The following is a 57,671-nucleotide window of genomic DNA, read 5'->3' as shown; positions in this document are numbered from 1 at the left end:
GTGTTACGTATCGACTACGGGGAGTTTTCGGCGCGACCTCCGGGACCCGGCCCAGGGGGCGCGTCGACGTATCGCGCAGGCGCACGCCGGCACGCCCTCACGGCAAGGGGGCGCACGCCCGCTCGGTTCCGTGGCGCACGCCCGGACGGGGACTCGGCCCTCAGACGCGGCCGGCCTCCACCGCGGCCACGCGGGGCAGAACGAGCCGGATGAGGGCGGCGACACCCTCGTCGTCGTTGCTGGGCAGCACGATGTCGGCGGCCCGGAGGGTGTCCTCGTGGGCGTTGGCGACGGCGGCGGCCAGCCCGGCGGCGCGCAGCATCGGGATGTCGTTGGGCATGTCGCCCACCGCGGCGGTGTGCTCCAGCGGAAGCCCGCTCCGCTCGGCGAGCGACCGCAGGGCCGCCCCTTTGTCCACGCCGGGGGCCGACAGTTCCAGGAAGTCACCGGTGGACCTGGTGATCACCGTCCCGCCGTCCACGACCGAGCCGATGACGGCGGCCAGTTCGTCCACGAGGAGCATCGGATGTGCGGCGAGGATCTTGACCACCGGGTCACCGTCCCCCGGCGCGGACACGCCCTCCAGTGCCGTATGACGCCAGTCGTTCGGCACCAGTCGCACGAAGGACGTCTCCAGACGGAGCCCGGACACGGAGTCGACCCCCAGCGCGACCCCGGGCACGGCGTCCCGGACCGCGCGCAGGATGCGCGCCGCGTCGCCGGGGCGGAATCCACGGCAGTCAAGGAGTCGCCCCGACGCGGCGTCCACGGTCACCGCGCCGTTGCTGCACACCACGGGTCCGGTGAGGCCGTAGCGCCGGGCCAGGTCCAGGGTGTCGCGGACGGGCCGTCCGGTCACCCCCACCACGGCGACCTCGGCCCGCCCCGCCTCGGCGAGGGTGCTCAGCGTGCGTTTCCGGATGGCGCCGGCCGAATCGAGCAGGGTTCCGTCGAGATCGGTGCAGACGAGCCGTACGACTCTGTGCACTCGGCGTCCGCGCCTGACCGTGGGTTCCACCGGGGCGGAAGGCCGCGCATCGCCGGGCTCCGACTGCCGCGAAGTCGCCACGCCGGAGCGGGCGTTGGTGTTCGACATGGCCGGAGGCTAGTGACTACGCGCGTAGACGACAAGGGAATAATCAATGAATTCAACATTTCCTCAACCTTGGCCGACGAGCCGACTCATCGACGGGTCGACACATCGACCGGCGGCGGACGACCGGCGGCCGGAGAGTGACGGCCGACGAGTGGCGACCGTCGGCCAGCGCGTGGCGAGCGGCGACCGGCGGCCGGCGGCCGGCCGATAAGGCCGATCGGGGCCGATCGGGGCCGAGCGGGGCCGAGCGCCCCTTCGGGCGGGGCGAACCCCCGCTCCGCCTTCAGGCCACCGGCACCAGCGCGCACCGCACGACGATCTCGTCCATCGAGAGCCCGAGGGCGCGCGCCAGCGCCGCGACCGTGAAGAAGGCCGGTGTGGGCGCGCGTCCGGTCTCGATCTTGCGCAGGGTCTCCGCGGAGATCCCGGCCACCCCGGCGATGTCCGCCATGCTGCGGCCGCCGCGCGCCTCGCGCAGCAGCTGCCCGAGCCGCTCGCCGCGTTCGCGCTCTTCGGGGGTCAGGGGGGTTCGCACCATGACACCATTCTAATACCGGTATAGTAATTGGCATGGTGGAACTGAAAACCGACACATCGATCGACGCGATGTACGCGGCCGGCCAGGTCGTGGGCAGCGCGCTCACGGCGGTGCGCGAGGCGGCCGACGTGGGCGTCTCCCTGCTGGAGCTGGACGAGATCGCGCATCAGGTGCTGCGAGACGCGGGCGCGACGTCGCCCTTCCTCGGATATCACCCCTCCTTCGCGCCCACACCCTTCCCCGCGGTCGTCTGCGCCTCCGTGAACGAGGCGATCGTGCACGGCGTCCCGACGGGCTACCGGCTGCGCGACGGCGACCTGGTCTCCATCGACTTCGGCGCCGAGCTCGGCGGCTGGGTCGGGGACTCGGCGATCAGCTTCATCGTCGGCAGACCGCGCCCCGCCGACGTCCGGCTCGTGGAGACCGCGGAGCGGGCCCTGGCCGCGGGGATCGGGGCGGCCGTCGTGGGCAACCGCATCGGGGACATCGCGCACGCCATCGGCACGGTGTGCCGGACGGCCGGGTACGGCATCCCGGACGGGTTCGGCGGCCACGGCATCGGGCGCCGGATGCACGAGGACCCGGGCGTCCCGAACGAGGGCCGCCCGGGACGCGGGCTGCCGCTGCGGCACGGCATGGTCCTCGCCATCGAGCCCATGCTCATCGGTGGCGGCACGGACGGCTATCACGCGGCTCCCGACGGCTGGACGCTGCGTACGAACGACGGCTCCCGGGCGGCGCACGCCGAGCACACGGTCGCCATCACGAACTCGGGCCCGCGCATCCTGACGGCACGCTGATCCCGTAGGTCGGGGGCGGCGGGGCAGCGGGGCGGTGGGGCGATCCCACCCCGCGGCACGACTCCCCCACCGGACGCGCAGCACCCCGCGGCTCGGGACCGCCGACGTACGACGGTCCCGAGCCGCGGGACGTGACCTGAGGGGCACAACCCAGGGCGCGTCCGGCCTAGTTCACGGGCCGTACCACCATGGCCGAGCCTCCACCCCGGCGCACCTTCTCCGCCGCGGCCAGCCAGGTGCCGTTCGGGAGACGCTGGACGCCCGTGGCCGCGCCGATCTCCGGGTTCACCTTGAAGGAGTGGCCGATGACCTCCAGCCGCGCTCGCAACGGGCCGTCGTACAGGCCCGGTTCGAGTTCGGTCTGGGCGGCGTTGCGCTGGCTGGCGCGGGGCGCTGCGATGGCGTCGACCAGGGGCAGGCCGCGGTCGACGAACTCGGTCAGGGTCTGGAGGACGGTGGTGATGATGCTCGCGCCGCCGGGCGAACCGAGCGCCGCGACCGGCCTGTTGTTCCGGTCGAGGACGATGGTCGGTGAGATCGAGGAGCGCGGGCGCTTGCCGGGACCCGGCAGATTGGGGTCGTGCACGGCCGGGTTGGCGGGCGCGAAGGAGAAGTCGGTCAGTTCGTTGTTGAGGAGGAAGCCGCGCCCCGGGACGGTGATCCCGCTGCCGCCGGTCTGCTCGATGGTCAGGGTGTAGGCGACGACGTCGCCCCACTTGTCGGCCACCGTCAGATGGGTCGTGTTCTCGCCCTCGTACGTGGTCGGGGCGGCCGTCCCGGTTGCGCCGCAGGCGGCGGGACGGTTCGGGTCGCCGGGTGCCAGCGGGCTCGTCAGCACCGCGTCGTCCTTGATGAGGCAGGCCCGGCCGTCCGCGTACCGCTGCGAGAGCAGGCCCTTGGTCGGCACGTCCTCGAAGGCTGGGTCGCCGACCCAGCGGCCCCGGTCCGCGAAGGCGATCCGGCTCGCCTCGATGAAGTGGTGCAGATACTGCGTCTCGCTCGCCTTCGAAAGGTCCGTCTTCTCCAGGATGTTGAGCGCCTCGCCGACGGTGGTTCCACCCGAGGAGGAGGGGGCGATCGAGTAGACGTTCAGACCGCGGTACGACGTCCTCGTGGGCGCCTGGCGCTTCGCCCCGTACGCCGCGAGGTCCCTCAGGGACAGTTTGCCGGGCCGGGCGTCATAGCCGGACGCCGGGTCCACGGGGGGCTTGTCGACGGTGGCGACGATGTCCCGGCCCAGATCGCCCGCGTAGACCGCGCGCGTGCCCTTGCGTCCCAACTCCTCGTACGTGCGCGCCAGATCGGGGTTCTTGAAGGTCGACCCCACGACCGGCAGCGAGCCGCCGGGCAGGAACAGCTTCGCGGTGTCGGGGAAGTTCGCGAACCGGGCCTGGTTCAACTCGGTCTGCGCGCGGAAGGTCGGGTCGACCGTGAATCCGGAACGGGCGATGCGCTCGGCCGGCTTCAGGACGCTGCCCAGGCTTCTGCTGCCCCAGGAGTCGAGGGCCGTCTGCCAGGTGGCGGGCGTGCCCGGGGTGCCCACGCTGAGCCCGCTGGTGACGGCGTCGGCGAAGGCGAGCGGTTTGCCGTTCTCCAGGAACAGCCCGGAGTCGGCGGTCAGGGGTGCCGTCTCCCGTCCGTCGATCGTGTGCACCGTACGGGACTTGGCGTCGTAGTAGACGAAGTAGCCGCCTCCGCCGATGCCGGACGAGTAGGGCTCGGTGACGCCGAGGGCCGCCGCCGTGGCGACGGCCGCGTCGACCGCGTTGCCGCCCTTCCTCAGCACCTCGATGCCCGCGGCGGAGGCGTCCGCGTCGACGCTGGAGACGGCGCCTCCGTAGCCGACCGCGACGGGCACCTTCGCCACGGGCGTTCTCGCGGCCGTGGCCGCCGCCGGTGCGCCGGGCGGCGCCGCCGCGCCCACTAATGCCGTCGCGGCCGAAACCGCCAGGACCGTCAGATTCCGCGCAAGAGGACGTCGCATCAATACCTCCAGTCAACAGCCGTCCGCGCAGCGTAACTTCACCGCCGTCACCGCATAAGGCCCCCTCGAACACGGTTCCGTGGGCCCGCTAGCATGCGCGCACATGAATGACGACGTGCGCAACATCGTCCTCGGCGTCCTGGCCGCCGGCCTCAGTGCCGCGCTCGGCTGGCTCGCCCGCACCTACCTGTGGAAGCGCAAGCTCCGCCGCAAGCAGGCGTTCTTCGGGCTCCCCGACAACTCCGAATCACTCCTTGTGGTGAACCGCGAGGCGGGCGGTCCCGAGCTCACGGTGATGCGGCACGACGTCTTCGCGCTCCTCGAACTGTCCGCGCTGATCAAGGACTGCGGCGCACACGCCCAGGTCATCGCGCACGACGCGACCCAGCAGGGCTTCGGCGAACGCACGGAGTTCTGTGTGGGCGGGCCGGCCTCCAACCGGCGCATGGCCGCGCATCTCCAGTCCCTGCTGCCGGGCGTTCAGGTCAACACCGACTCCGGGCGGGGACCCGACCGGGGCGCCTTCCAGATAGGCAGCGAGCGGTACCGCCTGGAGTCGGGCCAGGCGGAGTACGTGATCCTGGCCCGACTCACCGCGGGCCAGAGCCGTGACGTGAGACCGGTCTTCCTCTTCTGCGGACAGCGCGCGATCACCAACCAGGCGGCGACCCGCTACCTCGCCCGCAACCACGCGCGCCTGGCCCGCAAGCACGGCGGCAACAGCTTCGTCCTGCTGCTGAAGGTCGTGAACTCCCAGGCGTACGGCCCCGATGTCGTCGAGGTCGTCGCGGACGTCACCCGCGCCGCCCAGGCCCCGCTGCCGACGCCGCCCGCCCTGGAACCGGCACCGGACCCGGAGTCGGAGCCCGGTCAGGACGGGGAGGGCGCGGCGAAGTCGGCCACGCCGAGGGCCCGTCGCCGTACCTGAGGGCACGCCCGCCCCGGGAGCTGGCAATGAACACTTCAACAATCGTTACTCGCACGTAACTTACCGACGGGTTACTTCGAGTAAGCCGCCGCGGTTACCGTCGGGTCACCTTGCACTGACCAAGTGAGGAGTGACCCGTTGAGAAACGGTCGCAACCCCCTGCGCACATCCGCCGTCGGCGCCCTCTCCGCCACCCTGATCGCCGCCGCGGGCCTGGGCCTGGCGCCCGCCGCCCACGCCGCGGGCGGCTCGGGCGGCATCCGCTTCGTGGACATCTCCGGTGACGGCGGCACGACCCTCAAGGCCAACGTCGTCACCCCCGCGGGAGCGGACGGCACCCGCTCCTATCCGCTCATCGTGCTGCCCACGAGCTGGGGCCTGCCCCAGATCGAGTACCTCGCCCAGGCCCAGAAGCTCGCGAACTCCGGCTATGTCGTCGTCAGTTACAACGTCCGCGGCTTCTGGCAGTCGGGCGGCGAGATCGACGTGGCCGGTCCCCAGGACACCGCGGACGTCTCGAAGGTGATCGACTGGGCGCTGGCCAACACCCCCGCCGACGCGCGGAGGGTGGGCGTGGCGGGCGTCTCGTACGGCGCCGGGATCAGTCTGCTGGCCGCGGCGCACGACCGGCGCATCAAGGCGGTCGCGGCCCTGAGCGGCTGGGCCGACCTGACGACGTCGATCTACTCCGGACGCACCGAACACGTCCAGGCGGCCGCCCTGCTGGACGGCGTCGGGCACATCACGGGGCGCCCCAGCGCCGAGACCCAGCAGGTGTTCAAGGACTTCTTCGCCTCGAACCTGTCGAAGGAACAGGATCTGATCGACTGGGGGAAGAAACGTTCCCCCGAGACCTATCTCGATCAGCTCGACAAGAACCGTCCCGCCGTCTTCATGGCCAACACCTGGGGCGACACGATCTTCTCGGCCAACCAGTACGCGAAGTTCTACGACGAACTGACCGGACCCAAGCGGCTGGAGTTCCGCCCCGGCGACCACGCGACCGCCGAGATCACCGGCCTGTTCGGGCTCCCCAACGACGTGTGGACCGACACCGGCCGCTGGTTCGACCACTATCTGGCGGGCAAGGACAACGGCATCGACCAGGAGCAGCCGGTTCAGCTCAAGTCCCGCTCCACGGGCGGCTACGAGGGCTACCCGGACTGGAAGTCGGTCGGCGCGACCACCCGGAAGATCGCCCTGGAGGGCACCACCCGGATCCACACGAACGTCGACTCGGGCGCGGACGGCGGGGTCATCTTCCTGTCCAGCATCCTCGACCAGCTCACCCGGATCCCGCCGATGGCCTCGATCCCGCTCCTGCCGCGCTACTGGGCCGCGGTGTGGCAGTCGCAGACCTACGCGAGCCCCCAGCGCGTACGAGGGACCGTCAAGCTCCACACCACGGTCACCGGTACGAAGGAGAGCGGCACGTTCATCGCCTATCTCTACGACGTGGGCCCGCTCGGCATCGGCAAGCTGATCAGCAACGCGCCGTACACCTTCCACGGGCGGACACCCGGCGAGCCCTTCGGAGTGGACCTGGACCTGTTCTCCACGGCCTACGACGTCCCGGCCGGACATCACCTGGCCGTGGTCGTCGACACGGTCGACCCGCTCTACATCGAGCACAACCCGTCCGGCGCGCAGCTGACCTTCTCCTCGCCGGAGCACGACCCGTCCTACGTGTCGGTACCCCTGCGCGAGCAGTGATCTCCGGCTGGCGCCGGCCGGGCCTGGCCCTGTGAGCTACTGCCCCCCTACAGCGTCGGGGCTGTGTGGGGTACCCCACCCGGCAGCAGCGTCCCTGGTTCGGCCGGAGCCATGCCCACGGCCTCGGTCTCGGGACTGTGCCGCACCCGCCCGTACGCCCTTGGGGCGGACCGGAGGAGCGGCACACACATCCCGATGCGGATCGGCGAGATCACCGTCATCACGGGGATGAACGGCAAATCGTAGTCGAGGATCGCCGCGCCCGGCCTCCCGGGCCCGAGGAAGTCCGCGTCACCGGAGGGTCGGGGATCGGTCCGACGGTCCGGTGACCGGCCACCCCTCCCGTGTCGGAGGCGAGGTCGTCGTCCTGCGGAACATGCGGCTCCCCGAAGTGCGTGGTGTCGTCGTACAGGTCGATCGGCGGATCGACGGCCATGCCGGTACTGCCCGCTCCGGCCGTGTCGGCCACCGCAAACTATCGGCGCAAATCACCGCTTTTGGGGCGACACGCACATCGGGGAATTAGCCGTATTTGAGGCTGGATGAAGAGCGGATCACGACACTCGGAGGCATCGCCGGGACACCCCCGAGGGGCGCTCCGGTCAGGCCTCCGTGGCCTCGGCGTACATCTGGGACAGCTCGGGGACGCCCTGCACGGCCCAGTCCAGGCCCGCCTCGACGACCGGGATCTCACGGCCCGAGGGGAGCCGGACGGCCGGGCTGCCGCCGGGCCAGACGTGCCAGCAGGCACCCGGCACCGTGCGCACCACGACGGTCCCGAGATAGAGGCCGGCGTCGTTGCCGAGCCAGGGCAGCGCCTCGGGGTCGTCGCGCCACAGCGGCAGAAGCTGGTCGAGAGCCACCAACGAGTCCGGGGTGTCGTCCAGTTCGAGGCCCACGGCCGCGGCCTGGGAGCGGAGCAGCTCACACTCCGAGAGCAGCTCGGCGACACCCACCGGATCATCCTCGAAGGCCCTGGCGAGAGGCCGGTCCCGCCGCACCGGACGCCGCTTGAGCAGCTTGTCCAAGAAGGGGATGTTCATGACCGGCCTCTCCGTGGGATGCGATCGCCGAAGCTCCATGTCCCGTTCATGTGAACAAAAGGCAGCTAGCCGCATTCCATCACGGAATCGGGCAAATGAGGCGAATCATGACGCTCGAAGACTCCCGGGATGCCCGCCTGCCTCCCAGCCGTCCGTGGGGAGAGGATGCCCGCGATCGCGCGGCCGGATACCTGTGGCCTAGACGTCCAGGTCCACCACGACCGGTGCGTGGTCCGAGGCGCCCTTGCCCTTGCGCTCCTCGCGGTCGACGTAGGCGTCCTTGGCCGCCGCAGCGAACGCCTCGTTGCCGTAGACGAGGTCGATGCGCATGCCGCGGTTCTTCGGGAAGCAGAGCTGGCGGTAGTCCCAGTACGTGTACGGGTGGTCGTACTTGAGGGGACGCGGGACCACGTCCGTCAGACCCGTCTCGCGCAGGGCCGCCAGCGCGGCGCGCTCGGCCGGGGTGACATGGGTCAGGCCCTCGAACGCGGCCACGTCGTACACGTCGTCGTCCGTGGGCGCCACGTTGTAGTCGCCCATCACCGCGAAGGGGCGGCTGCCCGCCGCGTCGCCCGCCACCGCCGCTCTCAGGGCCTCGAACCACTCCAGCTTGTACGCGTAGTGGGCGTGGTCCACCTCGCGGCCGTTCGGCACGTACACCGACCAGACACGGACCGGGCCGCAGGTCGCGGACACGGCCCGGGGCTCCTCCGCCCCTTCGTACACCGGACCGCCGGGCAGGCCCTTGACCACGTCCTCCAGGCCGACCCGGGAGATCACCGCCACGCCGTTCCACCGTCCCGTGGCGTGCACGGCCGCCTCGTAACCCAGCTCCCGCAGCTGCTCGGTGGGGAACTGCTCCGCGGCGACCTTGGCCTCCTGGAGGCACAGCACGTCCGTGCCGCTACTCTCCAGCCAGGCCAGCAGTCTCGGGAGACGGGCGGTGATCGAGTTCACGTTCCAGGTCGCGATACGCATGCCTCACAACCTACCGGGCGGGTACGACAACGGGTCCGCCCCGGACACCCCGTGCCGCCCGCCCGCGTCACCGGGACGCCACCGGGGCACCCGGGGACCGTGTGCGGCCGCTCAGACCTCCGCCGACGCCCCCGGCGTCAGCCTCAGGTGCTCCGAGCCGCCGAGGGCGCCGATCTGGCGGTCGTAGATCGGCCGGGCGAGGTCCGTGAGCAGGGCGTCGTGGATGTCGTACGCGCGTTGCGGCGCGACCTCGCGGACGTACTCGATGACCTCGGAGATCTTGTTCCACGGGGCCATCACGGGGAGCATCAGCGTCTCGACCGGGCGGCCGGGGACGGTGAGGGCGTCCCCGGGGTGGAAGACGCGGCCGTCGTCGACGAGGTACCCGACGTTCGTGATCCGCGGGATGTCGGGATGGATCACCGCGTGCAGCTCGCCGTGCACCTGGACGTCGAAACCGGCGGCGGTGAACGTGTCGCCGTGACCGACGGTGTGCACCCGGCCGGGGAAGGCCGCCGAGACCTTCTCCGCCACCGACCTCAGGGTCCAGATCTCGGCCGCCGGGTCGGCCTCCATGGCCGTGCGCAGCCGCTCCTCGTCAAAGTGGTCGGGATGCTCGTGCGTCACGAGGATGACGTCGGCCCCCAGAGCCGCGTCCTCCTCGCTGAAACCCCCGGGATCGATGACGAGCGTCCGCCCGTCCTTCTCCAGACGGACGCAGGCGTGCGACTTCTTCGTGAGCCTCATGGGTCCATCCTGCCCCCGCACCCGCCCCGGAGGTCACTCCTGTGGACGGAGCCACCCGTCCGCTCCGGGAGCGGACGGGTGTACGGGCCTACGGGCGGCTCGGCGCTCACTCCTGGGGCGTGGTCTCCTCGTGAATGACCTTCTGCGCCACCCGGAACGCGCTGTTCGCGGCCGGAACACCGCAGTAGACGGCCGTCTGGAGCAGCACTTCCTTGATCTCCACCGGGGTGAGACCGTTGCGCAGGGCGGCACGGGTGTGGACGGCGAGCTCGTCGAGGTGACCGCCCGCGACCAGCGCGGTCAGCGTCACACAGCTGCGCGAACGCCGGTCGAGTCCGGGCCGGTCCCAGACCTCGCCCCACGCGTAACGGGTGACGAGCTCCTGGAAGTCCCCGGAGAACTCGTCCGCCGACGAGAGCACCCCGTCGACGTGCGCGTCCCCCAGCACCTCGCGGCGCACCTTGATCCCGATGTCGTACGAGTCCTGCCGCCCCGTGAGCTCGGGCGCCACGGGTGCCGGGGCGATCTCGGCGAAGGGTCCGACCGGAGGCGGGGCCGCCTGCACGGGGTACGCCTGCGGGACCTGGACCGCCAGCTGTCCGGTGGTCGAGTCGAAGGCGGGCAGCCAGGCGCTGGAGAAGTGCCGTACGAGCAGATCCGTCACGGCGGCGGGCTGCTCCACGGGAACCAGGTGCGACGCACCGGGGACGACCGCGAGGCGCGCGTCCGGTATCCCGGCGACCAGGGTGCGTGCCTCGGCGGGCCCGGTGACCTGGTCGTCGGAGCCGGCCAGGACGAGGGTCGGCACTCCCACCAGGCCCAGTTCGCCCCGTACGTCGAAGGCGGCGAGCGCCTCGCAGGCCGCGATGTAGCAGCCGGGATCGGTGGTGCGCACCATCTGCACGGCCCACTCGGTGATCGCGGGCTGGGCCGCCGCGAAGCCGCTCGTGAACCAGCGTTCGGGCGAGGTACGGGCGATCGGGTCGAGGCCGTTCGACCTCACGATCACTCCACGCTGCCGGAACTCGTCGGCCGTGCCGAAGCGGGCCGAGGCGGCGATCAGCGCGAGGGAAGCGACCCGCTCGGGGCGGCGCAGCGCCAGTTCGAGCCCGATGGCCCCGCCGAAGGCGCAGCCCGCGTACCCGAAGTGCTGGATGCCCAGCTGGTCGAGCGTGGCCAGCAGCCGCCCGGCGAGTTCGGACACCGATCCGGCCGGATAGGCGGGCGCTCCGCCGTGTCCCGGCAGGTCGAAGCGGAAGATCCGCCACGTCTTCGCGAGCTCGGGGACCTGCCTGTCCCACATGTGCCAGGTGGTGCCGAGCGAGGGTCCGAGTATGAGGACCGGGGCGTCTTCCGGGCCGTCGAGGCGGTATTGCAGGGCAGGGGTCTTCGTCTCACTCACGCCCTGCACGTTCTCACATCTCGCGGATTCTCACGTCCTCGGGTCGAGGGCCCTGTGCAAGGCGTCCCCGCATGTGATAGCCCCGTGAAGGTCTCGCGGCGGGCTTCAGGCGCGCGTGCGCGCGCCCGGGGGCGCGGGGCTCAGGGCGGACCACAGCTCCCGCTCCACGTCCGTCGGCGGGATGTGCGCGGCGCAGGACTCCGGATGCCAGGAGGGCGGCCGGCCGCTCGGCTCCGGTTCCGGCTGCTCCTGGTGGACCGGCGGCCCGGGCACCGGGCATCCGGACAACAGGCATCCGACCGCCATCAGGCCGGGGGTCCATCGGGCGAGGGCATCGGCCCATCGTGCGCGTCTCATCGTCGGCTCACCGTCGCGGAGTGGTCGGGGTCGGGAACGGGCGGGGCGGCCCGCCTGGTGCAGTCGTCCCGAGGACTGCCCAGCACCTCGGCGGTCGAACCGTACGCGGCGATCCGGCCGCGGTGCCGGACGGCGGCACGGTCGGCGTTCCCGCAGGGCCCTGGAAGACGGGGCGGCTGTGGCCCGACCGGCCGCGGGTGCGGCGCCGAGTCGTCAACAGCGTGGCGCGGACGTCGAGTTCATCGCCGGTCGCGGGCGTCGGGCCACGGACGCGAAGGTACGGGGCCGGACAGGAGCGACGTGGTCGTCCGAAGGTCCTCACGCCGTCGCCCGGTGGGCGTCACGGGGACCCGCCCGGGATCAGAGTTCGTCCGGTGCGCCCAGGCCCGTCAGGGCGCCGACCGGGTCGAGGTCCGGGGTGCCGCGGGGCCACCAGTCGTCCTGGCCGGGCTCGGACTCGTAGGCGTACCACAGGCCGTTGCGGCCGAGGCGGAGCTGTGCGTGGCCGCTCGGGTGGGTGAGGTGGTTGCGCCAGGGCCGGAAGGCCGGGAAGTCGGCCGCCATGAGCAGCGGTCTGGCCCGGTCGAACCGTCCCGCCGGGGGGTCCCAGGGTTCTTCGAGCACCGCGAGCGCCTCGAAACCGCCCTGCCGCCAGGCGGCGACCGCCCGTGCCAGATCGATCGGGGTACGGCCGGTCGCGGAGGCGAGCGAGGAGTAGAGGGCACGGGTCGCGGCCGTGAGCCCCGACCCGGGGCGGGCGGCGGCCAGGCGCACCGCGTCCTGCCAGAGCGTCAGTTCCGCGACGGGATCACGGCCCGAGGTCAGCAGCGTGTACGCGCGAGCCGCCGCGTCGGTGGCCAACTGGTCCAGCGCGAACGCGTCCGGGCCGCCCGGTGCGCCCGGGTAGGCCGGTGGCTGCTCGGGGTGCGCGGGCGGCGGCAGCGGAGCGGGCAGCGGCGGCGGCACGCGTCGCGCGAGAGCGTCACGGGCGCGCACACCGGCGGGCTGTGCCGGTTCCCGCTCCTGGGCGGCGCGGGCCGCTCGGGTGGCGTTGCGCCGGGAGAGGGCGTCGAGCAGTTCTCGCTCGCCCCTGCCGCGCAGCAGGAACAGGACGAAGGGATCCTGGTCCAGCAGGCGTGCCGTCTGGTAGCAGAGGGCGGCCGCGTGCTTGCACGGATGCCCGAAGTCGGGGCAGCTACAGTGCGGTTCGAGTTCGCCGGGGCCCGGAAGCAGGTCGACACCGCAGTCCGCGAGGGATCGGGGCATCTCCTTGTCGAGCAGCGCCGCGATGTGTCCGGGCCGCTCGGCGGCCGCGTCGAGGAAACGGCCCCAGTCGCCGTCGGTCAGCGTCCGCACCCTGACCTGGACGCGGTACGGCCGCGGCCTGCTCCCGTGCACATAGGCGAGCACCAGACCCGGTGTGACGGTGACGGCGTCGACATATCCCTGCCCGGCGTATGTCCGCCCGCGCGCCAGCCGTGCCGGGTCCAGCGCCCCTTCCTCCAGTGCGGTGACCCACGCGTTGCCCCACCACGTCTCCGCGAACCCGCCGTCCCCGTGGACCCGCGCCGGAAAGGCGGGGAAGGTCCGGCGCAACTCGCCGTCGCGGCGCGGGGATGCCATGGACCGGTGAGGAAGCCCGGATTCGCGGGCCTCGGTGCCGGGTTCGGCTGTCCCAGGTTCGCCTGTGCCGGGTTCGCCTGTGCCGGGTCCGGCGGTGAGGAAGCCCAGGCCCAGGGAGCCGACCGTGAAGGGTTCGGCGTCCGCCGAGTACTCCCGCTCGGGCACGGGGGGTGTGAGGTTTTCGGAGGACGTGAGGTCCCCGGAGGGCGTGGGGCTTTCGGGGGCCGTGGGCCTTTGCGGGTGCGTCAAGTGTTCCAGGTAGGAGGAACGTTCGGGGCGCGTGACGGGCTCGGGGTGATCGACGGGTTCGGGGTGGCCGGGGTGGGCCGGTCGGTCGTGGGTCTGATCGTGGTTCCGGTCGCGGGTCGCCTCGCCGGTGCCGTCGGACGAGCCCGACGGCTGCCCTGTCTCGTCCATCAGGTCGGGGGGCAGCCGGAAGGCGTCCGCGAGCAGATCGCGAAGCTGCCGCTGTTGCGACACCCGTTCCGGGGGCACGGGGTGCGCGGGATCCCGGCGCGCCCCGGCCCCGGCCGACGACGTCCTGGCGGACCGACCCCTCGGGCCAACTCCCCTGCCCCCGGCGACTGCTGACTGCTCGTCACCGCCCTCCGCCTCCTGCGACCGAAGCCGCCGCGCGGCACGCAGCGCCTCGCGGGCGATGTCAGCGGGGCGCGCGCCTCCCCCGGCCTCGCCACCGGAACGCCCTGTCGCGGCCGGCTCCGCGGTCCCCGCACGCACCACCGAAGCCCCGGCCGCACGCAGTGCGCCACGAGCGACGTCCCCGGGGCGCGTGCCTCTCCCGGCCTCGACCTGCTCGCCCGCCGAGCCGGATCCCTCTCCGGGGGCGGAGCCCGCACCCGCACCCGCCGCCGAGTGGTCGTCGGCGGCCGCCGTCCTGCGTGCCGCGCGCAGGGCCCGGCGGGCCTCGTCGGCGGGCCGGTCCGCGGTCGCGGGTCGCTGGGGGTCGGCGCCTTCGGCCGGTTCGGTGGCTTCGGCCGGTTCGGTGGCCTCGGCCGGGTCGGCGGCCTCGGCCCCGGTCACCTGGGGCTCCTCTTCCTCGATGCCGCTCATGCGGGCCTCCGCAGTGAGACGAGGTCCGACAGCTCGCGGTCGGTCAGCTCCGTCAGGGACGCCTCGCCGGAGCCGAGGATCGCGTCGGCGAGGGCCCTCTTCGCCTCCAGCATCTCGGCGATCCGGTCCTCGACCGTGCCCTCGGTGATGAGCCGGTGCACCTGGACGGGCTGGGTCTGGCCGATGCGGTAGGCGCGGTCGGTGGCCTGCTCCTCGACGGCGGGGTTCCACCAGCGGTCGAAGTGGACGACGTGCCCGGCGCGGGTGAGGTTCAGGCCGGTGCCGGCCGCCTTGAGCGACAGGACCAGGACGGGGGTCGCGCCGCTCTGGAAGCGGTCCACCATGTGTTCGCGTTCGGGGACCGGCGTACCGCCGTGCAGAAGCTCGACCGGGACGGCGCGGGCGGTCAGGTGTTCCGTGATGAGGCGGGCCATGCCCACGTACTGCGTGAAGACGAGCGCCGAGCCGTCCTCGGCCAGCAGGGTGTCCAACAGCTCGTCGAGCAGGGCCAGTTTGCCCGAGCGCGCGGAGGTCCCGAGCGCGGCCGCCTGCGCGTCCTCCTTCAGGAACAGCGCCGGGTGGTCGCAGATCTGCTTGAGCGAGGTCAGCAGCTTCAGCACCAGGCCCCGGCGGGCGATGCCCTGCGTGGTCTCGATGGCCAGCAGGGACTCGCGGACCACGGCCTCGTACAGAGAGCCCTGTTCGCGGGTGAGCGGGACGGGGTGGTCGGTCTCCGTCTTGGGCGGGAGTTCGGGCACGATGCCGGGGTCGGACTTCTTCCGGCGCAGCAGGAACGGGCGGATCAGCCGGGCCAGTCGGGCCACGGCCTCCTCGTCCTCCCCGTTCTCCACGGCGCGCGCGTGGCGGGCGCGGAAGGACTTGAGGGGGCCGAGCAGGCCCGGGGTCGTCCAGTCGAGCAGGGCCCACAGTTCGGAGAGGTTGTTCTCCACCGGTGTGCCGGTGAGCGCCACGCGCGCGGGGGCCGGGATCGTGCGCAGCGCCTTCGCCGTCGCCGAGTACGGGTTCTTGACGTGCTGCGCCTCGTCGGCGACGACCATGCCCCAGGGCTGTTCGGCGAGGTGGGCGGCGGCCGAGCGCATCGTGCCGTACGTGGTGAGGACGAAGCCGCCGTCGAGGCCGTCGAGGGTGCGGTCGGGGCCGTGGAACCGGCGCACGGGGACGCCGGGGGCGAACCGGGTGATCTCCCGCTGCCAGTTGCCGAGGAGCGAGGCGGGGCAGATCACCAGGGTCGGTTCGCTGCGGGCCCGCTTCAGGTGGAGCGCGATGAGCGTGACGGTCTTCCCGAGCCCCATGTCGTCGGCGAGACAGCCGCCGAGGCCGAGGGAGGTCATGAGGTCCAGCCAGGCGAGGCCGCGGAGTTGGTAGTCCCGCAGGCGGGCGTCCAGGCCGGGCGGGGGCTCGACGGGGGTCACCCCGGCCGTGAGGCGGTCGCGGAGCGTGGCGAGGGCCCCGACCGGCACCGCCTCGACGGTCTCCCCTTCGACCTCGGCCATTCCGGTGAGCGCGACGGAGAGGGCGTCCACCGGGTCCAGCAGGCCCAGTTCGCGCTTGCGGGCCTTGCGGACGAGGGCGGGGTCGACCAGGACCCACTGGTCGCGCAGCCGCACGACCGGCCGGTGGGCTTCTGCCAGGGCGTCCATCTCGGCCTCGGTGAGCGGATCTCCGCCGAGGGCCAACTGCCAGCGGAACTGGAGGAGTTCCTCGCTCTCGAAGAATCCGGTCCCGTCGGTCGCCGATCCGGGTGCCGGACGCACCACGGCGGAGGCGCTCAGGTCGTGCGCCAGGTCCCGGGGCCAGTGCACGGCGACACCGGCGGCGCCGAGCCGGGTGGCGACGACTCCGAGCAGATCCGAGAGTTCGTCCTCGGAGAGGGCGAGCACATCGGGCACGTCCTGTCCGGACAGGCGGTCGAGGGGTGGCCAGACCCGGGCGGCGCGGCGGACGGCCAGGGCGGCGTCGACGCGGGCACGGGGTCCGAACACCGTGTCGGCGTCCCCCGCCCACAGGGACGCGGCGTCCACGACGAGGGTGGGGTCGGCGAGGCTGTGCACCTGGACGATGGCCGCGCCCGCCCGCCGCGCTCCCTCGCCGTCGTCGAAGAGCTGCTGGGCGGACAGGTCCAGGCGCAGTGAGATCCGCACGCCCGCGTCCATGCCGGCGGCCACCTCGGCGGCCCAGTCGTGGGCGCCGGTCAGCCGCTGCGGCTCGCGGGCCGCGAAGGGCTTGCCTGAGGTGTGGGGGGCGGCGGGAGTGCGGGGCAGGGTGTCCGCGACCGCGTCCAGGAAGGAGCGCATCAACGCCTCGGGCTCGGGCAGCCGGAGCGGTCCCCTGCCCGGCAGGGGGACGGCGTGTCCTTCGTACGGAAGGGCCTCGGCGACCGCCCTCAGGTGGGCGATGTCGTCCGGGTCCAGGGGGCCCGCGCGCCAGGCGTCGAAGCCTTCCGGGGTGAGCCCCGGCAGCAGGCGTCCGCGGGCGACGAGGCGCAGCGCGTGCAGGGCGGCGGCGCCCCAGCAGGCGGTGGCGGGATGGGCCGCGGGGTCCCGCCGCGCTCCGGCGAGCAGGGGCAGGGCCTCGGCGAGGGGGAGGATCAGGGCGGGGACGGTGCTCCTGCGGACTCCCTGGCCGTGCGGTCGTACGACCGTCAGCTCGGCGTGCTCGCGCGTGGGCGTCCCTGTGCCGGGTGCGGTCGCCGGTCCGGCGGGGTGTTCGCGCGCTGGCGCCCCCGTGCCGGGCGCGGTCGCCGGCCCGGCGGTGTGCTCGCGCGTCGGCGTCCCCGTGCCGGGTGCGGTCGGCGGCCCCTCGGGGTGCTCCCCCTGCCGAGGGCTGTCCCCCTCGGCCGTGGCGGGCGGATGGTCGCCGCTCGGGTCCCAGAAGGCGACGCGACCGTCGCGGGGCAGCGGGGCGGGCAGGAAGACCGCGGCGAGCCGGACGGAGAGCGACCGGCCGGAGGGCAGCCGCGTGAGCTCGCCCGGCCGCGGATCCGCGCCGGACACGGAGGGCGTCCGCAGCGGCGGCGGGCCCGCGGAAGGCAGCCGCGCGCTCACCACGTCCACACCGTCCCGCATACGTCTGGTCACCTCCCGCCCGTCGGTCGCATCAGTTGTCTTCGACTCTACGGGCGGGGTCTGACAATCGGCTCCCACGGCCACGGCGGCGGCCGTGACCCGGGCCGGCCGGGGCTACGGGATCGTGCGCGAGACGAGGTACACCATGGGATGTTCCGTGCCCGCGCCGTTCACCACGATGTCCTGGGTCGGTGCCGGATCCTTCTGTTTGTGCACGAGTCCCGACCAGGGTCCCGGGCCCGTGAACTCCCAGCCGACGACCTTCTGGTTGCGGTCGTTGATGGTGATGTGGTCCTTCTTCAGGTCGGCGGTGCTGGTGCCGACGGTCCTGAGGAACCAGTCGAGACCCGCGCGGGTGGTGCGGAACTGGACGTACAGCCGGCTGGTCTTCCAGTTGTTCGTCTCGTAGTACGCGACCTGGACCGAATCGGCGGGCATGGGCACCTGGTAGAGCCGGCGCTGGACGCGCGAGGGCCAGGCGGCGGTGAGGCCGGTCGCCGAGTACTTGGCCTCCTTGTCCTTGCCGCTGTTGCGGCTCTGGTCGGCGGAGATGACCAGGTAGCCGGCCGGTACGCCGATGAGCAGCACGATGATCAGCAGGGTCAGGGCGCGGCGGCGGAACCTGTGGCGCGGGTCCTCGGGGGGCCGCTGGGGCTCGTCCGGGGACGTGGCCTGACGAGGGAGCGAGGCGGTCACCGCGACTCCTGCTGGGTGGTGCGGCGGGTCTCGGCGTAGCGCTCGTACCGTTCGTAGCGCTCCACGCGGCGGCGCTTGGCGCGCCGGAAGCGGCGGGCGACGAGGCGCGCGAGGTCGGCGGCGCCGACCATGCCGGCCTCGGGGCCGAGCTGGGCGCGTGCGATCCGCGCCTCGGGGCGGTAGCCGCGGCCCGTGAGGTGCCGGCGGAAGGCTTCGCGGGCGGGAGCGATCAGCAGGTCGTCGGCCGCGCTCACGCCGCCGCCGATGACGAAGCAGGAGGGGTCGAGGGCGGCGGCCAGGTTGGCGATGCCGACGCCGAGCCACTGGCCGATGTCCTGGAGGAGCTCGACGCACATGGCGTCGCCCTCGCGGGCCAGCTCGGTGATCATCGGACCGGTGATGTCACCGATGTTGCCCTTGACGTGCTCGATGATCCCGTACGCGACCGGGGAGTCGGCTGCGGCGAGCTCGCGGGCCTCGCGGACCAGCGCGTTGCCGGAGCTGTACTGCTCCCAGCAGCCGCGGTTGCCGCACGGGCAGCGGTGGCCGCCGGGCACGACCTGCATATGGCCGAACTCTCCCGCGACCCCGAACTTGCCGCGCTTGACCTGGCCGTCCTCCAGGATCGCGCCGCCGATGCCGGTGCCGAGGGTGATCATCACGAGGTGGTCCTCGCCGCGTCCGGCACCGAACCGCCACTCGGCCCAGGCGGCCGCGTTGGCGTCGTTGTCGACCAGGACGGGCACCGCGAGGCGTCCGGCGAGGCGGTCGCGCAGCGGCTCGTTGCGCCAGGACAGGTGGGGGGCGAACAGGATGCGGTTGCGTTCGGCGTCGACCCAGCCGGCCGCCCCGATGCCGACGGCGTGCACGTCGTGCCGGTCGGACAGGTCGAGCACCAGCTCGACGATGGTGTCCTCGACGACCTTGGGGCTCTTGGACTTGTCCGGCGTCTCGGCGCGGACCTTCTCCAGGATGTTGCCGTCGGCGTCCACCACGCCCGCCATCACCTTCGTGCCGCCGATGTCGATGCCGACGGTGGGGACCCGGGGTGCCGTCAGATGGGAGCGGCGCTCGCGTGTGCCCACGGTCCGCAGGACGGTGGCCCGCGCGGAGCCGATGGGGGTGCCCCCCGCGCGGGCGGAGCCGAGCGCTCGGGGCAGCGCGAGGTCGCGGTAGGTGCTCATCGCGCCGATTCTGCCCTACGCCGCACCGGGGCCGCACCGTGGAAGCGCCGTGACACATGTGACGCGTGCGGCGTCCGCGAGCCGTCCCGGCCGGTCCGCGCGGCCGTCCGGGACCTGCTCGCGCGACCCTCAGGCGCTCCGGTTCTCCAGCTCGTGCCGCAGGTCGTCCAGCTCGCTGCCGCCCGCCATCTGGCGCGTCAGCTCGTCCAGGGTGATCCCGTCCCGGGTGTAGCTGCCCGACATGGTGCCGCGCTTCAGCAGGACGAAACGATCACCCACGAGATAGGCGTGATGCGGATTATGGGTGATGAAAACAACACCCAGTCCGGCGTCTCGTGCGGCGGCCACATATTTGAGGACCACACCGGACTGTTTCACCCCGAGGGCGGCGGTGGGCTCGTCGAGCACGAGGACCTTGGCCCCGAAATGGACGGCCCGGGCGATCGCCACGCACTGGCGCTCGCCTCCGGAGAGGGTCCCGATCGGCTGGTCCACGTCCCGCAGGTCGATGCCCATGCGCAGGAGCTCCGCGTGGGTGGTGCGCCGCATGTGGTCGACGTCGAGGCGCTTGAACGGGCCGGAGCCCTTCCGGGGCTCGGAGCCCAGGAAGAAGTTCCGCCAGACCGGCATCAGCGGGACGACGGCGAGGTCCTGGTAGACGGTGGCGATACCGCGGTCCAGCGCCTCGCGCGGGGACGCCAGCCGGGTCTCCTCGCCCTCGACGCGCAGGGTGCCCCCGTCGTGCCGGTGGCGGCCCGCGATGATCTTGATGAGGGTGGACTTGCCCGCGCCGTTGTCGCCGAGCACGCAGGTGATCCCGCCCGCGTGGACCTCCAGCGAGACACCTTCGAGGGCGCGGATGTTGCCGTAGTACTTACTGACGCCGTCGAGCTCGACGAGCGCCGGGCGCCGCGCGGCGGCGGGCTCCTCCGTCATGTTCGTCTCCGTGGTCACTTCGTGGCCTCCGCGCGCTTGCGGACCCAGTGGTTGAGCAGGGTCGCGAGGAGCAGCATCACGCCCAGGAAAAACTTGAACCAGTCCGGGTTCCACTCGGCGAAGACGATGCCCTTGCTGACCATGCCGAAGATCAGCGCGCCGACGGCCGCGCCGACCGCGGAGCCGTAGCCGCCGGTGATCAGGCAGCCGCCGATGACGGCCGCGATGATGTAGATCAGCTCGTTGCCGACGCCCTCGCCGGACTGCACGACGTCGAACGAGAACAGCAGGTGCTGGCCGGAGATCCAGGCGCCGAAGGCGACGCCCATGTAGAGGCCGATCTTGGTCCTGTCGACCGGCACGCCGACCGCGCGGGCCGCCTCCTCGCCGCCGCCGACGGCGTAGATCCAGTTGCCGACGCGGGTGCGCAGCAGGATCCAGGTGGCCACGGCGACCAGGGCCAGCCACCACAGAATGGTGATCTTGAAGTCGACGCCGCCGACGGTGATCGTCGAGGCGAAGACGTGCTTCGCGGAGGAGAAGCCCTCCATGTCGGAGATCGACTTGGTGGAGACGGTGCCGCTGATCAGCTTGGTGAAGCCGAGGTTCATGCCGGTCAGCATCAGGAAGGTGCCGAGCGTGATGATGAAGCTCGGCGGGTCGGTGCGGGTCAGCATGACGCCGTTGAAGACACCGATCGCGAGGGTGGCGAAGAGCGAGACGACCACACCGACCCAGACGTTCGCGGTCATCTGGTAGCTGAACATGGACGAGATCAGCGCGGAGCTGGTCACCATGACGCCGGCGGAGAGGTCGAACTCGCCGCCGATCATCAGCAGCGCGACCGGGACGGCCATGATGCCGATGGTCGAGGCCGCGTACAGGACCGTGCTGAGGCTCGCGGCGCGTACGAAACTGTCCGCGAAGAGCGCGAAGAACACGAACACCGCGAGCGCGCCGACCACCGAGCCGAGCTCCGGGCGGCTCAGCAGCCTGCGCAGGGGCGAGGTCCTCAGGAGCCGTTCGTCGGTACGGGGGCCGGGCGCCGGCGCGGGTGCCGTGGCGGTCATCGGGTCCCCCGGTCCGCGTACTGCTCCAGCTCGGAGGCCTGGTCCTTGGTGATGATCTGCGGTCCGGTCAGGACGGGCTTGCCGCCGCCGAGGACGTCGGCGTTGTACTTGTGGAGCCAGAGCAGGTCCACGGCCTCGTAGCCCTGGAGCCAGGGCTGCTGGTCGACGGCGAAGCCGAGGGTGCCGTCCTTCAGTTCGGCGGCGACCTTGGCGTTGAGGTCGAAGGTGTCGATCTCGGCCTTGCTGCCCGCGTCGTTCCTGGCCTTGACGGCGGTGTCCGCGAAGGGCGCGCCGAGCGTGACGACCGAGTCGATGGACCGGTCGGCCTGGAGCTTGGCTCCGATGGAGGACTGCACGCCGGGCATGTCGGTGCCGGTGACGTAGAGGTTCTCGACGGTCCCGTGGAAGGTCTTCCGCACGCCCGCGCAGCGCTGTTCGTGGCCGACGTTGCCCTGCTCGTGCAGGACGCACAGGGCCTTCTCGCGGCCCCGCCGGTTCAGCTCATCACCGACGGCCTCGCCGGCGATGGTCTCGTCCTGGCCGATGTGGGTGAGCGCGCCGAAGGCCTTGGACTCCTCGGAGCCGGAGTTCACCGTGATCACCGGGATGCCCGCCTTGCGGGCACGCGCGACCGCGGCCTTCATGGCGTCGGGCTTGGCCAGCGTGACGATGATGCCGTCGACCTTCTTGTCGACGGCCGCGTCCACGAGCTGGGCCTGCTGCTGGGCCTGGTCGTCGTGGGAGTAGAGGAAGTTGATGTTGTCCTTGACGGCGGCCTGCTCGGCGCCGTTCTGGACGATGTCCCAGAAGGTGTCGCCGTCGCCCGAGTGGGTGATCATCGCGAAGGTCCACCGGGGTGTGTTCACGGCGGCCCTCCCCTGGGCCGCCGCCGCTCTGCGGGCGTCCTCGGCTCGCTTCCCCCCGGTGCTGCTGCATCCCGCGAGGGACACTGTCAGTGCCCCCGCCAGCGCGATGCCCACCCAGGTCCGTGTCCGTGCCACGAGGCCGTGCCCTTCTTGCCGTGCTCTGGTGTACCGGGCGGTGAGGACCGGCCCGGGGGCCCTCCGGCGGGCCCTTGGGGGCCGGTTCGGTACCGGCCCAAACGGCCAAGTATCGATCATTGGGATCATCCGCCCAAATCACGGCCGACGGGCATGCGGTTCCACGGCCGCGATCACGGGGTGCCGCGGGACCGTACGGGGAGCCCGCCCCGTCAGGACCGTACGAGCAGCTGGAACTCGAAGGAGTAGCGCGAGGCGCGGTAGATGTGGGTGCCGAACTCGACCGCGCGGCCGGTGTCGTCGAAGGTGGTGCGCTGCATGGTGAGGACCGGGGCCCCGGCCGGTTCGCCGAGCCGCTCGCCCTCCTCGGCGCTGGCCGCGCGGGCGCCGACGGACTGGCGCGCGCTGTGCAGGGTGATGCCGGCGCCGCGCATCAGGCGGTACAGGCCGGTGGCCTCCATCCGCTCGTCGTCGAGCTCCAGCAGCTTCGGGGGGAGGAAGTTGCAGAGGTACGCCATCGGCTCGCCGTGCGCGAGACGCAGCCGTTCGACCCGGTGGACCTCACTGCCCTCGGCGACCCCGAGAGCGGCCGCCACCTCGGTGGACGCCGGTTCGACGGTGTTGACGACCACCTGGGTCGCGGGACGCTGGCCGGCCGTCTCCAGGTCGTCGTAGAGGCTGCTGAGCTCCAGGGGGCGTCTGACCTGGCTGTGGACGACCTGGGTGCCGACACCTCGGCGCCGAACGAGCAACCCCTTGTCCACGAGCGACTGGATGGCCTGGCGGACCGTGGGGCGGGACAGACCGAGCCGCGCGGCGAGCTCGATCTCGTTGCCGAGGAGGCTGCCCGGGGTCAGCACGCCGTTCTCGACGGCCGCCTCGAGCTGCTGCGCCAGCTGGAAGTACAGCGGGACCGGACTGGTGCGGTCGACGCTGAGCTGGAGCGACACGGTCGGATCCACAACTGGTTTGGCCACGGCTCGAGCGTAGCCCCGGGACATGTTGACGGGAAGTTGTGAAGTTCGATTGTCCGGACAAAGCATTGACAGCGCGACGGGTCGCCCTCCAGTTTGTTCCCATGCGCATCGGACTTATCGGAGCGGGCCGTATCGGTACATTTCATGCGGCCACTCTCAGCCGCCATCGCGAGGTCGGCGGCTCTCTCATCGTCACGGACGCGGATCCCGCACGGGCCCAGCGGCTGGCGGACCGGCTGGGCGCGACGGCGGCGCCGACCGTGAACGAGATCTTCACCTGGGGCGTGGACGCGGTGGTCATCACCGCCGCCACCTCGGCGCACGCCGAGCTGATCGGCCGGGCGGCGCGTTCCGGGCTCCCGGTGTTCTGCGAGAAGCCCATAGCTCTCGACCTGGCGGGAACACTGGCGGCGCTCGCCGAGGTCGACGCCGCCGGAACGGTTCTTCAGATGGGTTTCCAGCGCCGCTTCGACGTCGGATACACGGCCGCCCGCGAGGCGGTGCGTTCCGGCCGGCTCGGCCGGCTGCACACCGTACGCGCGATGACCTCGGACCAGTCCCCGCCCCCGGCCGGCTATCTCCCGCTCTCCGGCGGGCTCTACCGCGACTGTCTGATCCACGACTTCGACATGCTGCGCTGGGTCAGCGGCCGTGAGGTCGTCCACGTGTACGCGACCGGCTCCGACGCCGGGCCCGCGATGTTCCGCGAGGCGCACGACATCGACACCGGCGCGGCCGTCCTCACCTTCGACGACGGCATGCTCGCCACGGCGACGGCGACCCGGATGAACGGAGCGGGCTACGACGTCCGCATGGAGCTGTCCGGCGAGCTGGACCAGATCGCCGTCGGCCTGGACGACCGCACGCCGATCGCCTCGACCGAGACGGCCGGGCCGCCGCCCGCGGACAAGCCGTGGACCGGCTTCCTGGAACGCTTCGGCCCCGCGTACGAGGCGGAGCTCGCCGCGTTCGTCGAAGTGGTCCGCGGCGAGCGCGCCAACCCCTGCGACGGCCGCGAGGCACTGGAGGCCCTGCGCATCGCCGAGGCCTGCGAACTGTCCCGGCGCGAACGCCGCCCGGTCTCCCCGGCGGAGATCCCGGGCGGCAGGTTCTGAGAAGGACGCGTCACCGTCCGGCCCGGCACCGACGACCGCCGGGCCGGGCGGGCGAGGTGCGGCCGGACACCGGGCCGCTCACCAGCGCACCGGCAGATGGCGCACGCCCCGCATCAGCATGCCGGGCAGCCAGCCGCCGGGCGGTCCGTCGAGCGCCAGGTCCGGGCACCGCTCCAGCAGCGAGCGGAGGGCCACTTGGGCTTCGAGCCGGGCCAGCGGCGCGCCCAGGCAGTAGTGGATGCCGTGCCCGAAGGCGAGATGCCCGCGGGTCTCGCGCCGGAGGTCGAAGCGGTCCGGCGCCGGATAGCGCGCCTCGTCGCGGTCGGCGGCGCTGAGGCAGATCATCACCTCTTCCCCGGCCGCGATCGCCGTGCCGCCGATGTCGACGGGCTCCGCGGCATAGCGGAAGGTCGCGTTCTCGACCGGTCCGTCATGGCGCAGGGTCTCCTCGATGGTGCCGTCGAGCAGGGTCATGTCGGCGCGCAGCGCGGCGAATTGGTCGGGGTGGCCGATCAGGGAGCGGACGACGCCGGTGATGAGGTTGACCGTCGTCTCGTGTCCGGCGACGAGGAGCAGGAACGCCATGCCGCGCAGCTCCCGCGGCGAGAGCCGGTCCCCGTCCTCGGCGGTGGTGCGGATCAGTCCGCTGAGCAGGTCGTCGGTGGGACCGGCGCAGCGCTTGTCCTCGATCAGATCACCGAGATAGGCGGCGAGTTCGACGAAGGCCTTCTCGTGGCTCTCGGCGCTGGTGGGCGCCACGGTCTCCGTGGACAGGGCGCGGAAGGCGGCCCGGTCCGGCCCGGGCACCCCGAGCAGTTCGCAGATGACGGTCAGCGGCAGCGGATAGGCGAAGGACTCGACGAGGTCGGCACGCCCGAGCGGAAGCATCGCGTCGAGCAGTTCGTCGGTGATCTCCTGGACTCTCGGACGCAGGGCCGCGACCCGCCGGCCGGTGAACTCGCCCGCGATCAGCGTCCGGAGGCGGGTGTGCTGCGGCGGGTCGGACAGGAGCATGTGCTCGCCGATCAGCTCCTCGCCGAAGAAGGCGAACCCCGCCGTGTTGGCGTTCTTCGCCAGCCGCTGGTCGGCCAGCGCGGCCCGCGCCTCCTCGTACCCGACGACGAGCCAGGTCTCGTGGCCCTCGTCCGGTGCCGGCAACCGCACCCGGTGCACGGGACCGAGCGCGCGTAACTCGGCGTAGACGGGATGCGGGTCCTCGGCGAACCCTCCGTACTCCCTCAGATCGATCACGGCTCTCCTCTCGTCACCCCCTCAACGCGCGGGCCGCCCGCTCAGTGCCCGTCCCGCTCCAGCAGCCCCGCGTCGTACGCCAGCAGCGCGATCTGCACGCGGTTGTTGAGGCCGAGCTTGGCGAGGATCCGGGAGACGTGGGTCTTGACCGTGGCGACGCTCATGAACAGTCCGGCGGCGATCTCCGCGTTCGAGCTGCCCCGTCCGACCTCGACGGCGACCTCGCGTTCTCGCTCGTTGAGGACGGCCATCCGGGAACGGGCGCCCGAACGGCGGCTGTCGAGCGCTGAGCCGGCCGCGTGTTCCATCAACTGGCGTGTGACGGCAGGCGACAGCACCGGGTCGCCGGCCGCGACCCGGCGTACCGCCGCCAGGATCTCGGCGGGCGGGGTGTCCTTGAGGACGAATCCGGCCGCGCCCGCGCGCAGGGCCCGCAGCACCTGCTCGTCGGCGTGAAAGGTCGTCAGGACCACGACCTGTGGTGCCCTCTCCCGGCCGCGCAGGCGCTCGGTGGCGGTGAGTCCGTCGACGCCCGGCATCCTGATGTCCATCAGCACGACGTCGGGGCGGACGCGATCGACGAGGTCCTCCACCTCGGAGCCGTCGGCCGCCTCGCCGACGATCTCGACGTCTCCGGCGCCCCCGAGCATGAGGGCCAGCCCCGCCCGCACCAGGGGGTCATCGTCGACGATCACCAGCCGAATCACAGTCATCCCCCCACCCAACCAGCCCGCCAGACCTTCCTTCGCCCCCTCCGCCCCTACCCAACCCGAACCGGGGGCTCCGCCCCAGACCCCCCGCTCCTCAATCGCCGGAAGGGCTGAATGCGCTCCGGGCGGGCCACCCCCGGGGCTCCGCCCCGGACCCCGCTCCTCAAACGCCGGAGGGGCTGAAAATCTCACCCGCACCCGGGATCCGGCGCAAGGGGCCGTGCCGGTACATCGATGCCCGTCGCCACCGACGGTCACTCCTCACCCAACGGCGACGGGCTGATGCACCGGCACGGCCCCGACCCACCCACCGAACCTTCAGGCACCCCACGGCAACCAGGCCCTCACCCGGAACCCCCCACCCCCCAGCCCCCCGTGCTCAAGCCGCCCACCCGCCAACGTCGCCCGCTCCGTCAGCCCGATCAGCCCCTGCCCCGACCCCGGCACCCTGGGCACCGGACCCGGCGGCGCCGGATTGGCGACGGTCACCGTCAGACCGTCACCAGCGGCCCCCCGCACCGACACCGTCACCTCCGCACCCGGCGCATGCTTGCGCGCGTTCGTCAGCCCCTCCTGCACGATGCGGTACGCGGTACGGCCCACGGACGCGGGCACGGCGGCCGGATCGAGCACCCGGTTGTCGAGGACGATCTTCGCTCCGGCGGAGCGCGACTCGGCGACCAGCCCGTCGAGCGCCGCGAGCGTCGGCTGCGGCCGCCCCGCCTCCTCGGAGTCCCCCGCCCGCAGCACCCCGATGATCTCCCGCAGATCCTGCAAGGCCTCGTGCGCGCTCTCCCGGATCACCCCGGCGGCCCGCACGACCTCCTCCCGGGGAGCGTCGGGCCGGAACTCCAGCGCCCCCGCGTGCACGCTCAGCAGCGTCAGCCGGTGCGCGAGCACGTCGTGCATCTCGCGCGCGATCGCCTCCCGGGCGAGCCGCTGCGCCTGCTCGGCCCGCAGCGCCGCCTCGGTCTCGGCCCGCCGCGCCCGGTCCCGCAGACTCTGCACGAGCTGGCGTTTGGACCGTACGAACATGCCCCATCCGACCACCGCGGAGGTGAGCAGCGCAGTGACGGCGAGGGCGGCGAGGTAGGGCAGTTCGGGGTCGGGCCGCAGCCAGAAGAACGCCGGGAGCAGCGCGATCTGGACGCCCGCGACCCAGGCCACGTAGCGGAAGGGCCGGTGCACGGCGAGGGTGAACAGGGCGACGAGACCCGCGCCGCCCGCCGTGTTGGAGACCAGCCCGACCGGGATCATGGCCACGGCCAGTCCCAGCGGCCACCGCCGGCGCAGCCAGACCGCTCCACAGGCGAGCGCGCCGATGAGCTGGTCGGCGACGGCGTAGGCATGCGGAATACCGGGGTCGTTGGTCACGGTCTTCGCGGCGGCCAGTCCGATGAACACGGCCAGCAGGAAGCAGCCGAAGTCGACGAACCAGTCCCGCAGGGTGCGCCGGGGCCGTCCGGAGGACCCGGCGCGGTCGGCGTCGGGGTCGAGGTCCGCGGCCACGGCGGACGGCAGGAGCCAGCGCCGGGCGCGCAGGACCGGCGCTGGAACGTCATGCGGCTCGGGCGCCGGCTTGTCACCACTCACGGTCGGCAAATCTACGCAGCCGGACCCGCCACCGGCCCTTCCCGAGCCCGGTCGTCGACCAAAGTCGCCGCTGTTCAGACTTTCATCGGACCGGGGAGGGAGGTCTCGCGGCTCCAACCGACCGCGTGACGGACGTCATTGACAAGCCGAATCCGCAACGGATGTCATGAACACATGCCACCGCGACGCCTGGGGACCCACCGTGCCCACCGAGCCCCCGGCCCCGCGCTCGGCGCCCCACCCAACCCGTACCCGGGTGCCGCACGCGTGAGGACTACCGGTGCCGCCGCCTGGTCGCGGGGCGGGCGGCTGCCACGGAAGCACGGTCGTTGACCGGGCGCCGCGAACTGCTCGACACCGCCCGAACCGAGTTGGCCGCCCGTCCCGGGGTGCTCCTCCACGGTCCCCCGGGGATCGGCAAGTCCACGCTCGTGGCCTCCCTCATGGCGTCCTCGGTCACACGCGAGCGGCCGGCCACGGTGCTCTCCTGCTCGCCCGAGCGGGAGGACGCCCGGTTCCCCTTCCTCGGCCTCATCGACCTGTTCGCGCGCGTGCCGGACAGCTGCCTGGAGACCCTGGCGCCCGAGCCCCGGACGGCCCTGCGGGCGGCGCTGATGCGCGGCCGTGAGCCGGCCGACGACCGGAGCAGTCTCGCGGTGCGCGTGGGCGTCCTCGAAGTGCTGCGGACCCTGGCCGCCACCGGACCGGTCCTGCTGGTCGTCGACGGCCTCCAGTGGCTCGACGGGCCCAGCGCCGAGGTGCTCGCCTTCGTCGCACGCCGCATAGAAAACAGCGACGTACGGTGCGTGGCGACGGAGCGGGTGGCCGACGGCGAGCAGCCCGAACGGCTGCGTTGCTGCCCGCCGGGCACGGTCGCGCTTCCCGTGCCCCCGCTGACGGACGACGAGGTGGCCCACCTCGTGCGCGCCGGCTTCGGGCAGGCCCTGCCGCCGGCACTGCTGCGGGCCGTTCAGGAGGCGGCCGCCGGGAACCCGTGGTACGCGTCGGAGCTGGCGCGGGAGGCACTGCGCGAGGGAGCACCCGTCGGCTCCGGTTGGGCACTGCCCGTACCCCGGGGGCTGCGTGCCCTGCTGCTGGAGCAGGTGCGCACGCTGCCGGAGGCGGCGCGGCACACCCTCCTCGTCGCGAGCGCCGCCGCCCACCCCAGCCTCACGCTGCTGCGCACCGCCGGTCTCCAAGCCCCCGCACCCGCCACCGCACCCGCCACCGCCACCGCCACGGACCTCTCCGCGCACACAGCCCCGGACCCCACGGACCCGGCCGCGGACCTCGCGGACCTCGCGGACCCCGCGGACCCCGCCGCGACCCTCGCGTACACCGACCGGTCGGGTGTCACGGCGGTCGACGCCGACGGCACCGTACGCTTCCGGCATCCCGTGCTCCGGGCCGCCGTCTACGCGGACGCCCCGGAGCACCGCCGCCGGGAGGCGCACGCGCTGCTGGCCCGCGCGGTCACCGAACCCGTGGAACAGGCCCGCCATCTCGCCCTCGCCCACCCGCACGAGGACGAGACCGTCGCCCGGGCGCTGATGTCCGCGGCCGAGTACGCCCGCCGCGACGGCGCGCCCGACGCCGCCTTCGAACTGGCCGGGTTCGCCGCCCGGCGCACCCCGGGCGACCACCCGGCGGACCGCGGTGAACGGCTGCTGGCCGCGGCCGGGTACGCCTGCGACGCCGGCCGGCTGGAGGAGGCCGGCGAGGTGGCCCGGACCGTCCTCGCCACGTCGGGTTCACCGCGCCGGCGGGTGCGGGCCCGGCTGGTCCTGCTGCGCAACGCCGGGCAGGCGCTGGAAGGCGCGCAGGACCTGATCAAGGAGGGCCTCCGGGACGCCGAGGGCGATCCGGAGGCGCAGGCGTGGATGCACCACTGGGCCGCGCTGCGCGGTCTGTTGTGCGGGGAGCTGGAGGACGCGGCCCGGTTCGCCCGGCGCGCGGCCCGGCAGGCGGCCACGGCCGGAGACACGGACACCCGGATCGGGGCGCTCGCGACCCTCGCCCGGGTACGGTCCCTGGCCGGGGAGCCGGCCGCCGCAGGCGCCGCGCTGGAGGAGGCGCTCGCCCTGGTCGGCGGCGCCGACGCCGGCCCGGAGAGCTGGGGACTGATCCGGATGCGGGCGATCCTCGCCCTGGACTCCGACAAGGTGACCGAGGCCGGCCACCAGGTCACCGAACTCCTCGCGGACATAGGCGAGTTCGCGGGGGTCGAGGAGGTCATGGCGACGCTGGTGGCGCTGACCCGGATCCAGGTGCGCTCCGGGCACTGCCGTGAGGCCTTGCGCACGGCCGCCCGCTGCTCGCGCGCCCTGGCCGAGACGGGCGTACAGGCGGCTCCGACGCTGTACGCAGCGGCGCTCGCGGCCACCGCGGGCGGCACTGTCGAGGAGGCGCGGCGTCTGGCCGAACAGGCGGTACGGGCCTCGGAGTCGGACGGGGACCGGCTGTTCCTGCTGCGCGCGCTGGCGGTGCTCGGACAGGCCCGGCTGCTTCCCGGCGATCCGCACGGAGCGGCCGCCGCGGTCGAGGCCCTGCAACGCGTCAAGGAACTCGGCGAGGCCATGTCGGCGGCCGACCCGCCGCTGCTGCGCTGGTACGGCGATCTGGCCGAAGCCCTGGTCGTCCTCGGCGAGTCCGACGCGGCCGGAGCGGTGCTCGGCGAGGCGCGCACGCGCGTGTCCGGCGACGCGCCGGGGAGCGTCCTCGCGGCTCTCGAACGCGCGGAGGGACTGCGTGAGGCGGGGCTCGGGCGGGCGAAGGAGGGGGCGGTACGGCTGCGTGCCGCCGTGGACCTGCTGCGCCCGCTCCCGCTGCCCGTGGAACTGGTGCGCACCCTGATCGCGCTCGGCGCGGTCGAGCGTCGCGGGCGCCGCAGGAACGCGGCGCGGGAGGCCCTCGGGGAGGCGCTGGAGACCGCCACCCGCATCGGCGCGGCTCCGCTCGCGGCGCGGGCCAGGGACGAGCTGGCGCGGCTGGAAGCCGGGGACCGGAGAGGAGAGGCGGGCGCGGAGGGGCCCGAACTCACGCCCACGGAGGCCAGGATCGCAGGTCTGGTCGGCGGCGGGGCGACCAACAGGGAAGTCGCGGCGGAGCTGTTCATCAGCGTCAAGACGGTGGAAGGCGCCCTGTCGCGGGTCTACCGCAAGTTCGGCGTCCGCTCACGCACCGCGCTCGCGCACGCGATGGCGGCCGCCGTCATCGCGTCGGGGGCGGCGGTGGATTCCGGTGAGGACGATCAAGTGCGGCCACCGGAGCAGAATGTGACGATCAGTCAGCCTGTCGGTGCGCGGATTCCCCGCGTGTTCGACACACGCCGTTGACGTGACATCAGCAGTTAACACGTGAAGCAAGGGTTCCCCCGCTTACGCGGACGGGGCTGATGTTCCTACGTTGAAGCAGTTCCACTTCGGGACACCACCCCCACTCTCCGGAGGACCTCAGTGAAGTCACGCCTGAAACTGGTCGGCCTGGTCGCCGCGCCGGCTCTGCTCGCCGCCGCCGTCCCCGCCGCCCACGCCGTGGCCGCCCCCGAGCCGCACCAGGCCCGCGCCGCCGTCACCGGAGATGTCCTGAAGGGCCTGAGCGGCCACGCGACCCGCACCGGCAAGGTCGCCGCCGGAAAGCGGATATCGGTGGCGATCAGCCTGACTCCCAGAAGCGCGAAGGCACTTGACACCTTCGTCGCCAAGGTCAGCGACCCCCGGTCGAGTTCCTACGGCCACTATCTGACCAAGCGTCAGTTCGCCGCCCGTTTCGGCCGGACCGACGCCGAGGTCAAGCGGCTCAAGGACTACCTGCGCTCACAGGGGCTCACCGTCACCGCCGTCCACTCGGGGAACCTGCTGGTCGACGCGAGCGGCACCGCCGCCCAACTGGAGAAGGCCTTCGGTACGAAGCTGTCGACCTGGAAGGACGCGGCCTCGGGGCGCTCGTTCTACGCCAACGACGCGGCTCCGACCCTGCCGGCGGCCGTCGCCTCCCTCGTCAGCGACGTGGCCGGACTCAACAACCGCGCACAGCTGCACCACCAGGCTCCCTCCACCGTGACCCCCCACAACGGCCCCGGCGGCGGCTACACCCCGGCCCAGCTCAAGGGCGGCTACAACGTCTCCGGTACGTACACCGGCAGCGGCCAGAAGATCGCGCTGATCGAGTTCGACGGGTTCCAGCAGTCCAACATCACCAAGTACGACACCAATTACAGCCTGGGCTCCCCCACCCCGGTGGTGCAGAAGGTGGACGGCGGCTCGGGCGCGCTCGGCGACGGCCAGGTCGAGGTCGAGCTGGACATCGAGGTCCTGCACGCGATCGCGCCCAAGGCGAACGTCACCGTCTTCGAGGGCCCCAACTCCGACGCCGGTGAGGTCGACACCTACCAGGCCATCGTCGACAGCGGGATCCCGACCACCTCGATCAGCTGGGGCGCCGCCGAGAGCGCGCGCACGACGTCCAACATCAACGCCGTCGACGCCGTCTTCAAGGCGGGCGCCGCCCAGGGCCTCGGCTTCTACGCGGCCTCCGGCGACGACGGCTCCGACGACGCGGGCAACGGCACCACCGCCGTCGACTACCCGGCCAGCGACCCGTACGTCACCGGCGTCGGCGGCACCAAGCTGACCGTCACCTCGTCCAACACCTGGAGCAAGGAGGTGGCCTGGTCCGGTGGCGGCGGCGGCAAGTCCTCCGTCTTCAAGATCCCGAACTGGCAGACGGCGGTGCAGAAGAGCGCCGGCGGCGGCTTCCGCCAGGTGCCGGACGTCTCGGCCCACGCCAACCCGAGCCCCGGTGTCTCGGTCTACTCGCAGGGTTCCTGGACCTCGGTCGGCGGCACCAGCGCCGCCGCGCCCGAGTGGGCCGCGTTCGCCGCGCTGTACAACCAGCAGGCCGCGGCGGCCGGCAAGGCCAACCTCGGCTTCGCCAACCCCGCCCTCTACACGGCGAGCGGCACCGGCTTCCACGACGTCACCAGCGGCAGCAACGGCGCCTACTCCGCCGCCGCCGGCTGGGACTTCACCAGCGGATGGGGCTCGTACAACGCCACGACCCTGGCGGGCAAGCTGCTCGGCTGACGGTTCCGGAGGCTGCCCCTCGGCGGCCGAGGACCGGCGGGCGCGGCGCGGGCCGGGATAACTCCCCGTCCGCGCCGCGTCGCCGCGGGCACCAGGCTCGTACCGCTAGTAACTGCCGTAGGTGGGACGGCCTTCGCGCTCGTACGTGTTGACCGCGATCCCCGAACCGGTGATCGTGCCGCCGGTACGCCGGAACGCGGTGGGCAGGGCGCCCTCGGCGAAGAGGCGGCGGCCCGCGCCGAGCACGACCGGGAAGGTCATCAGGTGCAGGGTGTCGATCAGGCCGAGCGCGAGCAGGGACTGGGCGAGGAGGGCGCTGCCGTGGATCTGGAGCTCGCCCTCGGTGCGTTCCTTGAGGGCGGTGACCTCCTTGCCGAGGTCGCCGGTGATCACGGTGGTGCCCTCCCAGGCGGGGTCCGTGAGGGTCGAGGAGACGACGTACTTGGGCAGGGCGTTCAGCTTGGAGGCGATCGGGTCGGCCGGGTCGGTCATCTTCGGCCAGTAGCCCGCGAAGATCTCGTACGTGTGCCGGCCCAGCAGGAACGCGTCGACGCGGGAGAAGTTGTCGACGACGAAGTTCCCGAAGTCCTCGTCACCGAAGGGAACGCTCCAGCCGCCCTGGTCGAAGCCGCCGCCGGTGTCCTCCTCGGGACCGCCCGGCGCCTGGTGGACTCCGTCGATGCTGACGAACGCGGTGAGGGTGAGCTTGCCCATGGCGATGCCTGCTTCCTTGCGGTGGGGTCTGCTGACATCAGGGCAGACCCCGTCGGCGCCCGCAACTCATCGGTCCCGTGTCAGGGCCTTCCCGATGCGCTCCGCGGGGCAGGCGCCCGGCTCACCCCGCGTCGGTCGAGAACAGTCCGCCCGTCGGGCCCTGCTTGTCGCCGCCCTGGGCCTTTCTGAGGGCGTTGGCGAGGCTCTCGATGGTGAGGGACTGGAGGATCACCCGTCCGTTGCCCTCCAGGGTGGCCAGCGACAGGCCCTCGCCGCCGAAGACGGCGTTCATCAGCCCCTGGCGGTTGAGGCCGCCGATGCGCTGGACGCCGTACTGGATGCCCTCCTCGAAGGCGACGACGCAGCCCGTGTCGACCTCGATGCGGCCGCCGAAGTCGGCGGGGTTCAGGTCGATGAAGTTGCCCGCGCCGGCGATGATCACCGTGCCGTGGCCGGTGAACTTCTCCAGGACGAAACCCTCGCCGCCGCTGCGTCCGGTCCGGCCGCCCTGGAAGGCGATGCCGAACAGGACGGTCGACTCGGCCGCCACGAAGGCGTCCTTCTCGGCGAACCACGCGCGCGTCCCGTCGAGCTCCAGGGCGCGCATCTCACCGGGCAGCACGCCCGCGAAGCCGACCGTGCCCTCGCCTCCCGTGGACGTGAAGTACTGGAAGGCCAGCGACTCGCCCGCGAGGGCGCGCTGGCCCGCCTGCATGGCGGTGCCGACGGCCTGGCGCAGCATGCCGCCCATGCCGCCGCCCCCGCTCGGCTGCCCGCCGCCACCGCCGCCCGACGGCCCGGAGAGCCGCGTCTCCATGGTCACGTTGGTCGTCTTGAACAGGAACTTTCCCGCCTCGCAGTACACGGTCTGACCGGGGCGCAGGTTGACGACGGCCATCTGCATGGCGTTGCCGACGATTTCTTGCTGAAGAGTCACGCCGTGAGAACGCGGGAGGCGGAGCAAAGAGTTCCGGCCGGCGAAGTGAGCTAGTTCTGGTGGACCCTGTCGGCGCCCGGGCCGCCGGAGAGCGTGTCCCTGCCGGTGCCGCCGTGCAGCAGGTCGTCGCCGCTGTTGCCGTAGATCCTGTCGTCGCCCGCGTCGCCGTACAGCTTGTCGTCGCCCCGGCCGCCGGAGAGGAGGTCGGCACCGGAGCCGCCGTGGACGACGTCGTCTCCGTCGTCTCCGTAGAGGCCGAGTTCCTGGCCCGAGGCGGTGCCGACGAGGACGTCGTCGCCGGGTCCGCCGTGGCAGGTGCCGTCGTCGCAGCCGGTGAGCGTGTCGTCGCCCGCTCCGCCGGACGCGCCCGTGCCGTAGACGCCCCCGCCGCCGTCGAGCCGGTCGTTGCCGTCGTCCCCGTACAGCACGGCCCCGGAGTCGCCCTTGAGGACGTCGTTGCCCTTGCCGCCGTGGACGGTCTCCAGCGTCGGGCCGGTCACCGTCGCGGTGTCGCTGCCGTCGCCGAGGTCGACGTCGTAGTCGTCCGAGTCGTTGGTGCCGCCCACGCCGGCCTCGGTCACGCACTCGACGACTTTGTGGTCGGCCGCCGACGGATAGCGGCAGGCACGCGTGGAGAAGGCGATGTCGTACACGTCACGGAACGTGATGTGTATTTCGTCGTAGTCCTCGGAGTCGACGTCGACTTCCTTCGCGGTGACCTTCAGACGGTTGGTCTGTCCGGCGGCGGCCTTGTAGCGGAATTCGCCCCAGGTGGTACGGGTGAGCGAGACCGTGCCCGCCGTGGCGGCCCGGGCGGTGGCGGCCGCGAACACGCCTCCGCCGAGGGCGAGAGCGAGGGAGACGGTGGAGGCGACGGTCTTTAAGGTGCGCATGCGGAAACAGCCCTTCGGGACATGGGGAATCGGTGACCGGGAACGTCGTTCCCGGTTCACGCGGTGGGACCCGGCCGCCGGGACGGAGGTTGTACGGGAATTCGCTTCGTTCCCGACGGACGGCCTCGCTTTCCCTGCCCTTAACCCGTGGTGCACGCACGTGTGGCCGAACTGATCACGGCCGACCGGCGGGCGACGCTGCCGCAGGCGGCGCTGCGGGGCCGGCTGACGGTCCGAGCGGTGCCCGGCGGGGAGGCGGGAATCCGTGGTCGCGGAGCGGACCGACCTCGTACCCCCGTTCCTCGCACGTGTCGAGAATGCGCGGAAGGGCGCCCAGGGCGGAGCGCCACGCACCCGGCGCGGAGGTGCAGTCCGAGTCGTGCAGCAGCACGGTGCCTCCGCCGTACAGGTCGGTGACGACGGTGCGGTGGACCGATTCCGGGGTGGCCCTCGCGGTCCAGTCCTCGCCCCAGCAGGTCCAGAGGACCGGCGTGAGTCCCAGGCGGCGGGCGGCCAGGTGGGCCGAGCCTGACATGACGCCGTACGGGGGCCGGAACAGTGTGGGCGTGGTGCCCGTGATCTCGGCGACGGTGTCGCGCGCGCGGGCCAGGTCGGTGTGGGTCGCGCGCGGGCCGCGCAGCAGCAGCGGGCGGTGCGCCCAGCCGTGCACGGCGATCTCGTGGCCCGCCGCCGCGATCTCGCGGACCAGTCCGGGTGAGCGCTGCGCCTGGCTGCCGAGCAGGAAGAAGGTGGCCCGTACCCGCCTCGCGGCGAGGAGGCGCAGGAACTCCGGCGTGGACGTGGGGTCGGGGCCGTCGTCGAAGGTGAGGGCCACGTGATCCGGGCGGCCCTTTCCGGCGAGGCGGGGCATCACGCGGTTGCGCAGGGGCCCGAACGTGGAGAGGACCGGCGCGCAGTGGGCGGCCGCCAGAGCGGCGGGAACGGCTGCGGCCACGGCCGTGAGCAGGGACGCCGTCCCGAGCGGTCGCGTCCCGAGCGGTCGCGGGATGAGGGATTGCGGGATGCGAGGTTGCGGGATGAGGGGTTGCGGGATGCGGGGTTGCCTCACGAGAGGCCGCGTCCCGAGGGGTCGCGGGATGAGGGGTCGCGTCACGAGCGGGCCCGGCATCGGCGGTCGCGTCATGAGTGGTGTCCTTCCGGACCGTGACCGGCAACGCTGGAGACGAGGTCCAGGTCGAGGTGCCGGCTCAGCGAGTGCACCAGCGTGGGGCCCTCGTAGCTGGTGGCGACCCCGGTGGCGACGGCGGCCGCCCACACCGCGCAGGCCACGGTGGTCGTGGTGGCCAGCCGTCGGGCCCGCAGGCGTCGCCGTCCGGTGGGCTGCGTCGGCACGGGCGACCGCCGGGAGCGCAGCACGCGCAGAGTCTCCCCCGCCGGGCCGCGGTCCGGCGAGTCCGCGAACAGCGCCAGTCCCGCGGCGCGTTGCCGCGCCCCGAGCGGTCCGTTGACCAAGTCGTTGAGTACGTCCTTGAGTTGGGTCCGGTGGCGGATCCAGACCGCGACACCGGCTTCGTCGAGGGCGTCGGCGTTGGTCAGGCCATGGCCGGGTATGCAGCCGTAACTGGCCACGGGCAGACCGGCGGAGAACGCTTCGAGGGTGGTGAGTCCGCCCGCGTTCTGCACGAGGACGTCGGCCGCGTGCATCAGTGCGGGCATGTCGTCGACCCAGCCGTGGACGTGCTCGATCCCGTCGGCGCGCAACCGCGCGGCCAGGGCCTGGTTGCGGCCGCACACGACCACCGGGACGACGGCGCCGCAGTCCCGGAGTTCCTTGGCGACCTGCCGGACGGGGCCGACTCCCCAGGATCCGGCCACCAGGAGCGCGAGCGGGGCGGTGGCGGGCAGCCCGAACCTCTCCCGCGCGAGCAGACGCTCCCGCGGGTCGCAGGGGCGGAAGCGGGGGTCGGCGACGGGTCCGCGGACACGGACGTCCCCGGCTCCCGCGGCCCGCGCCTGCGCAGCGGGTACGGCGTGGGCGGCGAGATGGACGTCCACGCCGTCCGCCACCCACAGGGGGTGCACGGAGAAGTCGGTGAGATAGGTGAGTACGGGGACGCCCAGGCGCCCGTCGAGCCGGAGGTTCCCCAGGACGCGGCTGGCGCCCGGGTAGGTCGACACGACGGCGCCGGTCCCCGGGTGCAGGGCCTTCAGGACGCGGTTCTCGGCGGACCTCAGCAGGGCGCGGGCGCCGCGGCCGCCGCCTCCGGAGCTCTCGGTGCTGGAGTAGATCCGCTGGTAGAGCCAGGGGGCGCGGTCGAGCATCAGGTGATAGGCGTCCCTGGCGGTCCGGCCGAGGCGGGCGGGCAGGAGGTCGAGCAGGTCGTACCGGTCGACGGCGATCCCCTCGGCCGTCAGGCGGCGCTGGAGTTCGGCGGCGGCGCCGTCGTGGCCCGCGCCGACGCTCGCCGAGACGATCGCGACGCGGTCCGGGTGGGCCGCCGGCACCCGTCCAGGGGGCAGACCTGTGCCCGCTGGTGTCAGGTGCGCTCGTCCGCCGTTGGCCATGGGCTGTCCTCTGCGTAGGTGGGAGACCGAGCAACTACACGATGTAGTAGGCCGAGATCGAGACCGGAGCATACCTCCTACAACTAGTAGTAGGTCACCGGGGTAGCCTTGCCCGAAGGCACGGCGTCGGAAGGGCGAACAGTGAAGGAACCCAGGAGCGAGGGAGCCTCCGGTACGGCCGGCAGGCGCGCCCGCGGCGAACTCGAGGGCTCCGTACTCGCCGCTCTCTGGTCGGCGGACCACCCCTTGACCGCCCGTCAGGTGCTCCAGCGGCTGCCGGCCGGACTGGCCTACACGACCGTCCTGACGATCCTGTCCCGGCTGTACGACAAGGGCATGCTCGTCCGGCGGCCCGAGGGCCGCGGATACGCCTACGCGGCGGTGCGCGACGAGGCCTCGCACACGGCGCGGCAAATGCGCTCACTGCTGGACGAGGGCTCCGACCGCGAGGCGGTGCTGAGCCGTTTCGTATCCGAACTGTCCGACCAGGACGAGCAATTGCTGCACGAACTGCTGTCCGCGCACGAAGGGCACCAGGGCCGCCGCGGCCACGTCGACGGCGGGAAGTGAGCCGGTGCTGATCAGCGTGTACGTTCCGCTCGTCGTCACCGCCGTTCTGACCGTGCTCGCGCCCCCGGTGGCCCGCCTGCTCGCTCCTCGCCCCGCTGTCCGGGCACTCGCCTGCGCCGCGTCGGTCACGACGGTGGGCTGGATGGGCTCGATGGCGCTGCTCGCGTTCACCGGCGTCGCCCAGATCCCCGAGGTGGCGGAGGCGGGACGCTGGTCCGTACCCACGCTGCGGGCCGAGGACCCGGTCCACCTCACGGTCGCGGTGCTCAGCGCCCTCGTCCTGACGGCCCAGCTCGTCGCCCTGGGACGCGCGGCCGTACGACGCACCCGTCAGATCCTGTGGGCACGGCGCGAATGCGCCGCGATGACCGGCGACAGCGAGCTGTCCGTCATCGACGACGACAGACCGCAGGCCTTCGCCCTTCCCGGATCGCCCGGCCGGATCGTCGTCTCGCGCGGCATGCTCCAGTGCCTCGCCCCCGCCGAACGCGAGGCCCTGCTGGCCCACGAGAGGGCCCATCTGCTCCACCGCCACCACCACTTCCAGACCCTGTGGCACCTCACGGCCGCCGCCAACCCGTTGCTGCGGCCGCTCGCCGCGGCCGGCGGCTTCGCCCTGGAACGCTGGGCCGACGAGGACGCCGCGACCCGCGTCGGCGACCGCGCCGTGGTGGCCCGGGCGGTCGGACGCGCGGCACTCGCGGCCTCGGCCCGCCCGTCGGGCACCACCGGGGCACTCGCCGCCACCGGCGGTGCCGTACCGCAGCGGGTACGGGCCCTGCTGGCACCGCCCCCGCCCCGCCGGGTGCTGCCCATCGCCGCCGGAGCGCTGCTGCTGCTCCTGTGCTGCGCCGGCCTGGCCAACGCCGCGGCCGACAGCGACGAACTGCTCGACGACGCGCAACGCGCCCAGTGCCGGGTCGTCGCACCGCACCCGGCCGGGACGCACTGCGCCTGTCACGACAGCGGGCCGTAGGCACGCCGGCCCGAGGCCACCCGTTCCTGTGCGGCGCGGCCCGGGCCGCGCCGCCGCGGGGTTCTCGTTCAGCCGCCCAGGACGGTGTTGCCGGTCACCGTGCCGCCGGTGCCGTCGACGGTCACCACGTGACGCACCCCGTCGGGTCCGACGACCACGATCCGCCAGGCCCGGCCGCCGCCCTGCTCCGTGACCGGCGCCAGCGACTCGACCTTGCCGTCCTTGACGGCGGAGGTCGCCTTGCCCACGGCGTCCGCCGCGGAGAGCGAGGGCAGCGGGGCCGGAGCCTCGCCGGCCGACGGCTCACGACCGTCCACGCCCCGCGATCCGCCCTTGCCGTCCCGGATCAGCTCCCGCTTCAGGCCGTCGCGACCGTCACGGCCCTCGGAGTCCGCCCGGCCCCCGTCGAACCACGCCGGTCCCTCGGCGGAGACCATCCTGCGCTCGCCGCGGCCCTCCTCCTCGTGGTGGTGGAACGCCGCCGCGGCCGCACCACCGCCGATCACCACCACGGCCGCGGCACCGGCCACGGCCCAGCGCCCCCGGCGGCCGCGCAGCCGGCGCAGACGGGCCGGCTTCGTCACCGTCGTACCCGGACCGTCCTCGTCCGGCTGTTCCTGCGATCCGCCCATGGATTCGCTCACTGCGCCCACCCCGATCTCCTGGAAAGGGCCGGGCTCCGTGCCCGGTCGTCCGGGCACAGCATCGCCGGAACGTGCTGAAGACTTCCTGAAGACCTGAAGACGCCTTCAGCTTGGCGCCTCGCACACCCGGTGACCTGCCACCCTGGGAGCATGCGTGTACTGGTGGTGGAAGACGAGCGCCGGCTGGCCCTGGCGCTTCAGCACGGCCTGACCGCCGAGGGCTTCAGCGTGGACGTCGCCCACGACGGCCTCGCCGGGCTCGCCAAGGCCACCGAGCGCGCCTACGACGTCGTCGTGCTCGACATCATGCTGCCCGGCCTCAACGGCTACCGGGTGTGCCAGCGGCTGCGGGCCACCGGCAGCAACGTCGGCATCCTCATGCTCACCGCCAAGGACGGCGAGTGGGACGAGGCCGAGGCGCTGGACACCGGCGCCGACGACTACCTGTCCAAGCCGTTCTCCTTCGTGGTGCTCGTCGCCCGCCTGCGGGCGCTGGCCCGCAGGATCGGCAGCCGGGCCCCGCGGCGCACCGTGCTCGGCGACCTGGTGGTCGACTCCGCCGCCCGCACCTGCACCCGCGGGGGCGTGTCCGTCCCGCTCACCCCGCGCGAGTTCGCCGTGCTCGACCACCTGGCCCGGCGGGCCGGGGAGGCCGTGTCCAAGCGCGAGATCCTGGACGAGGTGTGGGACAGCGGCCAGGACAGCGACCCCAACACCGTCGAGGTCCATGTCAGCGCCCTGCGGCGCAAGATCGACACCCCGTTCGGGCGGGCCGCGGTGCAGACCGTCCGCGGCGCCGGATACCGGCTGGCGGCCGACGGTGGCTGAGCCGGACATCTCCCCCCGGGAGTCGGGACGCCCCGGGCCCGTCGCCGCCACACGGCGCCGGACCCATACCGCGCTGCGCCGCCTGACCGGTCACCCCCGGGCGGCCGCGCTGATCCGCCGGCTGGCACCGCGCTCGGTCCGTACCCGCACCACGCTCGCCGCCTGTGCCAGCGTCGCCGTCGTCATGGTCGCCGCGTCGGCCGTCGTCCTGATGCTGCTGCGCGGCAACCTGGAACGCACCGTGGAGACCGGCGGCCTCGCGCAGGCCAAGGACGTCGCGCGTCTGGCCGCCGACGGACGGCTGCCCCAGCCGCTGACACTCGGGCCGGGAACCGACTTCATCCAGGTCGTCGACGACCACGGAAACGTCGTCGCGCAGAGCCAGAACCTCACCGGCCGGCCCGCCCTCACCCCCACCGGCACCCACAACGGCCATCGGACGTACGACCTCGACGCCCTCGGCAAGGAGCGCCACCAGCGCGTCACCACGGTCACCACCCCCACCTCGGCGGGCCCTGTCACCATCCACGTCGGGGCCTCGCTGCGCACCGCCGACGCCGCCGAGGACACCACGACCGCGGCCCTCGCCGGCCTGAGCGCCCTGCTGCTGTTCACCGTCGGCGCCCTGACCTGGCGTACGACCGGACGCGCGCTGCGGCCGGTCGAGGCCATCCGCGCCGAGGTCGCCGCCATCGGGGACCGCGGCCTGGACCGCCGGGTCCCCGCGCCGCGCGGGGACGACGAGATCGCCCGCCTCGCCGACACCATGAACGCGATGCTCGAACGGCTGGAGGCCGCGGGTACGCGGCAGCGCCAGTTCATCGCCGACGCCTCGCACGAACTGCGCAGCCCCCTCGCGGTTCTGCGCACCCAGCTGGAGGTGGCGCTCACCCACCCCGATCCCGAGGTCCGCGACACCCTGGTGGCCGGCGCCCTCCAGGACACCGAGCGCCTCCAGGCGCTCTCCACCGACCTGCTGCTGCTCGCCCGGCTCGACGCCACAGGACAGAGCCGGCCCACCGAACCCGTCGACCTCGCCGAACTGGCCCGCACCACCGTGGCGGTCCGTTCGACCGACCCCCACCCGGTCACCCTGCACACCCCGGACAACATCACCGTCCCCGGCAACACCCTGTGGATCGGCCGGCTGCTGACCAACCTCCTCGACAACGCCCAGCGCCACGCCCGGCACGCCGTGGCCGTACGGCTGTCGAGGGACCCGGAGAGCGGTGACGCCGTCCTGGACGTCACCAACGACGGCTCCCCGATCGCCCCGGCCGACCGGGAGAAGATCTTCGAACGGTTCGCCCGCCTCGACGACGCCCGCAGCCGCGACGACGGCGGCACCGGCCTCGGCCTGCCCATAGCCCTGGACATCGCCGCACTCCACGGCGGCACGATCACGGTCCTCGACACCCCGACGGGCACCACGTTCCGCACCCGCCTGACGACGGGCACGCGGGACTGAGGCCGGGCGGCACGAACGGCAGGGCCCGGGGGCGGCTTCCGGTACCGCTCAGCCGCCCAGTTCCTGGTGCCTGGCCCTGAGGACCGACACCCCTTCCTCCGTCAGGGAGCCGAAGAGGCGCAGGCGGGAGATCCCGCCGTCCGGGAAGATGTCCACGCGCGCGTGCGTGGCGACGGCGGGTGCGGTGAGGGTGAAGCGGTGGTTGGTGTCGGGCTGGAGGCGGGTGCGGGGCAGGATCTCCGTCCACTCCCCCGCGTCCCCTTCCCCGCCGTCCCGCACCGACACCGAGGCCCACCCGGCGCTGTTGCCCTTCAGGTACGCCGTGTCGATCTCCACGGCACGGATCTCGGACCGGGCGGCGAGCACGTAGCTGATCCAGTCGTTGCCCTCGTCCCGTCGCCGCCGCGTCTCCCAGCCGTCGTCCATCTTGCGCGAGCGGCCCGGCTGGATGGTGTTGGTGGCGGGTGAGTAGAAGAGGTCGGAGGCGTCCTCGACCCGGCCGCCGTTCTCCAGGGCGACCACATCGAAGGTGCCGAGGGCGGACAGCCAGCGCGGGTCGGGCACGACCTCGCCGTACACCCGCAGCCGCGCGATGCCCCCGTCGGGGTGCTGGTTGACCCGCAGGTGGGTGAAGCGCTGCTCCACGGTGACGGCGAATCCGTTGGCCGCGTGACCGCCGACCGGGGTGCGCGGCACGAGGGTCGTCCACTTCACCCCGTCCGCGAGGAGTTCCTCGGGCGAGGGCGAACCGGGGACCGAGACGCCCTCGACCGACACCGCCTGCGGGTAGTTGCCGCGGAAGTGGGCGGTGTCGACGACGATCCCGCGGACGACACCGGGGGCCCCGAGACGTACCAGGGCCCAGTCGTGGTCCTCGGCCGTCGGCCACGGGTGCTCGGCGGAGACACCGCGGCGCCGCCGGGTCTCCCAGCCGTCCATGATCTTGCCCTTGTGACCGAAGTGCTCGGGGTCGAACTCCGCCGCCCCGGCCAGGAGAAGGTTCTCGCGCTGGGCGAAGAACTCGTCGTTGGCGGCGATGACACCCGCGCCGAGCCGCCGGTCCGCCAGGTCGGCGTACCGGGTGAAGGGGAAGTCGGCGGTGCGGTAGTCCGCGTACGGGTCACCGCCTCCGTAGGGTCGCGCGTCTCCGGTGAAGCTCTGGGTCGCCGTCACGGTGATCAGGGGTTCCTTTCGGGAGTCGGCCGGTGGGGGCGGAGGATCGGGTCGGGGATTCGGTCGGGGCCGGGGGGATCAGGGCGTACGGGTCAGCAGGTGACCCCGGGGATCGGTGAACTCGCCGTCCGCGAAGACGCGTTCGCCGCGCAGCCAGGTCGACCTCACGACACCGCCGAGGGTCCTGCCCGCGTAGGCCGTCACCCGGTTGCGGTGCTGGAGCGCGGCGGGGTCGACGGTGAACGTCTCGTCGGGGGCGAACACCGCGAAGTCGGCGTCGTGGCCCGGCGCGATGGCGCCCTTGCGGCCGCCCAGACCGGCCAGCGCGGCGGTGCGCGAGGACATCCAGCGGACCACGTCCTCCAGGCCGTGGCCGCGCCCGCGGGCCTCGGTCCAGACGGCGGACAGGCTCAGCTGGAGGCCGGAGATGCCGCCCCACGCGGTGGCGAAGTCCTCCGTCTTGAGGTCGGCGGTCGAGGGCGAGTGGTCGGTGACCACGCAGTCGATCGTGCCGTCGGCCAGCGCCCGCCACAGCAGGTCCTGGTTGGCGGCCTCGCGGATGGGCGGGCAGCACTTGAACTCGCTGGCGCCGTCCGGGACTTCCTCGGCGGTCAGGGTGAGGTAGTGCGGGCAGGTCTCCACGGTGAGCCGGACCCCGTCGGCCTTGGCGGCGGCGACGATCGGGAGCGCGTCGCTCGACGACAGGTGCAGGACGTGCACCCGCGCGTCGAGGCGCTTGGCCTGGGCGACAAGGCTCTCGACGGCGGTGTCCTCGGCGTCACGGGGGCGCGAGGCGAGGAAGTCGGCGTACCTGCGGCCGCCCGTCTGCGGGGCGGCGGCCAGGTGGTGCGGGTCCTCGGCGTGCACGATCAGCAGGCCGCCGAAGCCGGCGATCTCGGCGAGGGAAAGGGCGAGCTGGTCCTGGTCCAGCTCGGGGAACTCCTCGACCCCGGACGGGGACAGGAACGCCTTGAACCCGAACACCCCGGCCTCGTGCAGGGGTTGGAGATCCTTGACGTTGCCGGGCAGCGCACCGCCCCAGAAGCCGACGTCGACGTGCGCCTTGGAACGGGCGACGTCCTGCTTCGTACGAAGGCCCGCGACCGTCGTCGTCGGCGGGAGGGAGTTGAGCGGCATGTCGATCAGCGTGGTGATGCCGCCCGCGGCCGCGGCGCGGGTCGCCGTCCAGAACCCCTCCCACTCGGTGCGGCCGGGGTCGTTCACATGGACATGGGTGTCGACGAGACCGGGCAGCAGGACGTCGTCGCCGAAGTCCTCCGACCGGGCGCCGGACGGCACCTCGGCGTCGTACGGCAGCACGGCCGTGATCTTCCCCGCGGCGACCGCGACCGACGCGGCGCGCGTCCCCTCGGGGGTGATGACGCGCGTCGAGCGCAGCACCAGTTCGGCTTCGGACACCCGGACCCCTCTCTCCGCCTCTGTCGACTCCCGTTGCCGCCGGGTTGCTTCCGCGTAACGGAATTCAACTTTCTGTTGAAGAAGTCTTCACCGCGGCCCCCGCGCCGTCAAGGGGTCCCCCCGCACCCTCCCCCGACCGGCCCGCGTCGGCGTCTGCGGCAATGCTGCCGGGTAGGCTGCGTCTCTGCCCGCCCCGCCGCCGCCCCCTTCGAGACTCCTCGGGTCACCCCGCTCGATCCCGCGCCCCGAAAGGACCGCCGCCGTGCCGCCGTCCAGCGCCAGCACCACCGACGCCCGATCCTCCGCCGCCAGTGGCGGCGTCCAGTCCCTCGAGCGCGCCTTCGATCTGCTGGAGCGCATGGCGGACGCCGGGGGCGAGGTCGGTCTGAGCGAGCTCTCCGCGAGCAGCGGCCTGCCGCTGCCCACCATTCACCGGCTGATGCGCACCCTCGTGGCCTGCGGATACGTACGGCAGCAGGCCAACCGCCGGTACGCGCTCGGCCCCCGTCTCATCCGGCTCGGCGAGTCGGCCTCCCGGCTGCTCGGCACCTGGGCCCGCCCGTATCTGGCGCGTCTGGTGGAGGAGACCGGCGAGACGGCGAACATGGCGCTGCTCGACGGGGACGAGATCGTCTACGTGGCCCAGGTCCCCTCCAAGCACTCGATGCGCATGTTCACCGAGGTGGGCCGCCGGGTGCTGCCCCACTCCACCGGTGTCGGCAAGGCCCTGCTGGCCCACACCCCGGACGACGAGGTGCGCGCGCTGCTCTCCCGTACGGGCATGCCCGCCGCGACGGAGAAGACGATCACCACTCCGGACGGCTTCCTCGCCGCGCTCGCCGAGGTCCGCCGGACCGGCTACGCGGTCGACGACAACGAGCAGGAGATCGGCGTCCGCTGTCTCGCCGTCTCCGTGCCCGACTCCCCGACCGCCGCCGCCATCTCGATCTCCGGGCCGGCCGGCCGGGTCACCGAGGCCGCCACCGACACGATCGTGCCGGTGCTCCAGCAGGTCGCGGCCGAACTGTCGGAGGCCCTGGCCAGCTCGGGTCCGGGCGCCGGCTGAGCCGGCGGTCCGGGCGCCGGCCGAGCGGGGCGGGACCCGAGCCCGGTTCATTCTGCCGCGCGCCCGCCGGCAGGCGCGGTGAGGCGGGTGGTGAGCGGTGCGGTGGCGGATGCCTCCAGACGCCCGTCCGTCATCTCCCGCACCGCGTCCACCGCGCCGAGGTGGGCGCGGTCGTGCGTCACGAGGACGGTCGCCGTGCCGCGCTCCCGGGTGAGCCGGAGCAGCAGATCGATCACCGCGGTGCCGCGTTCGTGATCGAGGGCGCTGGTCGGCTCGTCGACCAGGAGCACCGACGGCTCGTTGACCAGGGCGCGGGCGATGTTCACCCGCTGCCGCTGGCCCCCGGACAGCTGATGCGGGCGCCGGTGCGCCAGCTCGCCGAGGCCGACCGCGTCCAGCAACTCCCGTGCGCGCGCTGCCACTTGGCTTCGCCCGTCCAGGTGGCCCATCACCTGGAGCTGCTCCAGCGCGGTCAGTGAGGGCAGCAGGTTCGGCTGCTGGAACACGATGCCGATCTCACGCCGCCGCAGGACGGCCCGCTCGGCGGAGGTCAGCGCCCCCGTCTCCGTACCGCCGACGAGGACGCGCCCGCGGTCCGGGGCGACCAGGGTCGCGGCGACCGCCAGGAGGCTGGACTTGCCGGAGCCGGAGGGCCCCACGACGGCGGTCGCCGTTCCGGCCGGCACCAGGAGGCCGACGCCGTCCAGGGCGGTCAGCCGGCCGTCTCCGTCGGGGTAGGTGAGGGTGATGTCGTCGAGGGTCAGGCTCATCGGGGGCTTTCCCGTTCTCATCGGGCGCTCGCCAGCGCGGTCAGTGGGTCGACGGCGGTGATCCGGCGGACGGACAGTCCCGCGCCGAGCGCCCCGAGGGCGATCGTGACGGCGGCCGGTCCGAGCACGGTCGTGGCGTCCAGCGCGAAGGGCACCTCGCCTCCCCGCACGAGCGCGCCCGCGGCGGCGGCGAGAGCGGTGCCGAGCAGCGTCCCGGTGGCGAGCATGAACACGGCCTGCCCGAGCGCGTCGCGCAGCAGATACGGGGTGGAGGCGCCCAGCGCCTTCAGCACCGCGATGTCGGGCGACCGCTGGATGGTCCAGACGGTGAAGAACGCACCGGTGACGAGCGCCGAGATGACGAAGAGGAATCCGCGCATGAGCTGGAGGGAGCCGTTCTCGGCCTGGTAGGAGCCGATGGCGGTGAGGGCGTCGCCCCGGGTGAAGGTCTTCGTGCCGGCGGCGCGGTCGGCCGCCCGCAGGTCGGCGCCGTGGGCGCGCAGGGCGATGACGGTCGCCGTACCGGAGAAGTCGGTCCATACGACCGGTGTGTGGCTGTACGAGGCACGGCCGGCGACGGCCGCGACGGTCAGGTCGGTGCCGCCGAGCCGTATCCGGTCCCCGGCGGTCACCCCGAGCGCGGCGGCGGCCTTCTCGGACAGCACGGCCCGGCCGGGCGCGACCCCCGGCGGGGCGATGCCGGAGCCCGGCCGTACGGCGAACGAGGACACCGCGGCCGTGCGGCTCCCGGCGGCCGCGTTCAGGGTGCGGACGCCGATGGGTTCGGCCGAGGCGACACCGGGCCGGCCGGCCCAGGTCTCCCGGGCGTCGGCGGGCACCGGCGCGCCGGTGAAGGACACGGGCTGCCCCGCGGCCGGCGCGGCGAAGGCCAGGTGGTCGGCGGGCAGCGCGGTCACCGCCGAGGTGTTCTCCTCGGCGAGCCCGGCGGTCAGCCCGGACAGCAGCCCCACGAGCAGGGTGATCAGTACGACGACGGATCCCATCAGGGCGAACCGCCCCTTGGCGAACCGTAGGTCTCTCCATGCGACGAACATGCCTCGACCCTGCCGTCCGGGCCGGGTCCGGGGCATCGGCCCGCCGCACGGTTCCCCCCGGCCGAAGGAGCAGCCCGTCGCCGCCGAAGGGACCGGCTCTCTTTCAACCTTTCGGTTGACCGGCTCCCTCCCCGCCCCGCCTACCCTGGAACGACCATGAATGTCCGCCGCCACTCCCCCGTCGTCGCCGTCCTGCGGCTCTGTCTGTACGTCCTGCTCGCTGGCCTTCTCCTGCTGGCCGCCGTCCGTTCCGGGGACACCGGGCACCCGACGGCGGTCGTCCTGTCGGTCCTGGTGACGGGCGCCGTGCTCGTGGCGGGCGCGGTCTCCCCAGCGGTGCACCGCTCACGGCGGGCGGCCGCATGGTGGGTGGCCGCTCTCAGCGCGAGCTGGCTGGCGCTGGTCGCGCTCTCGCCGGACGGCCTGTGGGTGGCGTTCCCGCTGTACTTCCTGCAACTGCATCTGCTGCCGGTGCGCTGGAGCCTGCCCGCGGTCGCCCTGACCGCCGGGGCGGCCGTCGCGAGCTTCGTGGCGCACGGCGCGCCCCTGAGCCCCGGCGCGTTCATCGGTCCGCTGCTGGGCGCGGGGGTCGCCGTCGCCACGGTCCTCGGGTACGAGGCCCTGTACCGCGAGAGCGAGCGCCGCCGCGAGCTGATCGAGGAGCTGATCGCCACGCGCGCGGAGCTGGCGGAGGCCGAACGCGCCGCGGGCACGCTCGCGGAACGGGAGCGGCTGGCCCGCGAGATCCACGACACCCTCGCCCAGGGCCTGTCCAGCATTCAGCTCCTGATGCGGGCCGCCCAGCGTCTGCTTCCCGCGGACTCACCGGCGGCCCCGCATCTGGAGCAGGCCCGGGTGACCGCGCAGGACAACCTCGCCGAGGCCCGCCGGTTCGTCCGCGCGCTCACCCCGCCCGATCTGGAGCACGGCTCGCTGGCCGCCGCGCTGGAGCGGCTGTGCCGGTCGGCAGCCGTGGACTCGCCGAAGGTCCACTTCTCGGTGAGCGGCACTCCGGCCGAGCTCCCGACGCCGTACGAGGTGGCCCTGCTGCGGATCGCGCAGTCGGCGCTCGGCAACACGCTGCGCCACGCGCACGCCGACCGCGTGGAGATCACGCTCAGCTTCATGGACGGCTCCGTGACGCTGGACGTGGTGGACGACGGTGCGGGCTTCGTCCCCGGCGGCGTACGCCCGGACGGGGACGGCGCGGAGAGCGGCGATGCGGCGGGAGGCGGGGTGACGGGAGGAGGCATGGCGGGAGGCGGTGCGGACGGGGGCTTCGGGCTTCCCGCGATGCGCTCGCGCGCTCGGTCGCTGGGCGGGACGTTCACCGTCGAGTCGGCGCCCGGACAGGGCACGGCGGTGGCGGTCACGCTGCCGCTTCCCGTCACCGGGGAAGGGCCGGGAACGAGCCCGGCCCCCGCGGACGGCACCCGGTCCGGGTCCGCGTACACCGCAGGGAGCCGGACATGACCGTCCGCCTGCTGCTCGCGGACGACCACCCCGTCGTCCGTGCGGGACTGCGCGCGGTGCTGTCCGCTGAGCCGGACTTCGAGATCGTCGCGGAGGCATCGACGGCCGAGGCCGCGGTGGAGCGGGCCGGGGCCGGCGGCGTGGACGTCGTCCTGATGGACCTCCAGTTCGGCGCCGGGATGCACGGCGCGCGGGCCACGGCGGCCATCACCGCACGCCCCGGGGCGCCTCGGGTCCTCGTCCTGACCACGTACGACACCGACGCGGACATCCTCGCCGCGGTCGAGGCGGGCGCCTGCGGCTATCTCCTCAAGGACGCCCCTCCGGAGGAGCTGTCCGCCGCGGTGCGCACCGCCGCCTCGGGGCACTCGGCGCTCGCCCCGAAGGTCGCCGACCGGCTCATGGACCGGATGCGCACCCCCGCCGCCGCTCTGAGCCGTCGTGAGCTGGAGGTCCTGGAACTGGTCAAGGACGGGCTCTCGAACCAGCAGATCAGCAAGGAACTGTTTCTGAGCCAGGCGACCGTGAAGTCCCATCTGGTGCACATCTACGCGAAGTTGGGTGTGGACTCCCGCACCTCGGCCGTGGCGGCGGCCACCGAGCGGGGGGTCATCCGCAGAGGGCGCTAGAGGCTCCGGATGCAGGGGTGCCCGGAAGCCGGGGTACCTGGAAGCCGGGGTGCCGGGTGGTGTCGGCGTCCGTGGTCACCTGCGGCTGCGGTGCGGGGGTTCCCCGAACAGCTCGACCGCGTCGCGGACGTCCGCGAGGCGGGTCGCGAGAGCGCTCACCGAACCGATCGCGCCCGCGACCAGGAGGAGCGAGCGGCGCAGCCGGGGAATCTCCGGCATGCCTCCGGCGGCCATCGCGGCGAGGGACGCGAGTTCGTCCTCGGCGATGCCCCGGTCGGGGAACTCGACGGGATGCACGGCGAGTTCACGGCGCAGCCGGGCGACGGCGGTACGCAGCCCCGCCACCCTCGGATCCTCGTCGCTGCCCGTCAACGGTCTCTGCCCCAAGCTCCGCAACACAGCTCTCCCCCTCGCGCGCCGCCGTGCGTCGGTCCCGCTCATGTCGGCTCCGGCTCCCCGTGGCGGTGGTCGGGCGCCGGGGGACGCGGGTCAGTAAACGCCACCCGGTGCGCCGGGCGCCACCGCGCGGACCGAAATTCAGCCCGCCGACACCGCGGTGAAGGCCCGGGTTCCGGGGCCTGCTCCGGCCCGGTCGGGTATGCAGGGGTCATGACGGAGAACAAGGGCGAGGTGGCGGGGCTGGTGCTGGCGGCCGGAGGCGGGCGGCGGCTCGGGGGCCGGCCCAAGGCACTCCTGCCCCACCGGGGGCGGCCTCTCGTCGAACACGCGGTGGAGGTGCTGCGCGCCGGCGGCTGCGCCCGGGTCCATGTCGTCCTGGGCGCGCGGGCCGAGGAGGTACGGGAGCGGGCGTCCCTGGCGGGGTGCGTCCTGGTGGACAACCCCGGCTGGGAGGAGGGGATGGGCTCCTCGCTGCGGGCCGGGCTCGACTCGCTGGCGGGGTCGGGGGCGCGGGCCGCGCTGGTGTCGCTGGTCGACCAGCCGGGGATCGGCCGGGAGGCGGTGGCCCGCGTGCTGGCCGCGTACGCGTCCCCGAGGACGCTCGCCGCGGCGGCTTACGACGGTGAGCGCGGCCATCCGGTGCTGTTCGGGGCGGATCACTGGGCCGGCATCGCGGCGACGGCCGTCGGCGACCGGGGTGCGCGCGCCTATCTGAAGGCCCACGACGACGTGATCGTCCTCGTCGAGTGCGGGGACGTGGCCCGGGCGTACGACATCGACACGGAGGCCGACCTGGTCCACCTGGAGTGAGCGGGGTGGCACCGAGCGCCGTCTTCGGTCGATCTGGAGAATCTCGACATCAACAAACCATTGAACTTCCACCATGAGGAAATTAGTATCCACTGATCAGAAGCCCCTCGCGGGGCAGCAGTACGCCGAAGGCATGCGATTCCGGCCGCTCGCGGCACGGCGCGCCACGGCACGGAGTGCCGGGCGTGGTGACGCCGTCCGTGGTTCGCTCGTTCGACCGGTGTACGGCGCGCCCGCAGGACCCGTACGCGGCCCGCCCGTGGCCGGCTCGCCCGCACGAAGCTCGCTGAAGGAAGTGACAGCTCATGTCCGCACCAGCGCCGTCCCCGCTGGCCATCGTCGACGCCGAGCCCCTGCCCCGGCAGGAGGAGGTCCTGACCGAGGCGGCCCTCGCCTTCGTGGCCGAGCTGCACCGGCTGTTCACGCCCCGGCGCGACGAACTCCTCGCCCGCCGCGCGGAGCGACGCGCCGAGATCGCCCGCACCTCCACGCTCGACTTCCTCCCGGAGACCGCCGCGATCCGCGCGGACGACTCCTGGAGGGTGGCTCCCGCCCCCGCCGCACTGAACGACCGGCGGGTCGAGATCACCGGGCCGACCGACCGCAAGATGACCGTCAACGCGCTCAACTCCGGCGCCCGGGTGTGGCTCGCGGACTTCGAGGACGCCTCGGCGCCCACCTGGGAGAACGTGATCCAGGGCCAGCTGAACCTGATCGACGCCTACACCCGGAACATCGACTTCACCGACCCGGGCTCCGGCAAGTCCTACGCCCTCAGGCCGGAGGGCGAGCTGGCGACCGTCGTGATGCGGCCGCGCGGCTGGCATCTGAACGAGCGGCACCTCGTCGCCGCCGACGGCACGCCCGTGCCCGGCGCGCTCGTGGACTTCGGCCTCTACTTCTTCCACAACGCCCGGCGGCTGCTCGACCTCGGCAAGGGCCCGTACTTCTACCTGCCCAAGACCGAGTCGCACCTCGAAGCCCGGCTGTGGAACGACGTGTTCGTCTTCGCGCAGGAGCACGTCGGCGTCCCGCAGGGCTCGGTCCGGGCGACCGTCCTGATCGAGACGATCACGGCGGCGTACGAGATGGACGAGATCCTCTACGAACTCCGCGACCACGCCTCGGGGTTGAACGCCGGCCGCTGGGACTACCTGTTCTCCATCGTCAAGAACTTCCGTGACGGCGGGACCAAGTTCGTCCTTCCGGACCGCAACGCGGTGACGATGACGGCCCCGTTCATGCGGGCCTACACCGAACTCCTCGTCCGCACCTGCCACAAGCGGGGCGCTCACGCGATCGGCGGCATGGCCGCGTTCATCCCCTCGCGGCGCGACGAGGAGGTCAACAAGGTGGCCTTCGAGAAGGTCAAGGCGGACAAGGACCGTGAGGCGGGCGACGGTTTCGACGGCTCGTGGGTGGCCCACCCCGACCTCGTCCCGATCGCGATGGCCTCCTTCGACGCGGTCCTCGGCGACCGGCCGAACCAGAAGGACCGGCTGCGCGAGGACGTGTCGGTCGCGGCCGGTGACCTCATCGCCGTCGACTCGCTCGACGCGCGGCCGACGTACGACGGTCTGGTCAACGCCGTGCAGGTCGGCATCCGCTACATCGAGGCCTGGCTGCGCGGCCTGGGCGCGGTCGCCATCTTCAACCTCATGGAGGACGCGGCCACCGCCGAGATCTCCCGCTCGCAGATCTGGCAGTGGATCAACGCGGGTGTCGTCTTCGAGCACGAAGGCGGGACGGTGGCGGCCACTCCGGAGCTGACCCGCCGGATCGCGGCACAGGAGCTCGCGGACATCCGCGCCGAGATCGGCGAGGAGGCCTTCGCGGCGGGCCGCTGGCAGCAGGCGCACGACCTGCTCCTGAAGGTCGCGCTGGACGAGGACTACGCGGACTTCCTGACCCTGCCCGCCTACGAGCAGCTGACCGGGCGTGCCGTCCGGACCGGCCGGGTCTCCGGCCGGTCCCTCAGCCCAGGTGCACCGTCCAGTCCTGTTCCGCGGCCGGTCTGCCGTGCAGGTCCGGGACGTGCTTGAGCCAGTCCGGGCGGTCCCGCCGGGTGCGCCGCGCGCGGTCGGCGTCCTCGGCGGCGAGCTGTTCGCGGCTCGGGAAGTCGGTGGGGAGCCAGGCCGCCGAGGCGCGGACACGGGCGAGGAGGTACCCGGCGTACGCGTCGCGGACCGCGTCCGGGCTCGCGAAGCCCGGCTCGTCCATGAGCCAGGCGTCGGGCACCCGGGCCAGCACCGCACGCAGCAGGTCCTCGGTGACCTCGGGGGCGAGCTCGGCGTCGGCCGCGCGGGTGTCGGGGCCGTGGCCGCCGAGCGCGTGGCTCCTGAAGTCGTACGCCTTCTCGGGTGCCGAGCCGTCCCAGCGGTGGTGGAAGACGAGGGCGGCGCCGTGGTCGATCAGCCACAGGCGGGGCGGCGCGACGCCGAGGGTGGGCCAGATCATGAGGTTCGAGCTGTGCACCGTGCGGTCGACGTTCACGGTGAGGGCGTCCAGCCAGACCACCTTGCCCGCCTCCAGCGGGTCGACCCGGAACGTCCGCGCGACCTCGGGGGTGAAGTCCTTCGCGCCCGGGAGGTAGTCCATACCGAGGTTGAGCCCGGCACTGGCCCTCAGCAGGTCCTGCACCTCCTGATGGGGTTCGTGCCCGCCCACGGCCGGATCGAAGTGCACGAGGACCAGCTCGGGGAAGCGCAGCCCGAGGGCCCGGGCCAGCTCGCCGACGATGATCTCGGCGACCAGCGCCTTGTGGCCCTGCGCGGCCCCCGTGAACTTCACGACGTAGGTCCCCAGGTCGTCGGCCTCGACGACTCCTGGCACGGAGCCGCCGGAGTGCAGGGGTGCGACATAGCGCGTTGCAGCGACCGTCCTCAGCATGTTCCAGGGCCCCACGGTTCCGTCGTCGTACGTTCCACGACCTTCCAACGCGTCGCGACCCCGGGAATACTCCCCGATCGGACCGCCGAATACCGGCAGCGATCAGCCGATGACGGTCCAGGTGTCGCCGCCGGCGAGGAGGGCGGCGAGGTCGCCCTTGCCGTTCTGTTCGATGGCGGCGTCGAGCTGGTCGGCCATCTGGGTGTCGTAGACGGGCCGGTCGACGGAGCGGAACACGCCGATGGGGGTGTGGTGCAGGGTGTCGGGGTCGGCGAGCCGGGACAGGGCGAACGCGGTGGTCGGGGACGCGGTGTGGGCGTCGTGGACCAGGATGTCGGCCTCGTTGTCCGGGGTGACGGTGACGACCTGGAGGTCGCCGGTGCGGGGGTCGCGGACCACGCCGCGGGAGCCGTCGGCGCCGAAGCGGATGGGCCGGCCGTGCTCCAGGCGGATCACGGCCTCCTCGGCGGACTGTCGGTCCTTGAGGACGTCGAAGGCGCCGTCGTTGAAGATGTTGCAGTTCTGGTAGATCTCCACCAGGGCGGTGCCGGGGTGGGCGGCGGCCTGGCGCAGGACGTCGGTGAGGTGTTTGCGGTCGGAGTCCACGGTCCGGGCGACGAAGGAGGCCTCGGCGCCGATGGCCAGGGAGACCGGGTTGAAGGGGGCGTCCAGGGAGCCCATCGGTGTCGACTTGGTGATCTTGCCGACTTCGGAGGTGGGTGAGTACTGGCCCTTGGTGAGGCCGTAGATCCGGTTGTTGAAGAGGAGGATCTTCAGGTTCACGTTGCGGCGCAGGGCGTGGATGAGGTGGTTGCCGCCGATGGACAGGGCGTCGCCGTCGCCGGTGACGACCCATACGGACAGGTCGCGGCGCGAGGAGGCCAGCCCGGTCGCGATGGCGGGCGCGCGGCCGTGGATGGAGTGCATCCCGTAGGTGTTCATGTAGTACGGGAAGCGGGACGAGCAGCCGATGCCCGAGACGAAGACGATGTTCTCCTTCGCCAGGCCGAGTTCGGGCATGAAGCCCTGCACGGCGGCGAGGATCGCGTAGTCACCGCAGCCCGGGCACCAGCGCACCTCCTGATCGGACTTGAAATTCCTCGCCGTCAGGGGAACTTCGGACCTGGGGACGAGATGCAGAGCCTCAGTGGGCATCGATGGCCTCCTTGAGAGCTGTGGCGAGCTGCTCGGCCTTGAAGGGCATGCCGTTGACCTGGTTGTAGGAGTGCGCGTCGACCAGATATCTGGCCCGCACGAGGGTGGCGAGCTGGCCGAGGTTCATCTCGGGGATCACCACCTTGTCGTAACCCCGAAGGACCGTGCCGAGGTTGCGGGGGAAGGGGTTGAGGTGGCGCAGGTGCGCCTGCGCGATGTGCTCCCCGGCGGTCCGCAGCCGGCGCACCGCGGCGGTGATGGGCCCGTATGTCGAACCCCAGCCCAGGACAAGGGTGGTGGCGCCGCCGGTGGGGTCGTCGACCTCGAGGTCGGGGACGTCGATGCCGTCGATCTTGGCCTGGCGGGTGCGGACCATGAAGTCGTGGTTGGCGGGGTCGTAGGAGATGTTCCCGCTGCCGTCCTGCTTCTCGATCCCGCCGATCCGGTGCTCAAGACCCGGCGTTCCGGGCACGGCCCAGGGGCGGGCGAGGGTCTGCGGGTCGCGTTTGTAGGGCCAGAAGACCTCGGTGCCGTCGTCCAGGGTGTGGTTGGGTCCCTGGGCGAACTGCACCCGCAGGTCCGGGAGTTCGTCGGTCTCCGGGATCCGCCACGGCTCGGAGCCGTTGGCCAGGTAGCCGTCCGACAGCAGCAGGACCGGCGTCCGGTACGTCAGCGCGATCCGGGCCGCCTCCATCGCCGCGTCGAAACAGTCGGCCGGGGTGCGCGGCGCGACGATCGGCACCGGCGCCTCGCCGTTGCGCCCGTACATCGCCTGCAACAGGTCGGCCTGCTCGGTCTTGGTCGGCAGCCCCGTCGAGGGCCCGCCCCGCTGGATGTCGATGACCAGCAACGGCAGTTCGAGGGAGACCGCCAGCCCGATCGTCTCCGACTTCAGCGCCACACCGGGACCGGACGTCGTCGTCACGGCCAGCGAGCCGCCGAACGCCGCGCCCAGCGCCGCGCCGATCCCCGCGATCTCGTCCTCGGCCTGGAAGGTGCGCACCCCGAAGTTCTTGTGCCTGCTCAGTTCGTGCAGGATGTCGGAGGCCGGCGTGATGGGATAGGAGCCCAGATACAGCGGCAGATCGGCCTGCCGGGAGGCGGCGATGAGGCCGTAGGACAGGGCCAAATTCCCGGAGATGTTGCGGTAGGTGCCGGTCGGGAACGCCGTCGACGCCGGCGCCACCTCGTAGGAGACCGCGAAGTCCTCCGTCGTCTCACCGAAGTTCCACCCCGCCCGGAACGCGGCGAGGTTGGCCGCCGCGATGTCGGGCTTCCTGGCGAACTTGGTCCGCAGGAACTTCTCCGTGCCCTCCGTCGGCCGGTGGTACATCCACGACAACAGGCCAAGCGCGAACATGTTCTTGGAGCGCTCGGCCTCCTTACGGGACAGGCCGAAGTCCTTCAGCGCCTCGACCGTCATCGCGGTCAGCGGCACCGGGTGGACGCGATGGCCGTCCAGCGAGCCGTCCTCCAGCGGGGAGGCCCCGTACCCGACCTTCCGCAGCGCTCGTTCGGTGAACTCGTCCGTGTTGACGATGATCTCGGCGCCGCGCGGCACGTCGGCGATGTTCGCCTTCAGGGCCGCCGGGTTCATGGCCACCAGCACATTGGGCGCGTCGCCCGGCGTGAGGATGTCGTGGTCGGCGAAGTGCAGCTGGAACGAGGAGACGCCGTGGAGGGTGCCCGCGGGCGCGCGGATCTCGGCGGGAAAGTTCGGCAGGGTCGACAGGTCGTTGCCGAACGCGGCCGTCCCCGCGGTGAAGCGGTCGCCGGTGAGCTGCATGCCGTCACCGGAGTCCCCCGCGAATCTGATGACGACGCGCGTCAGTCGGCGGACGTCTTTCCCGCCCGGCACATGATCGTCCACAGCGGGCACTGATGACATGTTCACGTTGCCTCTATTCGGAATGACACCAAGATCGGCCCAGAGGGTGCGTCAGCCAGAAGGTGGCCGATTCATCCCTGCTTATTCACAAACTGTCTCGATAGTGTGTTCTTTTGGACAGGATCAAGTGCTGCACCGCCGAGGCGGCGTGACTTGATGCACGTATACGTCGTACGCAGGCTCGTGTACGATGTATCGCGAGAGTCTGGAGTAGCTGTGTACGGGGGCTGGTGAAAATGGCCGAGCGGCAAAGCGGCAGGCCGGGCGCGGGTGCGCCCACGGGTTGAACGATCATGATGAGACGGTCACCGCGCGACAGGCCGTCGGTCGAGTGATTATTCCTCGATTTCTTATTGTTGCGACGGCGTTTCCAATTTTCTTTATTCATCGACTGTCAATCATTGAT

46 protein-coding genes and 2 pseudogenes are annotated in these 57,671 nt (G+C 72.6%); 15 read left to right on the top strand and 33 right to left on the bottom strand.

The window, feature by feature from the left end; translation table 11 throughout:
• Window positions 1-160: 160 nt before the first annotated feature.
• Window positions 161-1,096, bottom strand: coding sequence for an HAD family hydrolase (locus tag WJM95_RS26800; protein ID WP_339132363.1), 936 nt, complete (start codon window positions 1,094-1,096; stop codon window positions 161-163).
• Window positions 1,097-1,379: 283 nt separating this feature from the next.
• Window positions 1,380-1,634 carry a helix-turn-helix transcriptional regulator gene (locus WJM95_RS26795; RefSeq protein WP_339132362.1) on the bottom strand — a complete coding sequence of 85 codons (255 nt, stop codon included), beginning with the start codon at window positions 1,632-1,634 and terminating at the stop codon, window positions 1,380-1,382.
• Between the two features lie 32 nt (window positions 1,635-1,666).
• Between WJM95_RS26795 and map the strand changes: the two genes are divergently transcribed.
• The gene (gene map, locus WJM95_RS26790; protein ID WP_339132361.1) at window positions 1,667-2,434 is read left to right on the top strand and encodes a type I methionyl aminopeptidase; all 768 of its coding nucleotides are present in this window, start codon (window positions 1,667-1,669) and stop codon (window positions 2,432-2,434) included.
• Window positions 2,435-2,600: 166 nt separating this feature from the next.
• On the opposite strand, the gene ggt is transcribed toward map, so the two are convergent.
• Window positions 2,601-4,418: a gamma-glutamyltransferase gene (gene ggt / locus WJM95_RS26785; RefSeq protein ID WP_339132360.1), complete on the bottom strand. Its 1,818-nt coding sequence runs from the start codon at window positions 4,416-4,418 to the stop codon at window positions 2,601-2,603.
• Between the two features lie 103 nt (window positions 4,419-4,521).
• Here ggt and WJM95_RS26780 point away from each other — a divergent pair, with 103 nt between their 5' ends.
• Window positions 4,522-5,346 (top strand): hypothetical protein, encoded by an 825-nt coding sequence (locus WJM95_RS26780; protein ID WP_339132359.1) that lies wholly within the window; start codon window positions 4,522-4,524, stop codon window positions 5,344-5,346.
• A 138-nt stretch (window positions 5,347-5,484) separates the two neighbouring features.
• The gene (locus tag WJM95_RS26775) at window positions 5,485-7,059 is read left to right on the top strand and encodes an alpha/beta fold hydrolase (RefSeq protein WP_339132358.1); all 1,575 of its coding nucleotides are present in this window, start codon (window positions 5,485-5,487) and stop codon (window positions 7,057-7,059) included.
• Between the two features lie 602 nt (window positions 7,060-7,661).
• On the opposite strand, the gene WJM95_RS26770 is transcribed toward WJM95_RS26775, so the two are convergent.
• The 13 genes from WJM95_RS26770 to WJM95_RS26710 form a co-directional block, all read right to left on the bottom strand.
• The gene (locus WJM95_RS26770; RefSeq protein WP_339132357.1) at window positions 7,662-8,102 is read right to left on the bottom strand and encodes a DUF6278 family protein; all 441 of its coding nucleotides are present in this window, start codon (window positions 8,100-8,102) and stop codon (window positions 7,662-7,664) included.
• A gap of 198 nt (window positions 8,103-8,300) precedes the next feature.
• Window positions 8,301-9,080, bottom strand: a complete 780-nt coding sequence (locus tag WJM95_RS26765) for an exodeoxyribonuclease III (RefSeq protein WP_339132356.1) — start codon at window positions 9,078-9,080, stop codon at window positions 8,301-8,303.
• A gap of 111 nt (window positions 9,081-9,191) precedes the next feature.
• Complete coding sequence (locus tag WJM95_RS26760) at window positions 9,192-9,827, bottom strand: MBL fold metallo-hydrolase (RefSeq protein WP_339132355.1); 636 nt, start codon at window positions 9,825-9,827, stop codon at window positions 9,192-9,194.
• Window positions 9,828-9,933: 106 nt separating this feature from the next.
• Window positions 9,934-11,229, bottom strand: coding sequence for an alpha/beta fold hydrolase (locus WJM95_RS26755; RefSeq protein ID WP_339132354.1), 1,296 nt, complete (start codon window positions 11,227-11,229; stop codon window positions 9,934-9,936).
• 105 nt (window positions 11,230-11,334) lie between these two features.
• Window positions 11,335-11,586, bottom strand: a complete 252-nt coding sequence (locus tag WJM95_RS26750) for a DUF6059 family protein (RefSeq protein WP_339132353.1) — start codon at window positions 11,584-11,586, stop codon at window positions 11,335-11,337.
• 360 nt (window positions 11,587-11,946) lie between these two features.
• Entirely contained in the window at window positions 11,947-14,280 is a 2,334-nt protein-coding gene (locus tag WJM95_RS26745) for an SWIM zinc finger family protein (RefSeq protein WP_339132352.1), read from the bottom strand.
• Window positions 14,277-17,366, bottom strand: a complete 3,090-nt coding sequence (locus WJM95_RS26740) for an SNF2-related protein (RefSeq protein ID WP_339132351.1) — start codon at window positions 17,364-17,366, stop codon at window positions 14,277-14,279. The genes WJM95_RS26745 and WJM95_RS26740 overlap by 4 nt, the downstream gene beginning before the upstream one ends.
• A gap of 114 nt (window positions 17,367-17,480) precedes the next feature.
• On the bottom strand, window positions 17,481-18,062 hold the full coding sequence (locus tag WJM95_RS26735; protein ID WP_339132350.1) for a sugar kinase: 582 nt from the start codon (window positions 18,060-18,062) through the stop codon (window positions 17,481-17,483).
• Complete coding sequence (locus WJM95_RS26730) at window positions 18,059-19,246, bottom strand: ROK family glucokinase (RefSeq protein WP_339132349.1); 1,188 nt, start codon at window positions 19,244-19,246, stop codon at window positions 18,059-18,061. Before WJM95_RS26730 ends, WJM95_RS26735 begins: the two co-directional genes overlap by 4 nt.
• A 129-nt stretch (window positions 19,247-19,375) precedes the next feature.
• Window positions 19,376-20,182, bottom strand: a complete 807-nt coding sequence (locus WJM95_RS26725) for an ATP-binding cassette domain-containing protein (RefSeq protein WP_339132348.1) — start codon at window positions 20,180-20,182, stop codon at window positions 19,376-19,378.
• Between the two features lie 14 nt (window positions 20,183-20,196).
• Window positions 20,197-21,252: an ABC transporter permease gene (locus WJM95_RS26720; protein ID WP_339132347.1), complete on the bottom strand. Its 1,056-nt coding sequence runs from the start codon at window positions 21,250-21,252 to the stop codon at window positions 20,197-20,199.
• On the bottom strand, window positions 21,249-22,253 hold the full coding sequence (locus tag WJM95_RS26715) for a substrate-binding domain-containing protein (RefSeq protein WP_339132346.1): 1,005 nt from the start codon (window positions 22,251-22,253) through the stop codon (window positions 21,249-21,251). Before WJM95_RS26715 ends, WJM95_RS26720 begins: the two co-directional genes overlap by 4 nt.
• A 212-nt stretch (window positions 22,254-22,465) precedes the next feature.
• On the bottom strand, window positions 22,466-23,203 hold the full coding sequence (locus WJM95_RS26710; RefSeq protein WP_339135862.1) for a GntR family transcriptional regulator: 738 nt from the start codon (window positions 23,201-23,203) through the stop codon (window positions 22,466-22,468).
• 128 nt (window positions 23,204-23,331) lie between these two features.
• On the opposite strand from WJM95_RS26710, the gene WJM95_RS26705 reads away from it, so the two are divergent.
• The gene (locus WJM95_RS26705) at window positions 23,332-24,345 is read left to right on the top strand and encodes a Gfo/Idh/MocA family oxidoreductase (RefSeq protein ID WP_339132345.1); all 1,014 of its coding nucleotides are present in this window, start codon (window positions 23,332-23,334) and stop codon (window positions 24,343-24,345) included.
• 78 nt (window positions 24,346-24,423) lie between these two features.
• Here WJM95_RS26705 and WJM95_RS26700 read toward each other — a convergent pair whose 3' ends face one another.
• The 3 genes from WJM95_RS26700 to WJM95_RS26690 all read right to left on the bottom strand — a co-directional run bounded on the left by WJM95_RS26700 (window position 24,424) and on the right by WJM95_RS26690 (window position 27,899).
• Window positions 24,424-25,596 (bottom strand): cytochrome P450, encoded by a 1,173-nt coding sequence (locus WJM95_RS26700; RefSeq protein WP_339132344.1) that lies wholly within the window; start codon window positions 25,594-25,596, stop codon window positions 24,424-24,426.
• Between the two features lie 41 nt (window positions 25,597-25,637).
• Window positions 25,638-26,309: a response regulator transcription factor gene (locus tag WJM95_RS26695; protein ID WP_339132343.1), complete on the bottom strand. Its 672-nt coding sequence runs from the start codon at window positions 26,307-26,309 to the stop codon at window positions 25,638-25,640.
• 315 nt (window positions 26,310-26,624) lie between these two features.
• Entirely contained in the window at window positions 26,625-27,899 is a 1,275-nt protein-coding gene (locus WJM95_RS26690; RefSeq protein WP_339132342.1) for a histidine kinase, read from the bottom strand.
• 329 nt (window positions 27,900-28,228) lie between these two features.
• Here WJM95_RS26690 and WJM95_RS26685 point away from each other — a divergent pair, with 329 nt between their 5' ends.
• Both WJM95_RS26685 and WJM95_RS26680 read left to right on the top strand, forming a co-directional pair.
• Complete coding sequence (locus tag WJM95_RS26685; RefSeq protein WP_339132341.1) at window positions 28,229-31,234, top strand: AAA family ATPase; 3,006 nt, start codon at window positions 28,229-28,231, stop codon at window positions 31,232-31,234.
• Window positions 31,235-31,354: 120 nt separating this feature from the next.
• Entirely contained in the window at window positions 31,355-32,983 is a 1,629-nt protein-coding gene (locus WJM95_RS26680; RefSeq protein ID WP_339132340.1) for a S53 family peptidase, read from the top strand.
• 105 nt (window positions 32,984-33,088) lie between these two features.
• On the opposite strand, the gene WJM95_RS26675 is transcribed toward WJM95_RS26680, so the two are convergent.
• The 5 genes from WJM95_RS26675 to WJM95_RS26655 all read right to left on the bottom strand — a co-directional run bounded on the left by WJM95_RS26675 (window position 33,089) and on the right by WJM95_RS26655 (window position 38,053).
• Entirely contained in the window at window positions 33,089-33,697 is a 609-nt protein-coding gene (locus WJM95_RS26675; RefSeq protein ID WP_339132339.1) for a dihydrofolate reductase family protein, read from the bottom strand.
• Between the two features lie 121 nt (window positions 33,698-33,818).
• Window positions 33,819-34,634, bottom strand: coding sequence for an AIM24 family protein (locus tag WJM95_RS26670; RefSeq protein WP_339132338.1), 816 nt, complete (start codon window positions 34,632-34,634; stop codon window positions 33,819-33,821).
• A 50-nt stretch (window positions 34,635-34,684) separates the two neighbouring features.
• Window positions 34,685-35,527 carry a calcium-binding protein gene (locus tag WJM95_RS26665; protein WP_339132337.1) on the bottom strand — a complete coding sequence of 281 codons (843 nt, stop codon included), beginning with the start codon at window positions 35,525-35,527 and terminating at the stop codon, window positions 34,685-34,687.
• Window positions 35,528-35,702: 175 nt separating this feature from the next.
• On the bottom strand, window positions 35,703-36,482 hold the full coding sequence (locus WJM95_RS26660; RefSeq protein ID WP_339132336.1) for a polysaccharide deacetylase family protein: 780 nt from the start codon (window positions 36,480-36,482) through the stop codon (window positions 35,703-35,705).
• Window positions 36,483-36,667: 185 nt separating this feature from the next.
• Window positions 36,668-38,053 (bottom strand): glycosyltransferase, encoded by a 1,386-nt coding sequence (locus WJM95_RS26655; RefSeq protein WP_339132335.1) that lies wholly within the window; start codon window positions 38,051-38,053, stop codon window positions 36,668-36,670.
• A gap of 141 nt (window positions 38,054-38,194) precedes the next feature.
• Here WJM95_RS26655 and WJM95_RS26650 point away from each other — a divergent pair, with 141 nt between their 5' ends.
• Window positions 38,195-38,623, top strand: a complete 429-nt coding sequence (locus WJM95_RS26650; RefSeq protein WP_339132334.1) for a BlaI/MecI/CopY family transcriptional regulator — start codon at window positions 38,195-38,197, stop codon at window positions 38,621-38,623.
• A 4-nt stretch (window positions 38,624-38,627) separates the two neighbouring features.
• Window positions 38,628-39,599, top strand: coding sequence for a M48 family metalloprotease (locus WJM95_RS26645; RefSeq protein ID WP_339132333.1), 972 nt, complete (start codon window positions 38,628-38,630; stop codon window positions 39,597-39,599).
• A 68-nt stretch (window positions 39,600-39,667) separates the two neighbouring features.
• Here the strand turns inward: WJM95_RS26645 and WJM95_RS26640 are convergent, their stop codons facing one another.
• A complete protein-coding gene (locus WJM95_RS26640; RefSeq protein ID WP_339132332.1) occupies window positions 39,668-40,252 on the bottom strand; it encodes a hypothetical protein in 585 nt (194 codons plus the stop codon).
• A 141-nt stretch (window positions 40,253-40,393) separates the two neighbouring features.
• Between WJM95_RS26640 and WJM95_RS26635 the strand changes: the two genes are divergently transcribed.
• Window positions 40,394-41,071 (top strand): response regulator transcription factor, encoded by a 678-nt coding sequence (locus tag WJM95_RS26635; protein WP_339132331.1) that lies wholly within the window; start codon window positions 40,394-40,396, stop codon window positions 41,069-41,071.
• Window positions 41,064-42,539: an ATP-binding protein gene (locus WJM95_RS26630; RefSeq protein ID WP_339132330.1), complete on the top strand. Its 1,476-nt coding sequence runs from the start codon at window positions 41,064-41,066 to the stop codon at window positions 42,537-42,539. Before WJM95_RS26635 ends, WJM95_RS26630 begins: the two co-directional genes overlap by 8 nt.
• Before the next feature lie 48 nt (window positions 42,540-42,587).
• Here the strand turns inward: WJM95_RS26630 and alc are convergent, their stop codons facing one another.
• Together alc and allB are read right to left on the bottom strand one after the other, a co-directional pair.
• Window positions 42,588-43,712 carry an allantoicase gene (alc, locus tag WJM95_RS26625; RefSeq protein WP_339132329.1) on the bottom strand — a complete coding sequence of 375 codons (1,125 nt, stop codon included), beginning with the start codon at window positions 43,710-43,712 and terminating at the stop codon, window positions 42,588-42,590.
• A gap of 78 nt (window positions 43,713-43,790) precedes the next feature.
• Complete coding sequence (gene allB / locus WJM95_RS26620) at window positions 43,791-45,131, bottom strand: allantoinase AllB (RefSeq protein ID WP_339132328.1); 1,341 nt, start codon at window positions 45,129-45,131, stop codon at window positions 43,791-43,793.
• Window positions 45,132-45,393: 262 nt separating this feature from the next.
• On the opposite strand from allB, the gene WJM95_RS26615 reads away from it, so the two are divergent.
• Window positions 45,394-46,197, top strand: a complete 804-nt coding sequence (locus tag WJM95_RS26615; RefSeq protein ID WP_339132327.1) for an IclR family transcriptional regulator — start codon at window positions 45,394-45,396, stop codon at window positions 46,195-46,197.
• A gap of 47 nt (window positions 46,198-46,244) precedes the next feature.
• Here WJM95_RS26615 and WJM95_RS26610 read toward each other — a convergent pair whose 3' ends face one another.
• Window positions 46,245-46,967 carry an ABC transporter ATP-binding protein gene (locus WJM95_RS26610; RefSeq protein ID WP_339132326.1) on the bottom strand — a complete coding sequence of 241 codons (723 nt, stop codon included), beginning with the start codon at window positions 46,965-46,967 and terminating at the stop codon, window positions 46,245-46,247.
• A gap of 17 nt (window positions 46,968-46,984) precedes the next feature.
• Window positions 46,985-48,022, bottom strand: a complete 1,038-nt coding sequence (locus tag WJM95_RS26605; RefSeq protein ID WP_339132325.1) for an ABC transporter permease — start codon at window positions 48,020-48,022, stop codon at window positions 46,985-46,987.
• A gap of 156 nt (window positions 48,023-48,178) precedes the next feature.
• On the opposite strand from WJM95_RS26605, the gene WJM95_RS26600 reads away from it, so the two are divergent.
• Window positions 48,179-49,495, top strand: coding sequence for a sensor histidine kinase (locus tag WJM95_RS26600; protein WP_339132324.1), 1,317 nt, complete (start codon window positions 48,179-48,181; stop codon window positions 49,493-49,495).
• Entirely contained in the window at window positions 49,492-50,124 is a 633-nt protein-coding gene (locus WJM95_RS26595; RefSeq protein WP_339132323.1) for a response regulator transcription factor, read from the top strand. The genes WJM95_RS26600 and WJM95_RS26595 overlap by 4 nt, the downstream gene beginning before the upstream one ends.
• A 75-nt stretch (window positions 50,125-50,199) precedes the next feature.
• On the opposite strand, the gene WJM95_RS26590 is transcribed toward WJM95_RS26595, so the two are convergent.
• A complete protein-coding gene (locus WJM95_RS26590; protein WP_339132322.1) occupies window positions 50,200-50,523 on the bottom strand; it encodes a DUF5955 family protein in 324 nt (107 codons plus the stop codon).
• Between the two features lie 210 nt (window positions 50,524-50,733).
• On the opposite strand from WJM95_RS26590, the gene WJM95_RS26585 reads away from it, so the two are divergent.
• Both WJM95_RS26585 and aceB read left to right on the top strand, forming a co-directional pair.
• Window positions 50,734-51,333 carry a nucleotidyltransferase family protein gene (locus WJM95_RS26585; RefSeq protein WP_339132321.1) on the top strand — a complete coding sequence of 200 codons (600 nt, stop codon included), beginning with the start codon at window positions 50,734-50,736 and terminating at the stop codon, window positions 51,331-51,333.
• A gap of 305 nt (window positions 51,334-51,638) precedes the next feature.
• Window positions 51,639-53,270, top strand: a pseudogene (aceB, locus tag WJM95_RS26580) (malate synthase A); the annotation flags it as partial.
• Window positions 53,271-53,307: 37 nt separating this feature from the next.
• On the opposite strand, the gene WJM95_RS26575 reads toward aceB, so the two are convergent.
• From WJM95_RS26575 to WJM95_RS26565, 3 genes and pseudogenes are all read right to left on the bottom strand, one after another.
• Window positions 53,308-54,222, bottom strand: coding sequence for a HipA family kinase (locus WJM95_RS26575; protein WP_339135860.1), 915 nt, complete (start codon window positions 54,220-54,222; stop codon window positions 53,308-53,310).
• Between the two features lie 102 nt (window positions 54,223-54,324).
• Complete coding sequence (locus WJM95_RS26570) at window positions 54,325-55,377, bottom strand: 2-oxoacid:ferredoxin oxidoreductase subunit beta (protein ID WP_339132320.1); 1,053 nt, start codon at window positions 55,375-55,377, stop codon at window positions 54,325-54,327.
• Window positions 55,367-57,223 (bottom strand): annotated as a pseudogene (locus tag WJM95_RS26565) (2-oxoacid:acceptor oxidoreductase subunit alpha); the annotation flags it as partial. The gene WJM95_RS26570 and the pseudogene WJM95_RS26565, both read right to left, overlap by 11 nt.
• Between the last annotated feature and the right edge of the window lie 448 nt (window positions 57,224-57,671).

The sequence above is a fragment of the Streptomyces sp. f51 genome, assembly GCF_037940415.1.
GTDB lineage: Bacteria > Actinomycetota > Actinomycetes > Streptomycetales > Streptomycetaceae > Streptomyces.
The sequence above is the reverse complement of the archived record's forward strand: the minus strand, read 5'-3'. Positions and strand labels throughout refer to the sequence as shown.

What these genes read in the sequence shown, in the direction of transcription:
- WJM95_RS26765 (WP_339132356.1), bottom strand. Translation starts at nt 9,080, where the DNA reads ATGCGTATCGCGACCTGGAACGTGAACTCGATCACCGCCCGTCTCCCG.
- WJM95_RS26675 (WP_339132339.1), bottom strand. Translation starts at nt 33,697, where the DNA reads ATGGGCAAGCTCACCCTCACCGCGTTCGTCAGCATCGACGGAGTCCAC.
- WJM95_RS26730 (WP_339132349.1), bottom strand. Translation starts at nt 19,246, where the DNA reads ATGAGCACCTACCGCGACCTCGCGCTGCCCCGAGCGCTCGGCTCCGCC.
- WJM95_RS26600 (WP_339132324.1), top strand. Translation starts at nt 48,179, where the DNA reads ATGAATGTCCGCCGCCACTCCCCCGTCGTCGCCGTCCTGCGGCTCTGT.
- ggt (WP_339132360.1), bottom strand. Translation starts at nt 4,418, where the DNA reads ATGCGACGTCCTCTTGCGCGGAATCTGACGGTCCTGGCGGTTTCGGCC.
- WJM95_RS26720 (WP_339132347.1), bottom strand. Translation starts at nt 21,252, where the DNA reads ATGACCGCCACGGCACCCGCGCCGGCGCCCGGCCCCCGTACCGACGAA.
- map (WP_339132361.1), top strand. Translation starts at nt 1,667, where the DNA reads ATGGTGGAACTGAAAACCGACACATCGATCGACGCGATGTACGCGGCC.
- WJM95_RS26780 (WP_339132359.1), top strand. Translation starts at nt 4,522, where the DNA reads ATGAATGACGACGTGCGCAACATCGTCCTCGGCGTCCTGGCCGCCGGC.
- WJM95_RS26610 (WP_339132326.1), bottom strand. Translation starts at nt 46,967, where the DNA reads ATGAGCCTGACCCTCGACGACATCACCCTCACCTACCCCGACGGAGAC.
- WJM95_RS26760 (WP_339132355.1), bottom strand. Translation starts at nt 9,827, where the DNA reads ATGAGGCTCACGAAGAAGTCGCACGCCTGCGTCCGTCTGGAGAAGGAC.
- WJM95_RS26595 (WP_339132323.1), top strand. Translation starts at nt 49,492, where the DNA reads ATGACCGTCCGCCTGCTGCTCGCGGACGACCACCCCGTCGTCCGTGCG.
- WJM95_RS26725 (WP_339132348.1), bottom strand. Translation starts at nt 20,182, where the DNA reads ATGACGGAGGAGCCCGCCGCCGCGCGGCGCCCGGCGCTCGTCGAGCTC.
- WJM95_RS26605 (WP_339132325.1), bottom strand. Translation starts at nt 48,022, where the DNA reads ATGTTCGTCGCATGGAGAGACCTACGGTTCGCCAAGGGGCGGTTCGCC.
- WJM95_RS26635 (WP_339132331.1), top strand. Translation starts at nt 40,394, where the DNA reads ATGCGTGTACTGGTGGTGGAAGACGAGCGCCGGCTGGCCCTGGCGCTT.
- WJM95_RS26745 (WP_339132352.1), bottom strand. Translation starts at nt 14,280, where the DNA reads ATGAGCGGCATCGAGGAAGAGGAGCCCCAGGTGACCGGGGCCGAGGCC.
- WJM95_RS26655 (WP_339132335.1), bottom strand. Translation starts at nt 38,053, where the DNA reads ATGGCCAACGGCGGACGAGCGCACCTGACACCAGCGGGCACAGGTCTG.
- WJM95_RS26585 (WP_339132321.1), top strand. Translation starts at nt 50,734, where the DNA reads ATGACGGAGAACAAGGGCGAGGTGGCGGGGCTGGTGCTGGCGGCCGGA.
- WJM95_RS26770 (WP_339132357.1), bottom strand. Translation starts at nt 8,102, where the DNA reads ATGAACATCCCCTTCTTGGACAAGCTGCTCAAGCGGCGTCCGGTGCGG.
- WJM95_RS26665 (WP_339132337.1), bottom strand. Translation starts at nt 35,527, where the DNA reads ATGCGCACCTTAAAGACCGTCGCCTCCACCGTCTCCCTCGCTCTCGCC.
- WJM95_RS26740 (WP_339132351.1), bottom strand. Translation starts at nt 17,366, where the DNA reads ATGCGGGACGGTGTGGACGTGGTGAGCGCGCGGCTGCCTTCCGCGGGC.
- WJM95_RS26795 (WP_339132362.1), bottom strand. Translation starts at nt 1,634, where the DNA reads ATGGTGCGAACCCCCCTGACCCCCGAAGAGCGCGAACGCGGCGAGCGG.
- WJM95_RS26695 (WP_339132343.1), bottom strand. Translation starts at nt 26,309, where the DNA reads ATGACTGTGATTCGGCTGGTGATCGTCGACGATGACCCCCTGGTGCGG.
- WJM95_RS26575 (WP_339135860.1), bottom strand. Translation starts at nt 54,222, where the DNA reads ATGCTGAGGACGGTCGCTGCAACGCGCTATGTCGCACCCCTGCACTCC.
- WJM95_RS26750 (WP_339132353.1), bottom strand. Translation starts at nt 11,586, where the DNA reads ATGAGACGCGCACGATGGGCCGATGCCCTCGCCCGATGGACCCCCGGC.
- WJM95_RS26800 (WP_339132363.1), bottom strand. Translation starts at nt 1,096, where the DNA reads ATGTCGAACACCAACGCCCGCTCCGGCGTGGCGACTTCGCGGCAGTCG.
- WJM95_RS26705 (WP_339132345.1), top strand. Translation starts at nt 23,332, where the DNA reads ATGCGCATCGGACTTATCGGAGCGGGCCGTATCGGTACATTTCATGCG.
- WJM95_RS26570 (WP_339132320.1), bottom strand. Translation starts at nt 55,377, where the DNA reads ATGCCCACTGAGGCTCTGCATCTCGTCCCCAGGTCCGAAGTTCCCCTG.